Genomic DNA, 57,671 nt, shown 5'->3' on the forward strand with positions numbered 1-57,671 from the left:
TTGTGTCCCACTAACTGGTGTGCCGCATCGAACGTAAATATTTTGCAGACTGAAACCTCGTTAAGCATTAAGAACCGGCCTCCATTCTCTCCGCCTCATATTGCTCAAGACCACGCTGACGCAATAGACAGGCTGGACAAGTACCGCAGCCACTGCCAATAATACCGTTGTAACAGGTCAGTGTGTGTTCGCGAACATAATCAAAATACCCCAGTTCATCGGCCATTTTCCACGTTTCTTTTTTATCCAGCCACATTAGGGGAGTGTGGATCGCAAACTCATAGTCCATAGATAAGTTCAGCGTAACATTCAATGATTTCACAAAAACATCACGGCAGTCCGGATAACCGCTAAAGTCCGTTTGGCAAACCCCAGTGACGATATGGGAGTACCCCAGTTGTTTAGCTAATATTGCGGCAAAAGATAAAAACAACAAATTCCGTCCATCAACGAAAGTACTTGGAAGCTCATCTCCTTCACCAGCCACGATATCTATATCCTGACGGGTAAGTGCATTGGGAGCCAGCTGATTGAGCAGCCCTAGATCAAGAATATGCTGTTTTACATTAAACTTAGCTGCTATCGCTGTTGCAACTTCGATTTCAGCCGCATGACGTTGATTATAGTTGAAGGTAACTACCTGCACTTCCTCATACTGCTGCAATGCCCAAACCAGGCAAGTGGTGCTATCTTGTCCGCCGCTGAATACGACGAGTGCTTTTTTGTTCATATGAATCTCTCCTTATCACAAGTTGGAATTTAGCGGTTGTCCACTTTTTCTGGATAGAGGTCGTGATTGATTAAGCGGTGTTCCGCCATCGCCTCATACTTCGTACCCGGTCTTCCATAGTTGCAATAAGGATCAATTGAAATGCCTCCGCGCGGAGTGAACTTGCCCCATACCTCAATGTAACGCGGATCCATCAGAGAGATCAGATCATTCATAATAATGTTGACACAGTCCTCATGAAAATCACCATGGTTGCGGAAGCTAAACAGATACAGCTTTAATGATTTAGATTCCACCATTTTTTGTTCAGGAATATACGAAATATACAGCGTGGCAAAATCCGGCTGACCCGTTACAGGACACAAGCTAGTGAACTCAGGGCAGTTGAATTTAACAAAATAATCACGCCCGGGATGTTTGTTATCAAACACCTCCAGAATGTCTGGATCATAACCAAACTTGTACTGTGTTCCCTGATTACCAAGCAAAGTAACTTCTTGCATTTCCTCTTTCAATCTTCCTTCTGACACGACAAAAAACCCCTCTCTTTTCCTTCGGCCTTGGCCGGTAATGGAAAGAAGAACGAGATTTCGAAAACTTGGCTCCACTAAGAAGAAACGGAAGCAACGTCCGTATAAAGGACAGCAACCGCTTGTACTGTTTAATATATTCTTAGTTTTTTATAGAGGGAGTTCGCGAACCTCTCCTGCACAACTTTAGCGCAGACTTCTTCTTAAAGCATATTGCGTCTTGAACTATACCATGGGTAGCCCGCTCCTGACAAGTTCTACTCTTTACTGTTATCTTATACAGATCAGCAAATAACTCCAGATTAACGTGGATAGACCTGCGTATGTAGAGATTAGGAAGCTCAAAAACCACGCCAATTTGATCGCGAATTTCTTTTTTAATCACATGAACTATTCATATGGTTAATTAATATGTGGCAAAAAAAAGGATTCAAATCCTAAGAAAGGGGTAACTTATTCATAATAATCTTCGAGCTAAGGGTGGGAGCATATTATGGAGCAAAGTATACAGCAGCTTATGGATTGGCTTAACAATCATTTAAATGAAACAATCGCTATTGAAAAGAAAGAACTTCGTGATTTGGATAAAGTTCATTTCAATTTAGAGTCCGTAGATTTCCGGAGTGCAGACGATGTCATTGATGAATATCTTGGAAGTGCACTGATATTAAGAGGTTTCGGCAGCACACTTAACGCCGATGGTGAACTGGTATCCCTGCCACAATCCACTTATGATTTAGCTGTTGAAGGTCTTCAAATCGTAGACTTAGCCGACCGCAAGGCAGAAATAACTACGGACAGAGCTAATTACACCCTTTCAGTAGATTAAACGAACATGATTATGATAAGCAAAAAGAGCCCACAGCGATCTGCGGGCTCTTTTTGCTTATCATTTATTCTTCTCCAATGATCTCCACTTCAGTTTCCAGCTCTACACCGAATTTATCCTTCACAGTCGCTCTTACATGGTGGATTAGCCCGATGTAATCACTGGCTGTTGCATTATCTGCATTCACAATAAATCCCGCATGCTTCTTGGATACCTCAGCACCGCCGATTCTTGTACCCTGTAAGCCGCTCTCTTGAATTAACTGACCTGCAAAACGGCCTGGAGGCCGCTTAAACACACTCCCACAGGATGGATACTCAAGCGGTTGCTTCGATTCACGTAAATAAGTTAGTTCATCCATTTTTGCCTTGATCGTTAAAACATCACCGGAAGTCATAGCAAATTTGGCCTCAAGTACAATATACTCACCGCTTGCGAATACACTTTTTCTGTATCCCCATTGCAGCTCATCTCCTTGCAGAGTTACCAATTGCCCGTTCTTATTTATAGCTAGTGCACTATGCAGGACATCTTTGATCTCACCGCCATAAGCACCTGCGTTCATATAGAGCGCTCCACCAACTGTTCCTGGAATGCCACAGGCGAACTCAAGACCCGTAAGCTCCTTATCAAGCGCATATCTGGAAACATCAATTATTTTGGCACCACATTGCGCATATAAGAGATTGTCGCGAATTCCCATTTCGGTCAGTCCTGCCGTTTGCAGAACGATTCCACGTACCCCTCCATCACGGATAATCACATTGGAGCCATTCCCAAGTACCGTAAGGGTTATCCCATTTTGTTCTGCATATGTAACAATCTTTTGAATTTCATCATAAGTAGCTGGTGCAGCCAAAATATCAGCTTTTCCGCCCATTTTAGTGTACACGTGATCTTTTAAATTCTCATGACTTTTCACTATTCCTGCAGTCATTAGCTGCTCTAGATCATCTTGAATTTTGTCAATATTCATGTTTTCATGCTCCTTTAACCATGTATAAATGATGGTCCTTGATCTATTTTAAAGAGTTATTATGAAATTGTAGGCAACCACAACTGTAACAACGAACAGGCTCCCTTGTCAATGACGGGAGCCTGTTCGTTGTATGATTTTAGATGATAATTACACAGCTTTATAGGCAGCAAGCTCGTAAGGAAGACACAGTGGCACACCCGTACGTGGATCCGGAACGATATCCGCTTCAATTCCAAACACTTCCCGCAATACATCTGGTGTCATAACCTCAGTAGGTGAGCCTTCGCTAACTACAGTACCGGACTTAATCGCTACCATATGCTGCGCATAACGAGTAGCATGATTCAAATCATGCACGACCATGATAATGGTACGGCCTTCTTCCTCATTCAGCTTTTGCAAAAGTTGAAGAACTTCGAGCTGATGCGCCATATCTAGAAACGTTGTAGGCTCGTCAAGGAATAAAATATCTGTTTCTTGAGCCAACGCCATAGCGATCCAAGCGCGTTGACGTTGTCCACCAGAGAGACGGTCAATAGGGCGATCATGAAAAGATTCCATGCCCGTAACAGAGATGGCGTTGGAGATGATGTTGCGATCCTCTGCGGTCATCGTGCCAAATCCCTTTTGATGAGGGAAACGACCGTAGCTGACCAGCTCAGATACCGTCAGACCGTCAGGAGCCGTTGGGTTCTGCGGTAGAATCGCTAGCTGACGAGCAACCTCTTTAGTTGAAAAGTTATGGATCGATTTGCCGTCCAGCATTACGGTGCCACTCTTCGGCTTCATAATCCGGGCCATCGTTTTGAGGATTGTAGATTTACCGGAGCCGTTAGCGCCCACTAGTGCGGTGATTTTCCCCGTAGGGATAGACAAGTTCAATCCCTTAACTATAGTAGCCTCAGCATACCCAATACTTAATTCTTCTGTATTCAAACGTTCTGACATGATCTACAACTCCCTTAAAAGTTTTATGGAGCTATGCTCCTAAGTATGAAATAATTTACGCTTTCGACTTGGCGAGTAAATATAAAAAGTAAGGTGCGCCAATAATCGCAACCACAATGCCAGTCGGAACTTCCGCAGGTTGCAGCACCCATCTGCCGATGGTATCAGCGGTAATCATAAGAAGCGCCCCTGTCAAAGCACTAGCAGGTAATAACACCTGATGGCGGGGTCCCACGAGCCTGCGAGCCAGGTGTGGTGCTATCAGGCCGACGAAGCCAATACCTCCACTTACCGCGACGCAGGAGCCGGCAAGCGCTACGGCTGTTACCAGAAGGAGAATACGTTCCTTCTCCACACGCATTCCTAGACCTAATGAAGTATGGTCCCCTAGATTCAATACATTTAGAACCCGGGCTTTATAGAAGGCGAACGGTAACAGAATCGCGATCCAAGGCAGCAAAGCAAGGACGAATCTCCAATCCCCACCCCATATTTTCCCGGCGATCCAAGTAGCTACAAATTGATAATTATTAGGATCAAGCCTAAGTGCCAATACAAGCTGGCAAGCATTGATTCCTGCAGCGACCGCAATCCCGATAAGGATCAGCCTTGTAGGAGACAGACCATCTGCCTTCCGGTAGGCAAGAATATAGATTAAAGCTGCGGTCAGGCCAGCCCCACCAAGTGCTAGGAGAGGCAAGACAAATACCGGAGCTGCTGTTGTAGCCGGAAAAAACGAGATAAAAATGATTACCGCAAAACCTGCACCAGCACTTATGCCCAGCGTAGCCGGTTCAGCGAGTGCATTACGTGCGAGACTTTGTAGAATACAGCCCGATACTGCAAAGCCCGCTCCAACTAACAATGAAATTACGATGCGGGGTAATCTGAAATCAAATAAAATAAGCTTTTGCTGATGTGTTCCATCACCCATGAGTGTATGTAATACCTCTAGTGGGGATAGACGCATAAACCCTGTATTCATACTGACTATAAACACAACGACGATCAGTATAGCAAGGAGTGATAACACCGTTAGGGCGCGTGTGCGGCGTTCTTTTTCATCTGGAGTAAGGGTTAATTTGGGCATTACAGCTCCCCCTTCCGCTTACTCGCTAAATAAATAAAGAACGGTACGCCGATGATGGCAATTAAAGCTCCTAGCGGTGTCTCATAAGGTGCATTTATCATTCTTGCGGCAATATCTGCAAAGATAATCAATAAGCTCCCTAGAACTGCGGAGCAAGGGATAATCCAGCGGTAGTCCACTCCAACGAAATAACGAGTAACATGTGGAATAATTAGTCCTATAAAAGCAATCGGGCCAACCGTTGAAACCGCACTTCCAGCTAAGATAACCACAACAATCATACATGCCAATTGAACTAACCTTGTCCGCTGCCCCAGACCAACCGCTACTTCTCTTCCTAAGCTGAGCAATGTGACGGATCGTGATAACATCATCGCTGCAATTAAGGCTACGGCCACCCAAGGGAATATAATCTTGATCTGAGTCCAGCTAGCTCCCCCCATCCCACCAGCTAACCAGAAGGCTATGTCCTGAGATAAGTTGAAAAGAATAGCTACTCCCTGACTAATAGCAACCAATAAAGCACTAACTGCCGAACCTGCTAATGTCAATCGCAAGGGGGTCAGGCCATTAAAAGAAAGCGAACCGATTCCGAATACGATAAAAGAGGCCACAGCGGCACCGATAAAGCAATACAACATTAGTGAAGTGAATGAGAGTGAGGGTGCAAAAGCAAATACTATGGCCAGCGCTACCCCTGCTCCTGCATTCAAACCTAACAGCCCTGAATCCGCAAGCGGGTTTCTTGTCATCCCCTGCATGATAGCCCCTGCTACTGCGAAGCAAGCACCGACTAAGGCGCCAGCAATAGCACGTGGAAATCGCAGTTCTCTAATCACCTGATGTTTTTGTAAATCTGGATTGAAATGAAATATAGCTTCCCATACCGTAGCTAACTTGATATCTGCCGCACCCACTGAGACCGAAAGTGCCAATCCGAAGGCAATGGCAGCAAGTCCAAAAATAAGAATACCAATGGCAGCTGCCGGTCGGGTATGTAGAGCTTTTTTGGGTTCATTTTTAATACGATTTGCGAAATCTGAGGGTGAAACCATGAGTCGTCTCCTTATTCAATAGTTACAATGGTTTATATGATAACAACAATCATTCTCATTATCGCAAAAATATTTATGTTGTACAATTGCAGGAACGATTTTTCCGTACTATGGGATTGGTTTATAAAAAAATGGTGCAGATCTTTGTATCCCGAGATACTTGATCTGCACGCCCTTCCCCACCGAAATGATCAGTCTCATTCATGGTGAATTACGACTTTTATTTCACAAGACTTTTTAGCACATCGTCAATGATTTTGCTGCCAGCGTTCGCCCCACTGTAAAGCCAGCTGCTTGTTGAGCTCATTTCATGCACATTTCCAGCTTTTACAGCTGGGATGCCCTTCCAGATTGCACTATCTAGGATCTCCGAACCTTCAGTCTTATCACTATTTACAAGGAAAATATGATCTGCGGTCAGCTCAGAAAGCTTCTCTAGTGAGATCGGATTCCAAGTTGCTCTTGTTCCTACTGGGATCTCTGTTACTAAGTTAGGCAGCGTTACGCCAAGGTCTGTATATAATACAGCTCCACTGCTGCGGGTTTCGTCTACAATATAGAAGTTTTTTTGCACCAACCATAAAATAGCCGCGGACTCTTGTCCAATAGCTCCTGTAAGCTGTTCTTTCGCAGCCGCTGCTTTAACATCATAATCTTTAATGGCTTTTTCTGCTTCAGGGGTTTTGTTCAAAATCTCACCCATCTTGAGCAACGATTTGCGCCAATCTTGATTTAGTTCATCCCCAATTACATAAGTGGGTGCAATCTTATTCAACTGATCGTAAATCCCGTTCTGAACAGAAGACTCCGATGGGATGATAATAAGATCCGGAGCAAAGCTGGTTACAGCCTCTAACGGAAGGTCGTAACTAATTGTAGGAACATCCTTCAATTCAGTGGCCAGATAATCCTGAACGCCATTTGTAACTGACCATTGAGCTACTGGAGTTACACCCAGAGTTACCAAAGAGTCTTCCAAATATGAACCCAGAACGCGCTGTGGATTAGCCGGAATCGTTACTTTATGACCCATTGCATCTGTTAACGTCTTAGGTGCAGCAGGTGCCTCTGTAGATTCTGCTGTAGGCGCTGTTGTAGGCGCTGTTCCTGCATTTGATGAGCTTTCAGCATTATTATTACCACAAGCGGAAAGTATTAGCGTCATCACTATTAGTCCGCTCATCGTCACTTTCATGCTTCCTGATCTTTTTCTGTTAAGCCAAAACATTAAAAACCCTCCTATATGTAACTGCTTTGATATTCAAAGGTGACCTTTACCTCTGCTTCACTTTTAAATGATATTGATTCTCATTCTCTGTGTCAACATATAAATTTCAAATTCTGTGGATTTGCAACAATTTCCTTCATATAAAATACAAAAGAGGTTATATTCCGAACGTTCCGGATATAACCTCATCTTTAATCTTCTACTTATTTATTTAAATGATACGGGACAGTCGCTACTACAACGTCCTTTTGATTCATTAGATACGAGCGGATTAAAAAGCTGGTCTGATTATGAAGCACGGCTTGCCACCAATGTTTGGTAATAAACTGTGGAATCAGAATCGTGATGTGATCCGTCGCAGCGGTCTTCCACTCTACCGTATCGATAAACTTCACTAACGGACGAATGATACTACGATATCTGGAACGAAGTACAATCAGGCGTACACCTGGATTCCATTCCTCCCACCGTTGCTCCATCTTATGAATGTCTTCTTCATCAAAGCCTACATACACAGCAACAACATTATCTGTTAGAGACTTCGCATAGCTGATGGAATGTAATACAGCACGTGTAACCCCTGCAACAGGAACAACTACAGTACTTCCTTTAATTACAGGTTTATCCGTAGCCGGACATATACGCAGTTGATCCGCAGTGTTCAAATAGTGCTTATGAATACGGTGGAACACGAACATTACAGCAGGTAAGAAAATGAATGCCATCCATACGCTCGAGAATTTAGTAATGATAAATATAAGCGTAATCGTCAATGTAGTCAGCATACCGATGGTATTTACTACAAATCTTTTCACCCATCCAGCGGGTCTTGTTTTGATCCAATGCACCATCATCCCCAGTTGGGATAAGGTAAAAGGAATGAACACGCCTACCGCATATAGTGGAATCAAACCTTCCGTATTCCCATGGAATGCAGTCACAAGTATGATAGACATAACTCCTAGAAAAATAATGCCGTTTGAGAAGCCAAGGCGGTCACCACGGACCATAAATGCATGTGGCAGATATTTATCTTTTGCAAACATAAAGGCAAGCAGCGGAAACGCTGAATATGCTGTATTAGCTGCCAAGAACAAAATCACTGCTGTAATCCCTTGAATGAAAAAGTACAATCCGCCACGGCCAAAGGTCGATTCAGCGATCTGAGAGACAACCGTAGCCTTTTCATCTGGCACAATCCCATACCAATACGCCAGCACAGTGATTCCGGTAAACATAAAGCCAAGGATAAGTCCCATGATCATTAGCGTCTTGGCTGCATTCTTCTCAGCGGGTGCTTTAAAGTTTGGGATCGCATTAGATACGGCCTCAACCCCCGTTAGGGCTGAACAACCAGAGCTAAACGCTTTTAATAGTAGAAACAAACTTACATTAGATACGGCGCTGCCTATTTCAGGAACATTCGCATGCGCGCCACCCATTGCATATTTAACGATACCGGAGATAATCAGAACAACAATCGAAACCACAAACAAATACACTGGAATTGCGATAAATGAAGCCGATTCAGTCACTCCGCGAAGATTAATGATTGTTAATAAAACGATAACAGATACAGCGATGAGAACAGTATGATTATGAAGACTTGGAAAAGCCGATGTGATCGCATCCGTCCCTGCCGAGGCACTAACCGCTACGGTAAGAATGTAATCCACCAATAATGAACCCCCAGCGAGCAGCCCTGTCGGAATACCAAGATTACTCTTGGCTACGATATAAGCTCCGCCTCCTTGCGGATAAGCAAAAATCGTCTGCCGATAGGATAAAATCAGGATGGCCAGCAGGCCCAATACGGCTAATGCAATTGGCAGGGAATACCAGATGGCAGTAAACCCGGCAGCCACTAGTACAATCAGAATTTGTTCCGTTCCGTAGGCTACAGACGAGAGCGCATCAGAAGACAGAACAGCCAGTGCTTTAACCTTGGATAACTTTTCATGATCGAGTTCATTCGACTTCATCGGACGTCCGATCAATAGTCGTTTTACCTTGCTTACCATGGTGGATACAGTTCCTTTCTTTGGGAGCTGAAACGGAATTTCCGTGCGCTGTTTTCATCGGTGGATTTCATAAATGCAGACACAAAAATAAGCATACGGAAATGATCCGCATGCTTATGCATGGTCATTTTCCCACCTTGCTTACGAGGTTAGCTGGCGGATTCGGGCTGTGGTTATAGCCCTACGGTAGAGGTCTGTTCGACCCGGTTCCGATTCACCCCATTGGCATGAATGCCAAGTTTGGTTCCCCCGTTTTTCCTAAGAAAATTCAGCGCATATTCAACTTCTCACAAGGTCTAATATTAGTCTACAAAGTGCCTACAGTAAAGCGTTGAAAAAAATGAAAAAAGAATGAAAAAACATCCAATAAGCTCAAATATAGCGTCTTATTGGATGCTCTCTTTCATTATCTTCAATTATCCCTCTAGCCCGTGATTTTAATACCTTTTCAGCTTTTTTGTAACTTCCAAAGTAAATACTAAAATCCTAAGCTCTCCTCAGCATCTACTTCAATCACTTCTTCTTCCCTACGTCCATACCAAAGAAGGAGACTTATTAGAGCAAACGCTATTAAAGCTAACAAAGGAATCGTTATAAATCCGAAGTAGTTCAAGTAATCTTTATTACAAGGAACACCAACTGTACAAGGTAGAACTTTACTTAATGCTGGAATCTTCTGTTCCGCATAATGATAGATTGAGATACTGCCACCAATCAAACTTAATGGAAGCACATAAGGAATGATGCGCTTATCTCCACGGAAAGTGGCAATTCCCAACAAAAATAACTGCGGATACATAAAAATCCGCTGAAACCAGCAAAGCTTACAAGGTTCATACTTCAAGACTTCACTTAAATACAAGCTACCAGCTACAGCAACCAAAGAGACGAACCAGGCCAGATAGAGGCAGTTACGCTTGCAAAAAGATAGGAATTTTGTCACTTTGCCTCCACTGCTTTTGCGGCGGTGTTAATTTCAGATGTAATCGCTTCAATATCGAAAGGTTCAGCCGTTTTCACTCCATTAATGTAGAGCGAAGGCGTAGTTGTCACGCCTGCGTCAGTTGCCAACTGAATGTCTTTCTTCAGCTCATCTGCATAAGTTTTCTCTTGGATGTCTTTACGCAATAGATCGTAATCGATCGCTAATTTCTCTTTTTCAGCAAGGCTTACCAAGAAATCCTCAGTGGCCCATTCCACACTCTCATCCCCTTGCTGCGCATACACAGCATCATAGAACTTCCAGAATTCATCCTTATTCTGATGGTATACAGACAATGCAGCTAGTGAAGCTGTCTCAGAGTCAGGACCAACGAAAGCCATATTTACAAAGTAAAGAGCTGCTTTTCCCTCGTTGACAAAATCTTGAACAATTTTCGGTTTCATGGAGCCAGCAAATTGGGAACAAGCTGGACATTTGAAATCACCAAATTCAACAAGCTTAACAGGTGCATCCTCATTACCAATCCTAGGTAGCTCACTATAATTGAATTCTACCGGTTCTCCTGTAGAGACATTCTTTGCTGCATCTTTCGAAGCTAACATAAACAATCCAACAAAAATGATAACTACTACAGCTATTGAACTAATAACTAAAATTCTCGTTTTCTGCTTCTGTTGCTCCTGTTCTACCCGTCGTTTCTCTTGTTTGCTCAACTGGGGAACATTTGGACTTTTTTTAGGTTTACTCAAGGAGAATTCCTTTCTGTCCTCTAGGGACTAATGTAGTTTTTATCATATACATTTAAAATTATATAATTATTAATCTCTTTTTGGCAAACAGTATGGTCAAAAAAAACAGCGTAACTCCAAAAGGAGAAACGCTGCTCTTATTTTAAAAATATATAATTCCATTAAGCTCCAGCTTCTTCATTCAATAACTGTAACCGCAATAGCTTAATTCGAGAAATTCGCTTATTCTCAGTCTCTTCTACAATAAATAGATGATCATCAAATTCTACGGATTGCCCTTTTTGAGGTGGATTAACCTCCAATTTAGAATACAGCCAGCCGCCTATCGTATCGTAATCCTCAGTCTCCATATGAAGACCTAAAAGATCATTAATCTCTTCAATAAGCATCAAACCGTCAATGGAGTGTTCATCCTCGCCAAGCTTCTCAACACCGGGACGTTCCTCATCAAATTCATCCTGAATTTCTCCAACAATTTCCTCCATGATATCTTCCAGTGTCACCATTCCTGAAGTACCCCCATACTCATCGATCAATATGGCGATTTGTGTCTTCGCGCGCTGCATAACTTTCAGCAAAGCACTAATCTGAATGGATTCCGGCACGGTCAATATTGGACGAATTAATTTCTGATAACTTTGTGGACGATCCTTAATTAAGTCCTTTATATGGATGAAGCCTAAAATATGATCCTTATCACCGTCACAGACGGGATAACGTGTCCTCATGCCATCATAGGCAATCTCAAGGTTCTCCTCAGCAGAAACATGATTATTCAGACAGATCATCTCTGTCCGCGGAATCATGATCTCCCGAGCCATGGTATCCACAAATTCAAAAATATTGTCAACTAACGCCATTTCAGTATTATCTATAAAGCCGCTTTTGTTACTTTCCTGCATGATAATACGAATTTCTTCTTCCGTATGCGCCGTTCCCAGCTCTGAAGCCGGGGCTAATCGGAAAATTTGCAGTAAACCACGCGCCAGCCCATTAACGATCCATATCACTGGATACATGATTTTGTAAAATACATTCATCGGTCCTGCTGTTAGTAAAAGGACAGATTCAGCCTTGTTAACAGCAATGGTCTTAGGTGCAAGCTCACCTAATACGATATGCAAGATAGTAATGAACATAAGAGCAATAACCAAAGATACAACATTAACAGCAGTTTCTCCTAAACCTATGCTTCCTAATAAAGGCCCGATAAGATTAGCTATAGCTGGTTGACCCAGCCACCCTAACGCAAGCGAAGCCAATGTAATGCCGAGCTGACAGGCTGAGAGATAGCCATCCAGGTTGCTGACAATGCTTTTTGCATTAAAAGCTTTTTTACTACCTTCTTCAATCAGGGTATCAATTCTACCACTTCGTACTTTCACCATTGCATATTCGACTGAAACAAAAAATCCGTTTAACAATACCAACAAAATAATAAGACCAACATGTAATATACCGGGTAAAGGGTCGCTCAATTTATACTCCTATCCACCATTTTCCGTACATGGATGGATAGGCCCACCTCCTTCGTTTTTTCAGAGTATTGGCAAAATGCTTGCCGTTTGTTCCTTTCAGTATCAATTTCCCAATGGTTTCATCTCCAGTCTAGAATCACGTTTTTGAATATATACTTTATTATATTAATATATTGGGGCAAACCGCAAGCATGCGTGTCCTTTTGAAAAAAAATGGGCGATGATTATCAAGATTATTCCATAAATTCATCACAAATAAAAAGAACTCCTAACCTTTTGGCGTTGGAGTTCTTCTCATCGAAGATGGATTAAATTTAGCGACAATTTCTCATCGTTGGAGGATTGCCAATTACACCTGGGTATTGGTAAGTAAGGGGCTCATCGAAGGTAGCATAATCAAAATAAATCATAAGTAAGACGGTACGTTGGCCGGTCGCAGGGTCACTGATAATAATGTGGTCACGGCCTGCCGCTTCCAGCACACCCTTGTAAACTTTGGCATTCCAGTCTTTGTTATTCTCATAAGTAAAATAAAACGTACCTACTTTTCCTAAATTCAGGCGGAAAATATTCTCAATGTAGGATTGTTCGAACGTTTGTGGTGGGTTCTGAACTACTACTCCCCCTGGAGTCATTGGACTGCCACTGCTTACTTGGGGTGGCATGCTGCCCATGCCTTGCATTCCTGATGACATCGGCATTCCGGAAGACATTGGCATACCTGAAGAAGAGACACTACCGATGGTATAAGTTACGGGGCGGTAAGGTTGAACGATCATTTACTGAAACCTCCTAAATGTTTATCGGAGCATAGGCTCCCTTGGACACTAATGAAACTTACATTTGGGCACAATTGAAATCACACTAACTTTCTGTGAGAATTACTCATTTTATTGAGTAATTCTCTTTGCACAGTTACCATGCTAATTGCCGATAAATACAGTCGGGCAATCTTCTCCGGTCGGAGTAAAGAAGCAATGGGCTTTAAAGCGGCCTGTGTTTTGTTGGTTATACCAGGTTGCAGGACAATCACCTGCGGGTCTGAAGAACCACAAAGCATTGGTAGCTGGCCAGGTTCTTTCACCAGCAATTACACGTTTGGCTAGACGGATATCTGCTTCTCTGGCTCGCTGGTAGAAGTATCCCTTCTGCGGCGCTTCGAAACCTCCAGGACTTTGATAGACCATATCATTCACATTCCGAATGTTATTAAAGTCCAAGCAATTGCCAAGAATCCGGTTGACGCCAACATTGCCGACCATGAGCATGCCGAGATCTCCATCTTCCTCAGCTTCCGCTCTCATCAACCGCGCCAGCACCTTCACATCTTCCGAGTTCGTTTTGATGACGGCCACGCTGTCTCCTCCTTGGGGTCACTTCTTGTAGCAACCTCGTTCTTAACTGCATGCTGTATAGTATGTGCATTCGCCTAAGAGGTGACAGTTCCCGCCTATTTTTTAGAGTAGGGATCTTTCCTTTTAACCACTCAGCAAATCCCCATTATCTACACTCTAAGCTACGTATGTCCATATGCTGCGTATGTCCAATTACATTTGCGCACAGCGTCGGTGTCGGGGTCGGTGGCAGCATCAGAGTTGACGTCGGGGTTAGCTCAGTGCCAGCATCAGAGTCGACATCAGTGTTAGAGTCGAATCGGTGCTGGAATTGGTCTCGGTGTTAGCAACAATTATCAACGTCAGCTTCGATGTTCTTGTTAACGACAGCTTTAGCATCAGAGTCCACGCCGGTGGTAGCGTCGAACGGTGCTGGAATCGGGCTCGGTGTTAGCAACAATGTCCATGTTAGATCGATTTTCTTATTAGCAACTGCGTCAATGTCAGCACCCGCTCAAAAGGCGCTATCGGACACAGCTGACCTTATTCGCGATATTAATCCACTTTTCGGATTCTAACGGACCCCAAAGCCCCTATTGGCCCGCAAAGCAACGATTATAAGCCTCTTTCTAATGAATAGCTGCATTGGAGTCCGAAACTAGGCTCAAAAGACTGTGAATTTGCAAATAACGTCATCTGGGTCCGCAAGGTGAGAGGGTAATGAAGATCTGACACTTAATAGATGATCGCACCTATAGTGAGCTTTGAGAGCTACGGTATCAGTGAGCTTTGAGAGCTTCAGATCAATGAGCTTGAATGGTACATAACCAAAACGAAAACAGCGATCCCCATGAGCATGAGGATCGCTGTTTTGATTTAATACAAATGACTACTCCGCAGTTGAGTATTGTGGCTGTCGTTGGAATCCATGATATCTGGTTCCTTGATAAGTAAGCATTCCTCTATCGCCTTCTGCACTCAAGCCATATTCATGGCCATCTACTTTAAATTCCATGCGACTACCACCCTCCAGCTCGTACGTTAAATAGTAAGTTGTACTTGTACGAGTTGAGCCATTCTCTTCCTGAAGCTGCTGCTGTCGTACTTCAGTCCGTTTGCTAACGATATGTGCAGGGATTGTTAGTATGGGGGAGCCATTGTTCCTGCCCCATTGAAGCAAGCCCCTGCCTGCTGATATAGCAAGAATACCAATCATAACAACGATAAAGATCGGCATCACCGTTCCGGCAAAATCAAACATCCATGAAAGATCCGGGCCCATTCCCATGACAGTTTCCCCCTTCTTCCTCTTGTTATTCAGCCTAATTGCTGCGTTCTGGTACTTCTGTACATGTATATGCCTCATCTAGTCCAGAAAGCATTAAATAAGTGAGACTAGATGCAAAAAAGACCACTTCGTTTTCTTAGAAATCAAGAATTCGAGTGGTCTCTATACAGAGTTTTCAGTTATTAAATTAAGCATGAACTAGGTCTAGCAATTTCTTAGTTTCGTCCGTCTGATCGTCTAACATTCCATTCTCAGCCCAGCAAGCTCTGCATTGTTCTTCAGTTTCACAAAGATGAGCGTCATCACAGTTGTAGCAAAGTTGCAAAAGGTTTCTTGTCATATAATCTGTTTCGAATGTTTTCATTGTAATCTCTCCTATTCGATGTCTGAGTTTGTGAAAATTTGAACTTGTTTTCTATGTGTTAAATATATCACAGGATTCTTTAAATGTCATGTGATTTTTTTCACATTTATAAAGAAAATTTTAAATAAGTTTTTTCCTTATATTCAATCATTCACAAACAACAATACCCCCCCACTCTTCTAACAACAAAAGAACCTACCATCAGGCAGGTTCTTATTCCTTATTACATTACGCGCCAGCTGATACCACCATTCGTAGTCTGTAACAGTATCGAGCGCTTGTCCTCTTTTTTCTCAATCAAAAGCCACCCCACCTCAGTGGAAAAAAACTGCAGCTTTACAATCTCCGGATATTCCAAAAGCTTAGATCGCAGTACACTGCTCTCTTTAAGAGGTAACCAGGTCGCTCCTTGATCAATCGTATGGTAAAGGGTGTCGCCGAGTATGGTCCAACCGATCTGTGAATTCAAAAAAGTCGGAGCAATTAGACGATTAACACCAGCTTGTGCGTTCAATCCAAAGGAAGCGAATTTCCAATTAGCGCCGCCGTTAGCTGTAAAATAGCCATGGTAAGTGATCGTTTTTTCTTTATCCTTTTGACAGCCAACAGACATCCAACCAGTAGACTTAGTAGCATCGAAGAACTCCGGTTTGCCAGTAATTACTCGGTCACAATCTTCTAAACGTTCGTTAACTAGAAAAGCTGGCCCGAGACTCCAGCTCTTACCGCCATCTTTTGTCATAAAGATTTTGGGAAGAGCACCTGTCTGTAGTGTCACAAATCCATGTGTACTATTGCGAAAAATCATTCCAGTGGTGACCCCGGCAAACGGTATCGAATCATTTGGGAAATTCGGATTGTATTGCTCATTCTGCATCACTTCTTCCCAAGTGGCCCCACCGTCTGTCGTTGAAAAAAGTGCCTTGTTCTCTTTATTGGAAGAAGCGTTCCATGAGGTCATCAGCCAACCCTTTCTGGGTGAGTTGAAATATACAGAGGATACTGTATTCACATCTCCTAAAGATGAGATTTTCCAGCTTTGGCCACCATCTGTGGTTCGCAGCACAATCGTTTCTGTCGAGCCAAAAGCACTTCTTATAATCCAACCATGAGATGGATCCGTGAAGAAAATCCCCTTCCCATACACAGGATTGGAGAGGAACTGCACATTTGGTGCTGGTGAAATATTAGCCCAAGTTGCTCCGTTATCCCGGGTCAAGTACAACCGGAGTTCGTTTTTGGTAACCCCCCAGGCCAGACCCTCACTTTCACTAAGTAGCTGAAAATCTGTAAGACGAGTCTGAATTTGATATTTCGGAGCGCTATCATTGTCAATATGATTGGCGTCTGGAGTAATCAGGGTTATCGTCTGACCTTCTTCAGGTGCCTCTGTCGGCTGGGGCTGCTGAGTAGGTTCCGGGGGAGGAGATGAACAAGCCGTGACCACCCACGCTAACAAAATCAGCATCAATATTAATCTTATTCCCTTCAATCCAGCAATCTTAGATGCCAATAACCTCTCTCCTCTCGGATGGATTGAATCTTATTTATGATTCAAATTACTATTACGATAGCCATATAGTGCATAGATTAGAAGTCCAACAACTGTCCAAATTAGAAAACCAATCCAAGTCTCACTTCCTAGATTATACATCAAAATACCACAAGTTGCCGCACTTAACAGCGGAATGAAAGGTACCCAAGGAACTCTGAACCCTCTTTTTAAATCCGGATGAATATATCTAAGCGCGATTACCCCTAAAGACACTACAAAAAAGGCAAACAATGTTCCTATGCTTGTCAGATTTGCCAACCGGTCCAGTGGGATGAAACCCGTTAACACAGCTATTAAGATACCTACCATCCATGTGCTTCGTACAGGTACCTGTGTTTTAGCATTAATCTTAGATAAACTTATGGGCAGTAGGCCATCACGTGAGATGGCAAATAACAGCCGAGTTTGACCGAATAACATCACGAGCAGTACCGTAGTCATTCCCGCAATGGCTCCAACAGAGATCAGACCGGCAATCATATCCTGATTTACAAAGCGAAGCGCATAAGATACAGGATCACTAACATTGAGATCAGTATATGGAACAATACCCGTTAATACGAGTGAGACAAGAACGTACAAGACCGTACAGATAGCAAGGGATGAAATAATTCCAATCGGCAAATCGCGTTGGGGTCTTTTCACCTCTTCAGCAGCGGTTGCTAGCGCATCAAAACCTATGTAGGCAAAAAACACTGTGGCCGCGCCATTGATCACGCCATGGTACCCAAAAGGGAGAAACGGAGTCCAGTTCTCTGGCTTCACATAGAAAAATCCTGTTACGATAAATAGAAGCACCACTGCTATTTTGATAAAAACCATGATTGCGTTAAAGCGTGCCGTTTCCTTGGTTCCCCGAGTCAGTAAATAGGAAATCAACAAAATGATGATTACTGCAGGCAGATTTATTATTGTACCCGCTTCTGCATTATAAGCCCCCGATAGTGCGGTTGGAAGATGTATCCCAAAGCCCTCTAATAACCCCTGAAAATACCCTGACCAACCGCTGCTTACAGCCGCTGCGGCAACTCCGTATTCCAAGACAAGATCCCAGCCTAAGATCCAAGCTAATAGTTCTCCAAAGGCTACATAACTATAAGCATAAGCACTCCCGGAAACAGGAATGGTCGAAGCAAATTCCGAATAACATAATGCCGAGAGCACACAGGCAAACGCCGCTAGTAAAAAAGAAATTATAAGACCAGGACCTGCATGTTCTGCTGCGGCAACTCCTGTCATTACAAAAATACCTGTGCCGATAATGGCTCCTACCCCAAGCATTGTTAGATCCAGGGCACCCAACGTCTTGTTTAACTGCGTCCCCTCAGAACTTGTGGGTATGTGTAGAGCCTTTTTACGAAATAAATCCATCCTTACATTCTCTCCTGTCTAGTCTTGCTAAGATAATGAAATAAAAATCACATTTTAGTATGGCCTTAATTAGGGTAATGCATTAAATAAGATCAGCTTGAAAACACTACCGTTAACGATTATGATGGACAAGATTGAAACCAAAAATTTGAAATATTAAGGAGATGGAGACATGGCCCCCCCAAAACCCAATCGGGTCGTAGTTATCGGTACTGGAGCAGTTGGTACAACTACAGCCTATACATTATTGTTACGTAGACGTATGCCCGAACTCGTACTTATTGACGTTAATCATCAGAAAGCACTTGGCGAAGCACTGGATATGAATCACGGCATGCCTTTTGTCGGTGGTGTGAAGTTATGGGCTGGTACTTATGAAGACTGCCGTGAAGCAGATATCATTATAGTCACTGCCGGTGCATCACAAAAACCGGGAGAAACCCGGATAGATCTGCTTCGTAAAAATATTTCGATTTTTAAAGATATCATTGAAAAAATTACAAAGTATAACCAACATGCCATTCTACTTATTGCAACTAACCCTGTAGATATTCTGTCTTACGCGACTTTGAAAATAAGTGGGTTTGACCGCAGACGTGTAATTGGTTCTGGTACGGTACTTGATAGTGCTCGTTTTCGTTATTTGATCGGTCTTCACAAAGAAATCGATCCTCGCAGTATTCACGGACAGATCATCGGTGAACATGGAGATTCAGAGCTTCCGGTTTGGAGTCTTGCGAATGTAGCTGGGATTGATCTTGGTTTTGACGAAGCAGAACGCGAAGAAATCTTCCAAGATACCAAGAATGCAGCCTATGAAATTATTGATGCCAAAGGCTCAACCTCTTATGCAATAGCTCTTGCACTGGACCGAATTGTAGTCTCCATTCTTCATAATGAAGGCGCCGTGTTGAATGTTTCTACTTTATTAAACAACTATAACGGGGTTTCGGATGTCTATCTCGGTGCACCTTGCGTAGTAGATCGCTCGGGTGTTCGGCAGGTACTGGACCTCCCACTCAATGAAACCGAACAGGCTTTATTCCAGAAATCCGCTGAGAAGCTAAAAGCAGAAATAGCTAAGCTAGAATTGTAAGCGTATATGGCTGGAAACAGCCTTTTTTGAATACAAAAGACACAAGAAACCGTCCTTTTTATGCGTGGAGCGTTGCCTCCACTATGAAAAGGACGGTTTTTAATATAACACGAATTAACTTAGCCTGCCAATGACAAAAAGATCCTATAGCAGATCAGGCTCACCTGAAATTCCGGATCTTTTTTATCAATTTATTTAGTGATAGGTTGCTTGTAATATTCTTTGAGAACTTGTTCGGCTTTTTTGCCATAAATATCAAAACCACGGTCAATGGAAGCCTCTTCCAAGGCATATAATTTCGTGCTCCAGTCCCACCAGAAGTAACCGGCAAACCAAGGTTCATTCCAGAATGCTTCCAGCGCTGACCGATAGAAGTTGGCTTGTTCATCTTCTGAATACGGTAAGTCTGTGTATGTAAAGTCCCATGGCATGGTGGCACATCCATGCGCACTTCGGCATCCAATCTCGATGAATACGAGAGGCTTGCCAAATCGCTCAGAAAGTGACTTAAGCCGCGGTTTCTGCCGCTCCCAACCTGCCAGCATATTCTCATAAGAATCTCCCGGCACGGAAGCTACCGGATAATAAGCGCTGGTTCCGATAAAATCCACCTCATCCAGCCACTCGATTCCTTCTTCTTTGCCATGATTAGCATTATAAATGATCGGTCCTGTATAAAGATTGGTGACCTCTTGAATCAATTGTCTCCATTCCGCAGTTCTAGACTCTGTGCCTACCATTTCGCAGCCGATACAGAACATCTCACATTCAAGCTCTTCCGCCAACTCTGCATAGTGTTTAATGAAATTTGTATAAGAACGGAACCATGCTGCCCAATAAATCTCTCCCTCTTCCGGAAATCCAATCCTAGCTCTCCAAATGCCATCCCTCGAATTCACAACAGGTTTAAGACAAACTTTAAGACCAAGCTGTTTTGCCTGTTGTACCGCATGTGCGAGATCACGATCTGTCACCGTGTAACCGTAATCATAATGAATTTCTGTTGAATGCACTGTGTCTTGCCATGTCCAAAAAGATAAGGCGATCCATTCACTTCCTGTCTCCGCCAGCTTTCTCATCGAATCTTCTGCATATTCTGTACGGTATTCACCTCGTTTTGATCCCCAGCCATAAGTCATCCCTTTTAGAAATACATCCTTCACGATTAGGACCTCCTATAAAAAACTCTTAATAACTGTTAGAATAAATCAATACCGTTATAATAACAAGTTGTTTTTTGTTATCAATTTCCTAAGGAGGTTTCTTTCTTTTCAATCACAGCTGGATTTGTAATTTAGACATAGCCTCTTCCTTCTCACGACTGGTAATATGTGTGTATACGGTTGTAGTCTGGATCGAGGAGTGACCAAGCAGTTCCTGTACAGTGCGCAGATCTGCCCCTTTTCTCAGCAGCATGGTTGCAAAGGAATGTCGGAGCTTATGACTTGAATACGGACGACGCTGTGCTGCTGGCACATCCCTTTGGAAACGATCAAAGGTATCTGCTGCAATTTGCTGAATGCCGCGGATCGACAACCTGCGTCCTTTTTGTGAAATGAACATCGCTTCCTCTTTACTGCGCCAAGGATCTAACCTTTCTGCTAACGCAGAGTCGAGAAAAGGTACTACATCCTCGGGAACCGGCACATTACGCCATTTACGCCCCTTCCCAAACACACGGAGGGAATGTCTTTCTACATTATAATCACTCAAATTCAGTGTGTGGACTTCCCCCACCCGAAGCCCCATATAGGACATCAACAAAAAAACTGCTAAATTGCGCTTTTTGTATTTACCATCTATAGAAGATAAAAACCGACCCAGATCACTTTCATCTAAGTAGACCGGCTCACGATTGATCTCCGTTTTGGATTTCTTAATCCCGGCTGCCGGGTTGTTCTGAAGTAATTCCAGCTCGATCAATGCCTTGAAAAAACAGTTAATCGCAGCATGCTTCCGGTTACGGGTCGCATCACTCACTCCACGTTCGCGGACAGAGGTCAAAAAAGAAATGACATGCAGCTTCTTCACCGTCTCAAGCTTTTTACCATTCAGGCTGTCTAAAAATTGTTTCACATCTACTAAATAGGATTTTTGCGTATAGGGAGTGTACCCGGCATCCTTCATCCAGATGAGAAAGGCCTCCAGCCCTTCTTCGTAGTCTTCACACCACTCATTCATGCCTTAGAGCCTCCTTGTTAACGTTGATCTATATTAGACTTCTCCATTGCTCAGCATGTTTTTGTATCGCAAGTAAGAACTCCGTCAGTACGGGCGATTTCCATTTCTTATGATGATAGGCGATCTGCGTCGCCACACGCTGTGATTCATCATTCCAATTCAACCTGGCAAGTTTGCCTTCGGAGAGTTCATTTTTTACAGTAATTAATGGAAGAAAGGCAATGCCAAGATCAGCCATCACACATTGCTTTATCGCCTCGATGCTCCAAAACTCTAACGTGGGGTCAGGAAATACACCGTAACTGTTCAAATGCCGTTCAAATAAAGTCCGGTAGGAACAGCCCGTTTCAGTATGAAGTATGGTCACTCCTTTTAAATGAAGGGGTTCTACCTCAGCAAGGTTTAATAAGGGATGATCTGGCGCTGCGATCAGCGTCATCGGCTCATGTACTAATGTTTCTATATTTAAATCTTTATCTTCCGTCTCAGGTTGCAACAAGAACGCTAAATCCAGTTCACCCGAACGGACAAAATCTGATAGTTCCCAGCAAGCTCCAGGCTTCAGAAGAATTTGCACCTTCGGATATTTAGCGCGAAACTCCTTAATAATACCTGGTAAGCGAAAAGCAGCTAGAGATTCAGGAGCCCCAATCCGTAAAGAACCCGTAAGCTCACTATCCGAGCGTAACGCGTCCTCTGCTAAAGTGTGCATTCTGGATATTTCCTGAGCGAACGGGAGCAACCGACGCCCTGCGTCGGTTAGGATAATCTTTTTACTGATCCGATCAAATAATGGCTGGCCAATTTCAGACTCTAGTGCTTGGATTTGTGCAGTAATACTGGACTGTGCATAATCAAGCTTCTGTGCTGCTCTAGTAAAACTGCCCGTCTCCACTACCACTAAAAAGGTAAAAAGATGACGTGACTCCATGAATTTCCCCCTAAATGAAAATGAACCATCGGAATATCGAATGGATACTATTCAAAAATTCTGTTTTTCCAATGGATCTATTATCTGCTACTCTAGAACAAAAGACAAGGAAAGCAGGATAAAAAAACATGAAGGAATCCGGTTCAAACACTTTACAAAAAAACATTGGCATGCCTCAGGCTATTGCCCTTTACATCGGGGCTGTGTTGGGTTCTGGGGTCTTAATTGTTCCTGGTTTAGCTGCAGAAATGGCGGGTCCCGCTTCATTACTGGCGTGGGGATTTATGTCGTTGCTGATTTTGCCGATGGCCTTATCAATGGGTCTGCTCTCTGCTAAATTCCCTAACGCTGGAGGCGTGTCCCATTTTGTAACGCTTGCTTTTGGTCCAAAAGCTGGCTCACTGGTAGGATGGTTCTTTCTGATGTCCGTTCCGATTGGCGCACCTGTTGCTGCACTGACTGGAGCTGGTTATATGACCGCCGCTATGGGCTGGGACGAATCTGCAAGAATTACTATTGCCGCTATTATGTTGGTCATTGGCCTGATTACGAACTGGATTGGTATGCAGGTAGCTGGAAAGGTACAAATAGCGGTAGTTATAGCGATTGTTGCTGTGCTGGTCTTCTCCTTTGCTACTGCACTGCCCCGTATGGAAGTCGAACACTTCACTCCCTTTATCCCACATGGATGGATGAGCATTGGCCAGGCTGCTGCAATCTTATTCTGGTGTTTTATTGGCTGGGAGGCTGTCTCACACCTATCTGAGGAGTTCAAGGACCCACAGCGTGCCGCCGTTAAAGGAGTAACTATCGCCGCTATTATAGTAGGGATTCTATATTTTCTCTCCGCACTAGCAACTGTTGGTACACAAAGCTACCTCAAAGGTGGATCAAGCACTTCACTCGTCTGGATTATTAGTCAGCCTCTTGGGCGCTGGGGAGGATTTATTGCCGGACTTACCGGTCTGTTCATCTGTACAGCCACAATTATTGCCTATGCAGGAGCTGCCTCACGTGTGGCTTATGCTTTATCCCGCCAAGGCTCTGCACCGAAATGGATGGGTAAAATATCCAAACAGTATCATACTCCTATCGGTGGCATAGCTTTTCTTCTGCTCTGTTTTGTATCGGTGATGACGCTGTATGGCAGCGGGTCCCTCTCCATCACCACTCTGATCCAGTTTCCGAATGCTACTTTTATCCTGACTTATATCGGAGGTTGTGCTGCAGGAATACGTCTGCTCAAAGGAAGTCGCTTAGGTGTGACGATAAGTTGGATTTCCTTTTTAGCAACAGCTGCTGTGTTTCCTTTTACGGGCTGGGCAATAGGCTATCCGCTACTCATTACTTTGGTATTCGTTTGGATTATCCGTAATAAGCGTAAACAGAGGATGCGTGTCACTGAAGAGATTGGTCCTGAAATGCATGAGGAACAACAAAAGGTGTTGTAAGGCTCTAACTGCGTTTGAACCTCTCCCTAAGGAATAGTTGTACTGGTGTCCGAAACCGTGCTCAATAGGCGATAAATGTGCAAATAGCGTCAAATCTCTAACTACTTCTAAACTGGCATTCGTTTCAGCAGCTGCTTAGATGGTTATGGAATGAAGAGGGTATACTAGACTATGACCAGTCAAAGGAGACGATAAATCATGCCAAACAAAACTAAGATCATTCTTGAGCCAGCTGCTCAAAAATTTGCTGATGATAATGCGAAACCTCCCTTTCTACCTGACCTTGGGCCAGAAAAAGGCCGTGAAACGGTAGATAGCGTACAATCCAGTGAGATATATAAACCTGAAGTTGATATTGAAGATCTAATGGTGCCAGGTGGACCTAACGGTGATGTTTCCATAAGAATCGTTCGTCCCCCAAGCTCCTCATCAGCGTCGCTGCCTGTTATCCTGTACATTCATGGCGCAGGCTGGGTGTTTGGGAATGCTCATACCCATGATCGCCTGATCCGTGAACTAGCTGTCGGAGCGGAGGCCGCAATTGTTTTCCCAAATTACAGCCTCTCCCCAGAAGCTAAATATCCTACAGCTATTGAAGAAATCTATGCAGTACTCCAGTGGACAGCTGAAAAAGGAAGCGAGCACGGATTAGATACTAGCAAGCTTTCTATAGCCGGAGACAGTGTTGGTGGGAATATGGCCGCTGCTATTACTCTAATGGCTAAAGAACGGAGTGGGCCGAAGATAGCGAAACAACTATTATTCTATCCGGTAACGGATGCCTCGTTTGATACTGAATCCTATCATGAATTCGCCGAAGGCTATTTCTTGCAGCGGGACGGCATGAAATGGTTCTGGGATCAATATACTACTGACCCTGAGGAACGTAATCAAATCACGGCCTCCCCTCTTCGTGCTAGCCTAGAACAGCTGCGGGATTTACCAGATGCACTGGTCATTACTGGTGAAGCAGATGTGCTACGGGATGAGGGTGAAGCTTATGCCGCCAAATTGCGGGAAGCTGGCGTGAATGTTACGGCTGTCCGCTTCCAAGGCATCATTCATGATTTTGTCATGCTGAATCCTTTAGCCGAGACTCATGCTAAAAAAGGAGCTATCAAGTTAGCGACAACATGGCTTCGTGAAGGTTTCTAAACAAATCAACTATTGACATATTCCTTTAATAGGCGAATTGGTTCCCACAAGAATTCTTGTGCGAAACTGATTCGCTTTTTATTGTTAACATAATATTTATTATGTTAACAAGTGTATTTTTACAATTGAGAAACAAATATCCATTCTCTGCGTCAATATATTATAAATGATGTATAAGGAGCTAAAATCGTGAAATATGTACCGTTTATCCTAAAGACCGTTATATCTTCCTCCTTGCTCGTATCTGGAGCTGGTATATATTTGTCTAGTGCTCAAGCAGCAGTAACAACTCCTGCCTCCTCTTCAACAACCGTCGACTCTATCACCACAATTAAACCCTTATGGCACGACAAGGCAGATGGTCAAGGGATTTATAGCCAACAGACCCCTATTGCAAATGGATTATTCTATTATTCATCAGGCGGGACACTAAAGGCCGCCAATCTCATTACAGGCAAAGTTAAATGGTCCTACAAAAACGGAACAAATCCTGAGATTATAACGAATAACTCGGTTTTCTTTATCACTTATGAGGGTTATCTTGTAAAAGTTAATGCTCAAACGGGGAAATTGCTTTGGAAGGTTAAGGCTGCCAAAGATCCGATCGAGATCGGTGCTTTCGCGGAGTTAGTTAACGGAGTGATATACTTCCGGAACGAGCATGGTGGAATTGCAGCTTATCATCCGGTCACTGGTAAAAAGATCTGGGAGAATAAAGACATCCCTATGTATGTAGGAAGTATCGACGGCCTTTATAACGGGGTATTGGTAGTATCCAGTACCGTTGATAATAGACGCACACAGTTTTTCGGTCTCGATCCGGCTACAGGCAAGAAGTTATGGAGAATTCAGGGATTTTATAGCTTTGTTGCTTACCGGGATGGTGAATTATTACTCCGCGAACAAGCCAATGCTGCAAATGATGCCTCTAACGTGCCTCTTAAAGGCTATCAGTTGACCCTGGTACATGTTGATGTTAAAACTGGAAAAGCGAAGACCAAAAAGAACTATAAACCGCTCGAAGATGTCAGTAGACTCGGTAATTATTTCACATCACTTCAAGGCTCGTATCTATATACAGTCGATGGAGGTTTAGACCAATGGGGTGGTCATCCACTATACCGCTTTACCTTAGGTCAAGAAACAACGAGTGAACCCAAAAGTTATCAGGAGTACGGAAATTGGGTGGCTGGACCAGTAAATAACATGGCTTTTTTCCAAAAGGGTGCACAGATCACTGGCGTTCAAATGAACGATAATCGCATTATAAGCTTCAACGGACCGGACAGTCCAGCGCTTAGTGTTCAATTGATCGGTAAGGGGATTTACACTGGCTATGAGAATGGCTACTTCTATATCATAAATGCAGAAACAGGCAAAGCGCTTGGCAAAGTAAAGACCGGAGCACAACAATACGGCACACTATTTAGTGCGAATGGTATTCTCTACATCCAGACGGAGCATGATATATTCACGATTTCCCTGCCAAAAGAATTAAAATAGTTGTTGTTACTCCTCATCTTTTGCAGCCACTTCTCGTTTAAACTCACTGGTTCGACTCTCCAGATGAACTGACCCGCTGTTTCCAATCTGGAAGGTCGTGCCAGACCCAATCGACAGAATTTTTATATATTGTATATTAATCATTGATTCTGCGGAATCCTTTAATATCACAAATTCATCCGCTTCATTCCCTTGCTTTGTCCATACAGGGATAGGGATGTCTATGAGTGTAGTATCTTTCGGGTGATTATTAATCTCCCTTATGTTAAAAAGATAATTCTCCTTGCTTCCCAGGAATTTAGATTGAACCCGGTCTACAGATCCACAAATAAAAATAGAACTGTCGGACAGATTATTGATATAAACATCTTGTATGCGTGAGGTGTGCATAGGTTAACTGCCTTTTTTGACTTGATCTGGAGCGCTCTGAGTATATTCTATTACGCTGTCAAACGCCGAGGAGCAATGAATGGATTGAGTATCCCCTACTAAAAATACTGATGAACCTGAGATCGAAACGACTTTCACTGCATTGACACTAATATCTCTATTGATCACCGTTATCTTCATTCGTCTCCCGCCTTCCGGTTATATTTATTTCCAAATGCCGCTCTACTGCCATAACGATATCTCGTTTGATTTGCTCTACAATAGAAGCGCATTCCTCATCAGTGTATCCACGCCCTTCTTCTGTGGCAGGGAGTTGGTTTACATACTCGTTAATCCGTCCATCCATTTGATTCAGCAGATCCTGAGTCACCATTTGGATATATTGCTCATCAATGCTTAAATTCTTCTCTTTTTCTAAACGTGAAAATTGCGAGGGAACCTCTTCTTGCACATACTTCAAAATCTGTGGGCGAATCTGATCCGATAAGGCAGTTGTACCATCCTCCCGCTCCCCAATAGGTTTACCGTTGATCATCGCTTCATCCAGATTGTTTCCCTCATTCGGTGTAATGCCTATATTTAAAGTGCCTTCCAGCTTTTCGATTTTTAATTGTTCAAAATGATAATTGATAGGTCCTATACTTGCAGATTTATTGTTCTTTATGCTGTCTACATCGCCTTGCAAATCGCGAAGCTGCTTCTCTAACTGTTGAATCTTCTCCGCTTGCAATCTGAGTGTATTAAAAACCTGCTGAGCGTAATACGGATGCATACAACCCACCTCCTATGGTTTATTGTATGCGGGGACAAAGAGCCTAATTCAGATGTGCATATAGTTCCGCCGCTGGCGGTAAGGATACAAGGGGTGAAGCCATTTTTTCCGCTGGAGTCGTTGGAGCCGATGATGGAGCTCTAGAGGTCTCATAATTATGAGACAAAGTATTGATTCGTCCCGATGTACCAATCTGAAGTACCGAGGAATTAGAGATAGTGCCGATTTTTAGATTATAGATCGATATGCATTGATATACCGTAATGTTCATTTAAACCCCACCCTTAAGGAGGTGATACTTGATCCACCACATCTGAATCCATCGTATTTGTACTGCTGGCCGCATTATTCGTTATATTCGTACCTATGGAGTCACCTATGGAGAAGGAGTTGGCACCGGCATAAATTTTAGAGTTGCTGCTCAGGATAACGGATGCCGTATTTCCTACTAAGACTGTGGAGCTGGGGCCTACGCTATTGATTTTAATATTGCCGATGATTGAAACCACCAAACCACTCCTCCTTTCGGAATGATAAGCTATTCTATGTAGATATTCGCCCAGATGTCACTGAATAAGTCAAACGCCCATACAATGGATAAAAACCGTAGGAGGCGCAGAGCTATGAGTCCCAATAAGACGAACCCTTTAGATTGGATGAATGAAGATCCCTTTTTTAAGAAAAAGTTATCCTTGAAAGCTCTTGAAGAGCAGTGGAAGTTGGATCCTAACCAAATTGACGGGTATGTCGAAAAAGTAATCCGTGAAGCAACTGCAGCGACCTCCTCTTCATTTATGAACGAAACCACAAGTTTAAGTTTTGAGCATATCGACACTCATAATCACCTGATTACCAAAATTCGTATTCCGAACGGAATTCACCCCGAAAGTATATGGGCACAAATCAATCGCACACAAATTAAATTAACAGGTTTAGGAAAAGATCATAGCGAGATTATTCAGTTGCCAGTTCCCGTCATTCCAGATCAGAGCAGAGGCACTTATAAACAAGGTTCCCTCCAATTCAGAATGCCTAAAATGTCAGCGGGAAGATTCAAAGATATCGACATCCGATATTTATAAAATATTCCTTTAAAATCCACCTGTTTTACTCGTCCAAGTGCCCCATTCCCCCTAAAAAAACGTCTTAAAATCAAAACAGCGTATAATTTAAGTTATACGCTGTTTTTTGAGGGTGTTTTTTGCCCTTTTTTCATCCGATTTTCTATTCTTTTCGCTCTTCGAACTTTAAGTTCTTCTTGGTCATAAGATGGAGTATCAAGAGTAAAGGTGGGGGCAAATTATGTCTAAAAACAAACGCGGCAAAGCACTTTGGCGCATTCCATCCCGGGCTAGAGGAACATGTCCGATCTGTGGCAGCACACGTATTAAGCTGTTGTACTTCGGGAAAGGCATTTCAGGTGAAAAGCTTAATGTATGTAAGAAATGTGATGGGAAGCAAAAGGCATGAAAGCATTTAGCAGATAATTCACAGAACGGGTTACCAAATAAAGTGCGACCTTAACCTCGAAACTAAGCTCGACAAAAAAGCTATCGCACTTTGCTTGGTAATCCTTCACTTACAAAAACTTTTATAGTTCAATCCGATAGCGTCTTTCCTCATTCGTTAGAATGAAACCGACAGATTCATATAGCTGTAATGCAGAATCATTTTCCGTAAGCACCATCAGACATGCCTCTTCCAGTCCGTGGGTTCTAAAATAGCTCAATGCTTGAAAAAGCATGTACTTAGCAATTCCGGATCTTCTCCATGGCTCAAGTACAAATACATTTTCGATGTAGCCACCCTTCTCTTCCTGCCAGACCATTAAGCTACCCGCAACCTTCTCCCCTTCTCGAACAACAAGTGATGTCCAGAGCGGATTTTGTTTAAATTCAGCTAACCGTTCTTTCCCTAGCGGAGTTTCCGGCCAAATCTCAGCTTCTAATTCCAAATAATGCTCGTCTTCTTCAGGCGTCTCCATATTCCAGGTTGCGAATTCAAGTTCCTTAGCCAGAGTGGGTTCAGACAAGCCATCACTTAGATTGTGTTTCATCTTAAATAAGCTATTATAATGAGAGAAGCCCTTCACTTTTTCGAAAAATTGAGTATTCAAGACTTCTGCCGAATCGTTCCCTACACATAGAGTGGTTTTGTAATCCTTTGATAACGTTTCTTTTAATTCGAGTGCTCTTAATAAGAGTGACTGATAAACTTTTTCTAATAAATCATAATCGCCTTCACGTTCTGGTATTGTTTTTAAGTTCAGGTAGATCGAATGTCTGCTATCCTTGGAACGGCCGGGCGGAACAATATTGATGATGCTCACTTGACCTTTGGCCACCATTTTACCGTCCTCGAAAGCGCAATATACATTTTCCCAATTTTCCTCTGTGCCAACCCACCAAAAAACAACATTCCCCTTTGAAGATACTGTGTTATAAAGTTCACCAAGTAATGGCATGTCACCTTGTTCAAAATGACGGATAGTAGTCAATACAAAACCCCTTTTCAAATCATTAATATGGAATATATTTATAATAACATGCAAGTCCACGCTTGATTTGGTAATGAATTTTTATAACTAACTTCTCCTTGTTGTAACATTTTTTAAGTAACCCCTGTCTTACTTATATAGGGGGACTGAAGGATGAGAAAACGATTTTTTATAGGGATTACGATATTTCTGATTACTTGTGGAGTTGCTCTTGGTGTTGGGACGATATCAAATCTTCTGAGTCCGTTTAAAAGCTTCTCAGTCATCGTAGATAATCAATCTGATGTTGATATTAACTCTATCGAAGTAGGATTAATTGGTGCGGATTCAAAGAAATTGTATACAAGTCCAATAAAAGCAGGACAAAAGAAAAAATTCAAACCAAAATTGAGTTTAAATGGTGAAGGTGCTATATATCTTCGATATACCAACTCTAACGGACAGTCGAAAGAACAAACCGTGTGCGGTTATACCGAATATTTATCAGGTCATTCCAAAGTCACGATTACTAATGAACGCACAACCGTTGTTCAGCAATGTAATTAAATCCATTCACATCTGACCTTCAATCCTGCTTCACTCTGATGAGAGATATGTCTTCTAATAGGATAACAAGCCGCCATTAAGGCGACTTGCTAATCAAATAAGATTTCGTTTTTTAATTTGGAAGATGGGTCGGATCCAATCCTAGAGGGAATACTTCCTCAAAGTTATCTTGCTTTTCATATAAGCTATACCAAGTCTCTGCAATAACATCAGGATCACCAGCTGTTCCTGCTTGTATCATTGTCCCTATGGAAAGATGGCCGACAAATACTCCTTTATCTATTAACTCATTGTGTAAAGCAGTAGCATAATTTCGTATACCAGACATAACAATGCCGCCATTTCCTACAAAAGGCAAAGGGAACATAGCAGAAATACCAGTGGTAAAAAGAATGGCTCCTGATCCTCTATGGATCATATTGGGTAATACTTCATTAACCGAAAGAACGGCGGGCAGCAAGTAACTGTTTATTTGTTCCAACACACTTTGAGGTGTAGTTTCCAGCACATGAGTGAATTTATCCCACCCTGCATACGGACTGAACTCTAGTACATCGATTGAACCAAACTCTTTTATTATCGCTTGAAAGACTTGTTTTAGAGCTGCTAAATCTGTCACATCCGCTACAAAAGATTGTGCTTCAATATTAAGTTTCTTAAGTTCACTAATGATCATTGATAATTTCTCGGGATTGCGTGAAATGACAGCCACCCTAAATCCATTAACTCCGAATTTTTTAGCTAGAGACAATCCTAACCCAGGCCCTGCACCCACGATAACAATATTTCTCATTTTTGATGAACTCCTTTTCTATGATATATTAAAGTAACAGCTGTTGCTTTAATTGCTAATATACAGCTACTAATTTAATGTATCAATCAACAATCAACCTGCAAATGTTGCTATAGCAACAAGATTGCTAAATTGTTGGGTAGGAGTGAAGTAATGGCTACTAAAGTAAACAATATTCGGCTGACACAGACTAAACAGTCTTTAATTGACTCCTTTTTACGGTTTGTTTCCCTGAAGGATTTTGAGAAAATAACAATCGTCGATATAACAAAGGGAGCTAAAGTTAATCGAGCCACGTTCTATGCGCACTTTAATGATAAATATGAATTATTGGATTATATTATGGGTGATTCGGCATCCGCTGCTATTGTAAAACATACTGAAGGTGAAATTAAATTCGATCAAGAAGGCATCACTCAACTCGTATTATCGGTATTCGATTTCTATCAGCAACCAAACATACAATGCCGCAGCAGTTATATAGGGATGGTTGTCCCTCAATTGAAAGAGAAGATTATAAATGAGCTGAAGGTTCACTTATCTAACGCTTTAGGAGATATCTACCCAGATCACGGGAAAAGCTTTTATGTACCGATCATCGCACAAATGATCCATGAAGGTGTCTATCAATGGGTAACAGGGAATAATACTATAAATCAACAAGAAGTCGCCGAGAGAATTTCATCATTAGTCTTACGTGGGCTGCAATCGTAATTTAAAATCAGAAGATTCCTCAGACCTTTCCGCTGCCTGAACACTAAGGGGCCGAACTCGTCATTTACAGACGAACTCGGCCCCTTGTGATACAGAATATTATCTGACCGTGCAACACATCAATCGATTACACATTCCCCGAAAGATTTAATTGCCATGACACACCAAATTGATCCGCTACCCAGCCAAATTTCGAACTGAATGGATATTCGCCTAGTGGCATGAGCACCTGTCCACCCTGGGATAATGCTGCATAGACGCGGTCAATTTCGGCTTCACTTTCACAATTCACATATAAGGATACCGCTGGAGTAAAGCTGAATCCATGCTTCACGTAGCTATCTATACACATAAAGACTTGTCCATGTAATGAAAAAGTAGCCTGCATGACACTCCCTTCAGGGCCTGCTTCATTTGCTCCATAACGTTTAATACTGATGATTTCGGAGTGATCAAATAAAGAAGTATAGAAATTCATAGCTTCTTCAGCCTTTCCTTCGAACATTAGAAATGTCATTATCTTTTGATTCAGTTCCTTCATAATCGTCCAGCTCCTTAAAGTAATTTTATACAGATCATCTCATATCATTCACGTTTTCGTATATTTTCAAACGGGCATATACGGTTTCGAGAATAGGATACACAACTTGACCAGATACAGCCATCGCCAAAAGTGCACCATGCAGATGCTCAGCTTCCACTGGCAGATGTTTTAGCATATCCCTATGCATAGAGGAAGTAAATTCGGGTAGCACCGAATCCATCTTTTGCATCGTAGCAGTCACCATATCTGCTCCAACAGGCATACCTGCACTTTGCGCTATACTCACGATCTCATTCAGAAGCTGCTCATAAATAGTACGCGCTGTAGATGAGGCTAAAATGGGTCCAACCGAGCTATCCATTAAAGTTGTAATCCCGCTTAAACTAGCTACGAATATATATTTCTGCCACACTTCGTGCTGAATATCAGAGCTTAGTATCACAGTGAATCCTGCTTTATCCAAATGACTGAGAAGTTTCTGCGTTCGTTCTGACTCCCCACCCGCCCATTCACCAAACACAATACTATGAAAAGAACTACTTTGTATGATAGCTCCATTAGAACCTAACGTTGTCTCGATATAACAAAGACCACCCAGTACCTTTTCTGCTCCAAAATGCTGCTGCAAAATACCAAAATGTTTATACCCATTAAGGAGCGGGAGAATCATAGTCTGTTCACCGACGAAAGGGGTAAGATCCATCATCACCTGAGGCAAATGATAGGCCTTCACTGCAATAATAATACAGTCAAAAGGCTCTGCCTTCTCCCCATATGTAATCGTCCGAACGGGAGTCTGAAAGTCACCATGCACACTTTTTATTGCCAGACCCTCATCTTCTAACTGCTTTTGTTTAGTAGAACGGACTAGAAAAGTTACATCTTCCCCTTTTTGAACCAGACGCCCTCCAAAATAACCACCAATAGCTCCTGCACCCACGAATAGAAAACGCATGTAAGTCTCCCCTTTTTTCACCTTATTTTTAACAAATAAAAAGACCGCTTAGCTTATCCGCTAAACAGGTCCGAATGGCAAAAAAAGAGTCAAGTATCGACCGTTCTTTTGTCTCGGTCCATACGGATCTGAGCAAAATCCAACGAGTTCACCTCCATGGCTACAAATAAATTACTATTCATAAATCTGATCCATCTAGAGCGCCATTCGATTCTATCGATACAGCCTCCCTGGAAAGTATAACAAAAGAAAACCTTAAAGCCTAGTTTTAATCCATAACTTAGAGATGTCCAGAAACCCGAAGGAACCGGTGTGCAGACCAAACAGGCTTTGATTTAGCTGAGCTTTTTTATTCATATGACAGCCATGCAGCACCCAATAATTGTCTCGTAGAATTCCCTCCGCTTGATTCAGCAGTTTCACCCGTTCATCCTTTGGAGATTCTGTGAAAGGACCTAATACCTTCGAAAACAAGGAAATCTGGTCCTCTCTAAGCAAAGAAAATAAATAATTAGATTTATTATTAAAGTAGTTAATCATTCCCCATTGCCAATCATCTTCTAAAACCTCTTCAGCAAGCTGGATCTCGGCTGTTGTCTGTATATGATCTGCCTTAAATTCATTGAAAAAATATAACTCAATTTGCAAACCTATGGAAGCAGCGCGTGTTTGGAGCCATAACGCTTCTTCTCGTTCTTCTTTTTTATCCTTAGTTGCTAAAGTAATGACTTCTCCCTGATACCCATTTTCCGCTAAAAGCGCTCGGGCATGTTCCAAAGTTGGATCTAGAAGCTCTCTCTTACTGCTCTCCCATGGCAAAAAGCTATCTGCTGGAGTGATACGATTGCCACCCAATTCTTTTATTAAAGCCGTTCGACTGTAAAGGATACGGATGACTTGGCGAAACCATAGCTGCTGATGAATTCCCTCTCTATGAAAATTAAACAGAATATATCTGCAGCCTAAGGCCGGGTAATCTATACTGTGATTGCTGATGATATCAGGTAAAAGTTCCCCATGTTCAGGATCTGGCAGCTGGTATTGGCGTTCATTAGAAGCCTCTTTTGGCAAATACCAAATCTCAACACGATCCAGAAGCGGCCGAATTCCGAAATAAAAATCAAAAGCTGCGAGCACCAAAACATCCTCATTCAGATCCAATAAACGGTAGGGACCTGTACCGCTTACTTCACTAGTGATGTCTATATCGTAAGGGAGAATGGACATGTGAATACAACTGAACAGATGCAGAAAAAAGAGATTTGAACGTGACAACACAAACCGGATTCGATGATCACCTTCAACCTCTACTCGTTCGATATCCTTATAAAGGCTAACCGCAGGGCTGTTCAAGTCGATAAGCCGTTGCAGCGTCTCTTTTACATCTCTCGAGGTCATGATTCTTCCGTGATGAAAGCGTACCCCCTTGCGGAGGTAAAAAATATAACTTGTATGCTCCTCATTAGCTTCCCACATATGGGCCAAACCAGGAAGAAAGGTATCGGTCGTTGCGTCATAAGTAACTAGTGTGCTATAGATCTGACCCAGCAAATAGGATTCAAAAGCGGTGTATACATAAGCAGGGTCCAGTACTTCCATATGCCGGTTACGGGTAATCCGCAGGACGTCCAGCCCTGAGGTTGACTCTGCTTCACTACGGAAACCCATCTGTTTATTTAACATCGTTAACAATCGTTCCTTTAAGGGTCCGGTCACCTGATCGCTGCTCATCAATTCGATAGCTTCTTTTATCTTTCCTTTACTGACTAACTCCTGAAAGCTATCCTCGAATACCTCATCAATACTTTTTAAAAAAGTAAGTTGAGAGATATGCCCCCTGCCTCTCCCCGGCTGCCATTGAATATATTCCTGCTCTTCCAGTTTCCGCAGCACGAATTTAACATTACGTGGAGTGCAAATCAGGATCGAAGCCAATAAATCTATCGTCACAGGAACAGGTTCATTCACTTTGAACGAACTAGTAACGCCTGCTGCTAAACATAAAAAATGATTACTTATCTGGTCCAAATGGTTCACTCCTTTAAAGGTGAAATGGTCAATGTAATCCTTACACTTTTCCTTCCCCCTTTTATCATTATAATTATACATAAATCAACAAGGAATATGCAGCAACAATATTAGAGCAATAAGACTAGGAGATCGTAATCATTATGAATCAGCATCTAAGGCACATTCACCCACTAGCCTGGACAATTATCATCGGCACCATGTTCGGACGTCTGGTGACCTCGATGAGCATCCCGTTCTTATCCATCTATCTAACCCAAGTTCTCGGAGCTTCCCCGACACAAACAGGGATTACGGTCGCGGTTAGCTCGCTGGCAGGCGTATTGGCCAGTTTTTATGGCGGTTATATTTCTGATATTGTTGGCCGCAAAATCGTCATGTTAATCTCGGTATTTGGCTGGGCAGCCGTCTTCTTCGGATTCTCAGTGGCTCAACATCTATGGGTATTTTTCCTGGTGAACACCTTGAACGGCTTATGTCGATCTGTATTCGAGCCTACTTCACGGGCACTTTTATCTGATATTACACCTCCCGAGAGCAAGCTGCTTGTCTTTAATCTTAGATATGCAGCAATTAATCTTGGTGTAGTATTTGGTCCGATCATTGGGCTACAGCTCGGCTCTGCGGAATCAACTTTTCCTTTTCTAATCGCAGGAATCGTTTATGTTGCATATGGAATTGTATTATTCATGCAATTTAAGGCACATCGTTCAAGCATGCCCGCCCGTACACAAGCTCAAGCACCACGTTTACTCGAAGCTTTGACAATCACCGGTAAAGACCGTGTGTTCCTACCTGTACTTCTGGGTACCATCTTTTGTGTGTTAGGATACGGTCACTTCGGCTCAACAATGGCTCAATATTTAGCGATGAATACGCATTTCACCAATGGTGGGCAATTGTTCTCCTATATGTTGTCACTGAATGCTATAACCGTGTTAATAGTGCAGTATCCCATTGTACGAACGGCAAGTAAATTCCCGCCGATTGTCCCTTTAATCCTTGGGAATATCTGCGTTGCACTTAGTCTTCTCTTAGTGGGGCTTGCAGGTGGTGTGGCTCTATTAATGATCAGTGTAGTTCTGTTCACTATAGGGGAAGTCTTACTCTTTACGATGATGGATATGTTGATCGATCGGATTGCCAAACCTGAAATGAAAGGAACGTACTTTGGTACGATTGGCTTTAATAATTTAGGGAGTGTTATGGCACCTATCTTCGGGGGTGTGTTGTTAGACCATTATGGCGCTCAGAATGGCCTTGCGATCTTCGTACCGTTGGCTTTAACAACAGCTTTTGGTCTTCCTTTTCTTCTCGTAGCGCACAAAAGACTTGTTGCCAGAGAGAAATTAACACTTGGTGTTGAAACTAGAGCAATAAAAGGATAACTTATCCAATCCAATATTATGTTTATTGGATCATTCTCATCATGGTTAACATAATAATTATTATGTTAACCGAATATATGAATTAATTCATTTATCAAAAAACCGGGACCGTATCTTTGCAGAATATGCAATAGCTACGGTCTCTTTTACATAGAAAAAACGGTTAATCATATATTCCCTGAAGAAAACTCAACTGGCCCTTCACATATTGCCTTAGCTCTAAGGGCTCCATGATTTCGGAATGACCTATTATGCTCCAGACATTAGCGCATGCACTTTCATAACCAAACATATTCACCTTTAAAATGAATGCATCTCCTTCTTCTCTCATTTCCATGACCTCTAGCTGAGATAAAGAAGATATTGTTCTGTTATCAGCTCTGATCACAACAGGATAGATCTCTTCTTCTTTACAAGCTTGCTTAAAAACCTGTCCCTGCTGCTTCCAGTGCTCTTCTAATGAAAAATCCATAGGTATACAGTACTCTTCTTCCACAAGCTGCGTAGAGGCAATTCGCTCACATTTAAACGTGCGGATTTGATTAGCTTCTTCACAGTAGGCTATAAGATACCATTCCTCTTTTTTCACCACAAGACCATAGGGCTGTAATTTCCTGTATGATATTTCTCCGCTAACCTTTTGGTACGCAATCTGTAGTTTATGAGATCGCCAAACGGCTGTCCGAATAGATTCCAGACAGGGAATTTCTATTCGTTCTGTCCACCAAGGTGTGTCATCGAAAAAAAAGCGTTTTTGCGCTTTCTGAATGTCAGGTTGGTAGGATGCGGGCAATGTTTTTTCTAATTTCAACAGCGTCGTCTTCAGCTTAAGACCAGATTCAGAATGGCCCCCAGAATAGATGCCCATACCTGTTAAATATAGATTGATTACATCTTCACCATGTAACTGCTTCAGGTTAACTGTGTATCCCTCCATTAAAGAGATGCCACCATTGGGCCCCGACATAGACAACAAAGGAATTCCAGCTTCAGCTAGTACATCAATATCTCTATAGATTGAACGTACAGAAGTCTCCAAGGCTTGAGCTAGTTCATTGGCCTTCATTTTCCCTCTCGACTCCACTAATAATAAAATAGCAATCAAACGATGCAAGCGCATGAGAACCTCCGAGCTTTTCTTTTTTATCTAGTATACTTCAAAATTCTTGCCATGATGTTGTCAACAATAACAGGTTATGATTAGTTCATTACATAAAGGGAGCTGAAACATATGAAAATTGCCGTATTAGGAACCGGGTTCGGAGCTTATCATGCAGAATTATTGACGAAAAATAAGCATGTAGACAAAGTTATTGTTTATGGTAGAAATGAAGCTAAGCTGCAAAATTTAAAACAAGCGTTAGGCGTTGAGATTACCACAAATATAGAGGATATCATGCTTGATACCACGATTGATGTGATCGATATCTGTCTGCCCGTGACTTTACATAGACAGTATGCCGTTGAGGCGCTTAAGCATGGAAAACATGTATTCTGTGAGACCCCCGTATGCTTTAACACTGAAGATGCCCTTGCGATGAAGGAAGCAGTACAACGGTATGGTAGACGAATCCTCGTGAACCAATTTATTAAATTTGATCCTACGTACAAATATTTATACGAAACCACTTCTAAAGAGAAATATGGAAAGCTTTTAGCCTTCACCTTAAAAAGAGAAACGTCTCCTCTCTGGGGGGATCTCGGACTTCATTCTATCTCCACAAATCTGATGATTCACGAACTTGATTTTGTAACGTGGCTGCTTGGATCGTTAGAAGAATACTCAGTGTGGGGAACCGATGGTGGACGAAGTGAACAAGCTTTAGTGCGTACCCATTTTCAGAAAACGAATGTCTCCGCAGAGATCGTTGTATCCTCACAAATGCCAGCTGGTTATCCTTTTTCCGTAGGGTATGAGGCTTATTTTGAACAAGGAAAGCTAGTCTATCAAGAAAGTGACGACATGAACGGCACGGTTGAAGGATCATTAATTGAATATACCTCTGCAGGTAAACAGCAACTTTTGTTAGAACAAGCTAATCCTTTTGAAAAGAGTATTACGCATGCTCTCCAGTGCTTAGAGGAGGGTTCTACATCAATAATCGAGTTAGACTATGCCTTACAAGCTATGGAATTAGCAATAAAAATAGAAAAAAAGCTTGTTTAAACATAAGGGTTGGTGTAGATATCCTTTTTCATGGTTTTTGTTTGTATGGGCGTAGAATTTGTAGAATTACTGGTTAGTAGCTAGGGAGAGGAATAGGTTTTGAGTTTTCTATTGTGAATTTTTCATATGTTGAAATTGTAGAATAAAGTAGTAAATTTAGTCCTTTTTGGAACGCTATGGTTAGTTCTTGTTCATAAAAAGCTGTTATTTCACAGCATTTTGGAGGGATTTCATCCTTGGGATTAAGGGCGTTCAATTAGAGGATAAGTTAGTTGAACAGGCTGCCTATGATCTCGGCAGCCTGTTGTCATTGTGCTATCGTGCCCCATTAGCGTAATCGCGAGATTTATTAAATCTAACGATTAGTTTCAGAAAACTGAATCGATTGGATTGTATCAGTTAGCGGGTCAAATTGGATCGATACAAAAACTCCAAACTCGTTACCTGCTTTGCTTCTAATCCATAGTTTGAATTTCTCTTCAGACTTTTTAGGTGTTAGTTCAGTACGACCAATGTGCTTATAATCAATTATGACTGCATTGTATCGTTTTTGTGTTTCCTCTACTGCAATTTTGCCCCATTTTGCGTATTCAGGCGCAGCCTCTACTGTAACAGTGGAAAAAATAAGTATCGCCAAAAATGATATCAGTATTTTTTGCATAATAACCGCCCATCTGGAGAAGTTTTCAGTAATATCTCCCACTTTATCCAAATGTATTCTTAGACAACATAACGCCAGCGTGCAGTCTACAACTTTATTTTTCAATTTATCAAGATCTAGATTTAGGAAAGTCAGATATAATAAAGGGTTCCACATATTAGTCATGACTAATATGTGGAACCCTTTATGCTTAACTAGCGAACTCCGTTAGGATTTCTGTGGAACGAATATTTTAAATCGCATTGTTACTCATACGGCATCTTGTCCTTACCCATATATAACACACTGTTATATATGGGGTAATAGATGTAAAGTCGTTGGGTGTTCCATTCTTGTATATTTACCTGACACTCCCATATCTTTTATTGTATTGAATTCATCAACTCATAGTAATATTTAGAATCACTAGTCTTATAAAGGCTATACCAAGCGTCTAATGTTTTTGGAGAAAACACATCCAAAGCTTTCAAGATGTGTGCAGAAAATTCCAACGGAGCTATTCCAGATGCGGTGATCAGTTTTCCATCAGTTACAGCAGACTCCATTTTGTAATACTTTTCTCCTGTATAAGTGGGACAGATCATTTTAAGGTATTCCAGATCATTGCTTGTATGCCCACGTGAATTCAGCAATCCTGTCTGGGCAAGTCCCATTGTAGCACCACAAATCGCTGCAACCCATATACCTTCCCTTAAACACCTTTCAGCGATTTTTAAGAGGGGGTGGTGAATGGTTTCTGTCCATGTATCTCCACCGGGTAAAATCAATAGATCGGATCTTTCAATACTGCAATCATCCAATTTGATGTCAGGTAAGATTTTTAATCCGCCCATTGTAGTTACTGGAGTCTTATCAATTCCCACGGTAACTATTTTTGATGGGGCCAGCCCCTTTTTATAATATCTTCCCGAGTTCAGTTCGGCAGTTAAGTAACCTATTTCCCAGTCTGCCATTGTGTCAAACACATAAAGATATACCGTATTATTCATTTGCAAGTTCTCCCTATTTTACAATTCATCAAGTGATACCAACCAGGTAATCAATGATTATCATCATTATAAAATGACTTCACTGACATCCGCTGTCAGTGAAGTTTTTAAAGTTGATAATATTCCATTAACTCCGACACAACACCAACAAGTTTTTCCTTCAAACTCTGTGGTTCGATTACTTGAATGGATTTCCCGTAGGATAAGAGAAAATTAGGAACATAGGTATGAATTGATTTTTCCTCAAGTAAAAAGATTGCTTGATTTGATGTACGCTCTTTCAGATGATGCCCCAAAAACCAATGCAGGCATAAGTCATCCAACGCCTCTGACCTACCTTCGATAATTAAAGCAATTAACCCGTCCTTGCCGACTATATCAGGTAATAGATTTCGCAAAAAAAATTCCCGAGCCAAAAAAGCTTCGGAACGTTTAAATATGTTTTGAGTCCGCTTGATTTGTAAAATCCGTTCTACCCGAAAGCTGCGGATCTCATTTCTCAGGTGGCAAAATGCAACAATATACCATTTATTGTTCCAGTACACCATTCCATAGGGATCTATCACCCTAGTCTTGGGTTGATCATCACGGCGTGTGTGATAATCAATTTCTACAGAGAATTCGTTTGCTACAGCTTGCTCCAATTCCGCCAATACTGGCTGAATAGAAGGGTCTCCCCTACGGTTTATAACTTCAAATCCGGCTAAATGATGGCTGAGAACACTTTCCTGTTCCTGATTCGAATACATTTTCAATTTGGATGTCGCATTACCTAAAGCCTCACTCAAAGGGTATCCCGCTTCTTTTGCAAAAACAGCAGCATGAAGAAGTGCTTTTTTTTCTTCAATATCAAATAGCAGAGGTGCTCTGATAAAATTATTCAGTAAGCTATACCCGCCATTATGACCAGTGTCCGATATTATAGGCACTCCACTGGCACTTAGCGCATCAATATACCGATAGACTGTCCTTATATTTATTTCTAACTTTTCGGATATTTGTTTTGCGGTCATTTTAACACCCGAATTCAGCATCCATAGGATTGCCAGCATATTATCGTTTTTTGGCATCACATATACCTCATCTTTTATTAGGATCGCACTAAATTATTTGCTTTGCGAATCGCCTGCATCCCTTTATTCATCAATCTTTCAGCCTTTCAATCCTCACTTAGCAATCTATAAACAACAATCTGCAATTTTTAACATTGCTGCTCTTAGCTCAACCCAACAATCTACTTTACCACAACTTGTGATACAGTTCACCGCGCTGTTTGTAACGGTAAGTTTTTGGGCCATCCTTTGCAGAATGCTCTTTCTTTGATCCGCTAGGTTCCAATTGCCCTAACCGCCGTTCAAGGGACTAAAGAATATACACAGCATATACATCACCTGGAAGAATGGATATTTCCAGTTTCAATAAACTTGAGTGATGCGTATAGCCTTTACCAAGTAGACAGTTAATAACGCCTTTACACAAAAACAAACTTACCATGCGTCTGCTCATGAGCAGTAACGCACGGTAAGTTCCATCAATAATAACTCTTTATTTGGTAATATGTTGTATTTTTATGAAAATATCTTCCTTCTTCATATATTTATGCCTTCATCAGTATTTAAGCTCAATATCCTTCCACATGGTATTCCCATCCTTGTCGAAGCCTGTCATCTCGGTAGCGCTCATCAATTCGCCTGTTTTGACATCAAAGAAAGCGCTCATTCTCAAACTGTCATTCTCACGATTAGGAGAATTCGGCGAGATACCCATAACTCTTAGCAGCAGACGTGTTTTGGAGGAGTTAGGATCAGTATTATACCCGCTGATAGTAAAATGATAACCCTTGATCCAGTCATCTGCTATAGCAGGATTTCCTGGTTTCATCCCCAGTCTCTCAACAGCTTGTTTAACTGCATCGGAAGAATCGATTTGAATATCAGATATCGCATACTGTCCTTTTACAAGTAAATTCTTATCGTGCTTTTTCACATCAGTCTTAATGGCCATTCCATTATCGATCTTGATATAAATAAAAACATTCCCTTTCTTGCTGCCAAATTCGAGATTCCAAGCATCTCTTGTTCCATCCGAACCATCGGTTCGTTCCTGGGAATCAGAAGTGTCATCTGTGCTTGTTATGTTAATAAGTAATGGCTCTTCTTCCGTCAGCTTCTTCGCCTCTGAGTACCCAAGGCGCAGTGCCTCCATCGCGGTTACGCTCTTCTTTTCATTGGTTCCCTTATTCGTTATTGTAGCAGCTGGTTTCTCTGTCTCGTTAATCATCTCACTGGTTGTTGTGGCGGCCTGTTCCTCTGATTTGTTAGAAGAGCCGTCGAAAAGAACATTTTTCATACTGAAGAATAGAACGACCATAATCACAACCAATGTAATTGAGGCAATGCTAACATATTTCTTCTTACGCAAGGCTGCTTCTCCTTAGTTAATGAGTATAAGAAACTTTGGTTACGCCATAATTAACTGCTGAAGTAGTTTACGTACTGTCCACACAATGACGATTAAATTTTCCAATTTTTAACACACCAAAATCATACAATATTGTTTCCTTAAATGCAATTCTTGTCGCATATTTTAAAATAACGGCTATTATTTACATTAGCTCGAAACGAAATTGATCCTAGCTCACTGGTTTCAAGGGTTAAACTTGCCCCTATTTATGATACGATTCACCGAGTCTGATCTTAAACTAAGCTGCCCGTAAGTGAATAAGTTAACAGTCATTCCCTCGAATCCTTTGATAGACATCCGCATAGGAAAACTTAAGTTGTTCTCGCAACTTTTTATTTTCTTCTTCGAGCTTCTTCATCTTTCGTTTTAACGACGCAATGATGGTGTCCTTGTTGTTTTCATCGAACGCCAACAAACAATTGCATTTCTCCGCCTCATGCGTTACACTCTTTACATTGACAAATTTGCAGGTCTATAAAAAGGAGGTTAACGCGCCCATGTGCCCCCGTACCAAAGAACAAAATGAGCTCATACGCATGCAGCGCAGGGAACAAATCCTGGACTTCGCCGCGCGCACCTACTTCCGTACGGGCGGAAGCTTTGATATTCGCGACGTCGCCCGCGAGGCTGGTCTCGGTTATGGCACGGTATACCATTATTACCCCAACCGGCATTTACTAATAGAAGATGTGCTGAGCAGCGGCTTCGAGCGATGTGAGCAAACCCTGACTCAATGGGCGAACATCAGCCGGGACACCCCTGACGACAGGCAGTTGTTAACGTATTGCAAGACGTTACTCCGGTTGTGGCAGTCAGATGCCCGCGCATATCTCGTCTACAAAATGGCAGCGGAACATTTTACAGGCTTGCCAGAGAAAGATCGGCATCCTGCCAAAAGACGATTCACGGAAAGACTGTATGTTCCACTCCAATCGATCATCCAGCGCGAAGACGACAGCGTCGACCTTATGCTTGCCGTGTTGGTCAGCTGCTGCGGTCTGCACTACTATGCGAACACTTCCGAGCTGGACGTCGATCGAATCGCCCAACTCGCGATGCAAGCCATTACAAAGGAGTCCTGAAACAAACATGGTTATCTTAAAAAGCAAGTATGAAATCGAAGCCATCCGCAAGGCATGCCAGGTTGTGGCCGAATGCCATCGCACAATTGCCCCGCTCATCAAACCGGGCATCACAACGAACGAGATTGAGCGCATATTCGAGGATATTATTTTGAAGCACGGCGCCAAACCATACACGAAGGGTTACAATGGCTATCAATATGCGACCTGTGCCTCCGTCAACGACGTAATTGCACATGGCTTCCCTACAAATAAGCCACTTGAGGAAGGCGATATTGTGACGATCGACACGGTAGCGGAGCTCGACGGCTGGCTCGGCGATTCAGCCTGGAGCTATGCGGTCGGGAAGATCTCACCGACGGCTGAGAAGCTGATGCGCGTCACGAAGGAGTGCCTTGACCTCGGCATCGCGCAGGCACAGCCCGGCAATCGGCTCGGAGACGTGACGAGCGCAATCCAGCGGCATGCCGAATCGAACAACTTCGGTGTCGTGCGCGACCTTCTCGCTCATGGCATCGGTCGTGACCTTCACGAGGAGCCGACCTATATGCATGTCGGCAAGCCCGGCAAAGGCCCCCGCATCAAGGAAGGCATGGTATTCACGATCGAGCCCATGATCACTGAAGGCACCTACAACATGACAATTGATCAGGACGGCTGGACCGCCCGGACGCTGGACCGCAAGCTCGCCGCCCAATACGAGCATACGATCGCCATCACCGCTGAAGGACCACAAATCCTGACCGCGCAATAGAACAATTAGAAGCCGACCAACGAGAGGGTCGACTTCTTTTTTATTTATTGAGCAGAACTTCTTTCTTCATCCGATACATGCGTTCATCCCGTTCTTTTATAGAGCTCAGCCGAAACAGGTTCGCCGACAGCGTATCGAGGTTACTCGCCTGGACGCGATCACATATTCATCTCCGTCAAACCATGACAAGATCGGAAAACTCCGACTAACTCCATTAATTCCTTATTTTACCATCATGTACCATTCGCTTAATTCAATCTCATTATGTTTCTCATTTGTCTTTTGAAGTGTTTGAATAATTGAACCTTTTCAAATAATCACTTATTATACTCTGATCCTGATGCCACCATAACATGGAAAAATCAATTTTTTTTGCAAATCCTAGCTTTTTCGCTAACTGTATCGATCGTTCATTGCCAGCGTCACAACTATAATTCGGCAATAGATTGTGGTTCAAACAATGTTCTATAAATGCCGTACCCGTAAGTGTTGCTAACCCTTTATTCTGGTATTCATCCACGGTTACAATATCGATATCCGCATACCCTCGACCTACAAAATAAGAATTACAAACACTTGCAAATTGATCATCCTTCACTAGGCAGTATCCAAACCCTCTATCTATAAAGTTTTGTGCCGAACTCCATAGCGAGTCATAAGAAGCGTCCATTTCATTTTTGTATTTATCGAACAGAATGTCATCCATACGTTTCATTACAAATTGTTCTGGCGATGAGTTAAGGGTTTTTAGATGTTGGAATTGGGATAGCTCGAACGTAAAAGAAGAACGGTACAATAGTACAGTCTTTCCCGCTAGCCTATCGCCAATTTGAAAAAGCAAATCCGGCGTTGAAACATAAAGATCGTAGTAAATTGAATGATTTTGATCATTTAGCAAAAATTCAACCACATCGTTCATGAAGCTTTCATTGTCGCCACTGCCAGTCAAAAGATACTGTCCATATAAATTGATAATTAGACCGCAAGTAGGATTTTCTCTGCGATCAACAAACACTTTTCCAGACTGATTACGCTCAATTACGGAATATGCAAACACAGGTTCATACGCTAGATTTTTCAGCAGTGGCAGAATGTGAGCGTACTCTCCTTTAGATAACTCTATCATTTCATCTCTCCCTTCTATTTAGTTCCTCTACTTTTCACAAAACCTGATGCCTTATTACAACACAAAATATAGGAATAAATAGGATAAATAAAATAACCACTCTAATTTCATTTTCACCTAAGATTATTGCTGGTTTATCCCACCCTTTAGTTAAGCAAAAAAAATGGCTGCAGAAGCAACCACTATCAATTCCCGTTAGTTAAATGTATTCATTGAATTATCCATCCTTTTCAATTAATACAATTGCGTCACCTTAGATTTTTTCTATCGCAATACATTACGTTTCTCCTAACATTTCCTACAAACACTAATGATAGATGAAGATGACGGAGAAAACGGCGTTTTATCCCAGTCAGCATATTGATGTTCGACGCAAAAGCCGTGACGAGTTAATAAAGAATGTAGCGTATTCGGATCCGTGAACCGACAAGCAATTCGGGAAGTCGTTCGCTTACACCCCCAATCACGCATCGTGACCCAATGCATGATATGCTGGCCAGCATCGTAACATTGGGTGCCTGATACCTTGACGTTATTTCCATCCTTATCAATAAATGCTCCCCATTCTGTCTCCTCTTGATCGGATAAATCCGTTCCCTCCGGATTTCGGGTCTCAAATGCAAAGATTCCATGGGCTTGTAAATGTTTGTGAACGGTCGTGAGCAAATCGCTTTGATCTTGATCACTTAAGAATGCCTGAAATGCATTACCAGTCAAATAAATCATCGAAAATCGCTTGTCCGATTCGAAGGTACGGGCATCACCTTCCATAAAAGTAACAGTCAGCCCTTTCGCCTTCAACCGCGCATACGCAATCATCGCTGAAGAGATATCTACACCGGTTATTGTTATACCGGCTTTCGAGAGGGGGATCGTTGTTAAGCCTGTACCACAAGCAAGTTCTAACACTTCCCCAGGACTCGATCTGGCAAGCTCAAGATAGAACTGGTATTTGTCCATTTCACCGTTAAATTCAAGATCGTAATTTACCGGATCTTGAAATTCTTCAAGATTGCTATGTTCAATCAACACCATTCCCCCTTTCATTCCTTGTTAGAATATAATCGAAATAAATGCTAATCGACAGCCATCGCGCTTAACAGTATTATTTTACTATTTTTTTGATAACACGTTTGGTGATAAACGGTTATAATCAATTTTCATCAAACATACCAGTCCTCGTTAGTTCAACCCTGAACGTTCCATTTCATATTTTATAAAATATACTTTCACCATTGAGGAAGGGGCGACAATACTCAGCGCATAATTTGGGCATTCTTTCACGCATCCAGTCATGAACATGTACATTCTCTATCTGGAAGACGTAATACCCAATAATAGCGACCAACATTAAACCTTCCAACTGCTGTAGATCTTTCGCTGTATTTTCACACTCTCTGTAATACCCCTTTAGGAAAGTATCTCTTCGATCGGTTGGTAGCATCATAGCTCCCATGGCTACATCAAGTAAAGCATAACCTTTTCCGAAAAAGCCAAAATCGATGAAGCGCACCTTTCCTTCGGTTGTGATGATGATATTACCCATACACAAATCCCCATGAATAAGGTCCGGGCCAGCCTCCCCGCCATGGTCATCTAACCGGAAGTTGATCAATTGCAGCGTTTGTTCAATGACATTAGCCTCAGAAGGCGTAAATAAATTCTTTTTCACACCCGAATGAATCACACGGATCATCCGTTCATTATAAGCTTTGCCTTGACTCGGGCGAATCTCCATACCTGAATGTTCGTACTGCCGAAAAAAAGTATGCAGTTCTGCTATTTGAGATCCCAGTTCTTTTACCAGTTCAAAATTGTTAACATCATTCATATTCATGTCTCTTCCATCCAACCAGGTGAGGACGGAGCAGTTTAGCAGTTCACCTTCGTATTCAATGATCGTAATAAGTTCACCCTCATTGTTTCTTACGGGAGTCTGTATTTCGTTGGTGCTCCAGCTTCCCAGCTTCTCAAGCATTTGCAATTCTCCAAGAATGCCGCTGTATGTATGTTGCAGACCTTTCATGTCCTCTATAAAAGGTTCATGAATGCGGAGTAAATATGATTTTCCCGTTCTGTCATTAACACGATAGGTTCTGTTCTCGTTATGCCTTAAGAAAATAATCTCAGGCTGTTGGATATCGTACCTGCCTAGTAAGTCCAAAAGCTTCTCGTTCGTCATAAGGGACTCCTTTAAAATAGAAGGATTCATTAATTCAATCTTCGTCTGAGTCATAAAAATTGAAATCTACTACATTCTAAAAATCATTCAATTCACCAATTGTACTTCTACAACATTTTCGAAATATCCTGCCTATAGCTTGACGAAGCTGCCGGAATGTTTTTCGCGGCAGCCTCGTTGTGAAAGGATATTCAGCGCTCAGTTTCAATAGTCCAACCAAACTCTTTTATTTCTTAGTGATAGGCACCCATATTTCACTTTTAAAATTTGGCGATGTGATATCTTTGTGCTCATTCCATAGAATTTCAGGCCCTTTAATTAGCTCATATCCCGATGACGGAGCCCATTCCGAATATATTCGCCCCCAGATCTCTTGTAGCGCACTCGGAAAAGAGCCGACGACTGTGAATACAGCCCACATAGAGGCCCCCACTTCCAGCTGATCCAAGCCATTCCATGCGTCTTTTGTAGTGGCAACGCCAATATAATGATCGAACTCTCCTTTTTCCTCCATACGTCCTTCAGAGAAATTTGTAGAGGCGCTTATAAATCCTGAGGGCTCAACATCAGAAAATCTCTTCATCTCATCAATCATTTCCGGCGTCAACCCTTCATACATCGACGCAATCTCCGGATTGACCCCTTGGAAAATGATTGGAACCCGTTTTTTTATGCCCACGATGCGGAAAGACTCTTTGTTTTCAATCCGGTAATTCATTTCATTTCCTCCTTTGATAGTCAGCTGAAACGACATCCGAGGGAACGCCTTAAGGGAATGTCCATGGACCCGAGCTTCCGAAGGACTAACCCCATGCAGGCTATGGAAAGCCCTAGAAAAGGAATCCGGCGAATTATAACCATACTTCAGAGCAGCATCGATAATTTTGATATTACTTTGTGAAAGCTCGAGTGCTGCCAAAGTTAGACGTCGACGCCGGATGTATTCCGACAGAGTAATGCCTGCTAGGAATGAGAACATGCGAGTAAAATGATATTCCGAACAGCAGGCTATTTTCACAACCTCCTGATAATCAATGGGATTTGTTAGGTTCTCCTCAATATAGCTTATTGCTTTGTTCAGTTGTACCAGCGTATCCATGACGTTGCCTCCCCTCGTTAATTATAAGGTTATCAGAGATGGTTTTTATCTTCCCGACTTTATCTGCACGATTCTGTAGGGTTTTTCATGTTTCGATGAACAGAGACTCAATACGAGGAAGTTACTCTCTTCTCACAAGAAGGACTACTTTTTTTGGTTGTCAAAATCATAGTTAACATAATCATATTTATGTTAACTATAATCTGAAGTGCGTTCATAAGCTCGCTCGTCCACTCACTTTCACAACCTTTTCATAGCAAGAGCAAAACGCTTTATCGTCTCTTTTGACAACCCATTTACGTTCTTATTTTTTCCTTTTACCATCCGCAGTACAAACCGGTCTAGCAAAGTTAGCTTCTCTTCATAGATCTCATCTCCAAAAACTTCTTTCGTCACCGATTGGTCATATAACATTTCTGGAAACGCAGATTTCAATTCTTGTGAGGCCTGTTCACCTGTTGCTCCTGCACAAACAAACAATCCTACTCGTTTTTTCCCTAGTTCATTTTGATATTTTGTTGTAAAATCAGTCATTTGTTTTTGGATTTTTCCATAATAAACAGATCCTCCCAAGATGACCGTATCATATCGTTCCAGTGTCGGCTCTTTAGCATGCATCAGGTTAACTACTTCGGTTTCTTCGCCCAGTTGAGATTTTAATAAATAAGCCGCTTTCTCCGCACACCCATATTTCGAGGTATACATAATTATTGTCTTCATTCTAATCACTCCCTGCCGCTCGCTGGTCACATATTATCTTAAGGGTTCACGTACATGCTTTAACAAAATAACCATACAAGCAGCAATAGCTACAGTCATCGTCGGAAAAATTACACACTCGGCTATAGACACAGCCACACCGCTATAGATCATTGCCACCAGCATTGCCGTAATTGCTAGCAGTAATGTAACTCCTTTAAAAACAACGACAGTTGCCAGTAGGTACCCAAAAGGTTGTCTACGAATGACCATAATCCCCGTTACAATTGCTAATGGGACTAAGATCGCAAGATCCAAAACTTGAATTACCAATGTACTATAGTGCTCTAGCCCTTGTGGCGGTGTTCCCCCCAGTAGTGAATTCAGTATTTTCCCTAACCAGAGCAATAAAATCATAAAAGCAATAACCAATAGGGAAAAGCCGATTCCTCTAGAAGGTAAATTGTTTTTAAAGTAAGTATGTATGGATACTTTATCAAAGGAAAATAAGGCTAGGATGAATGCGAAAAAACTTAAAGAAAACAACAGCACATAAACTAAAAACAATGAATTGTACATCGTCAGAAAGCTGTAGGATGCGTAAGTATATAAAAAGTACCCCAAAGTGCCCGTAAGGAGCATCCTCCCCTTTATCGAGCCTTTAATTGTCATGATGAGCGAACTGAGCAGTAAAGGTATGGCAAGAAATAATGTAACTCCATCCTGTGCTTTAGCTTGTGCCGCCGCAGAGACAGAATCATGGCTGTACACTCCTGACCCCTGAAGCTTTACATCCTCGCCCCATATTGACGTGAAAGTATATTTTGTTCCATCACTTATCCCATCTGAAAACAATCCAACCGCTGTTGCAAACACTGCAATAACCGAAATCAACACCGACAGCACTACGACTTTCCTTATATGTTTTATAACAACCGCCCCCTCCCTTCATAAAAATATTTAGATTTCACCTGGAAGCAATAGCAACCATTGAATCCAAATGACATGAAATCAGAGCTTCGACCTGATCATCAGGCAGATCCTTTTCGACAAGCAACCGCATAATTAAACCGAATGCTGCACTCCATATCACCTGAGCTGTGAGTTCTACGAAAGCTTCTTCACGGTTTTTTTGTGCTTCAGATCTGAGCAGGCCCTGGCAGAGCATCCCAATCGCTTTACGCTCCTGTGCAGCTCCTCTAAATAGAACAGCTGTGTAACTAAGAACAGCCGGTGTATCGTTTAGCATTACATTCCGGTATTCTACACCCGTAGAAAGAGACATCCTGATGAACTTCTCCAATGTTCGTTTTAAAAGTGTATCTGGAGGTAATTCCTGCTGTACCTCTTGTTGCACAGACTGAAGCTCAGAAAGCATATCCGTATATTTTTGTTGCAAATAGTTCTCGATAATCTCTTCTTTGCCTTTAAAATAATGATAAATAATTCCCGGTGAATATTCGATTTTCTCAGCGATTTTTCGGATAGACAGCTTCTCTATTCCCTCTTCGGCAATCAATAAAGCTGCATTTTGCAGGATCAGATTTCTCATTTCTTCACGCTCACGTACTTTTCGTTGTTCTTTAGTCATAAATTCGTCTCCTTGTGGATTGAACACCGTTTAATATTTGAACATTGTTTAATATATATTTTGAATTATTTTATGTCAATCTCCTTAGTCACATGTATTCTCCTCCCCCAATGTACATATCGGACATAAAAAATCCGCCAGTCATTTAGACTGACGGAACCTTTAATTTGTGAAGTTAAAGGATTACAGACAGAGGGTTTTAGTAATGATAACCAACAGGATAAACAGAACCAGAATAGCTCCTGTGGAAGTGAAACCACCGTATCCTCCTGCAAATTCGCCCATTGTTGACTCCTCCTTTGTAATTGAGTACATCATAAGATATGCAATATTGCCCTCACTGACTGGGTATTTTGAACACAAAAAATAAACCAACGACCTTTTTTATGGTGAATGGTTTAATAGGTTGACATAATAAATGTTATGTTAACTACAATAGAGAGCATAAGATGCTCCCTACATCACAATTCGTATATGTTCTTAATAGCTAGCCAGTTTTATAAAAAATCACAATTTCCTGACCTTCCGTCTTGACGCTCTCTTTGTCATTCTCTACTGTCTAGCGCTCACTCGCTTAGCCCCTTTTTCAATCCATTTGCCGTTAGTAGCAAGCTCCATAGCTAAAAGAAACCAGCAATATAACGGTTTTTATTTCTTAATCCTATTAATAGTTAATGTGTTGAAGTATTGGCTGGGGTTGCCTTGCTGTGGATTAAAGCGCTCTTGAAACTCTCCATGGGTATAGTCCCCGATCACTTTATGCCAGAAATCACGAGCAGGTATATTCGCACGGACTTGTGAAACCTTCCATTCCCCAGAGTACATATCAAAGAGCTTATGCGCAGCCCATGTACCTACACCACTTCGGCGGTATTTTTGCATCACAAAAAACTCAGTCATATAAAACTGGCCTTCAGGATTACGCAATAACCTGTCCACCAAAGCAAAACCAGCAATATGCCCGTCCACCTTAAACAAATATGCGAATTTATTATTTCCGCTACTCCAATAAGCTTCTAGTCCCGGATAGGCCGGAAATACCCCGTCTTGATTGACATCAAATTCTAAATAACGGGTGAAATCATATAGGTAGAACTGCATTAATCTGCTTATAGTATGCTTACGTTCTTTGGGAACCAGCTCAATTTCAAGTTTCATTATGTGCACCTCTGACATTTATGTTTACTTCACATCATAAAGCTTAGCGGCATCAGGAGCAAGGCTCGGACCTAGTTTCCCCTTCATTCGAAGTCCAATCTGGGACAAAACATGTTAAGATAGAAGGAAGAGATTTTATGCAATCTATGGAAAAAGGTGAATCACATGAGCGTTCAAAAGAACGATGACCGTAAAAAACTTGATCAAAAGCTACCCCTCATGCCCTGGTTCGTTCAGCAGTTTATTGATTATAAACGCCCTGATCTCTCCCCTTCCACACTGCTGGAGTATATCCGGGATTATGAATCTTTTTTCGGCTGGTTGCGTGCAGAGGGCTTATCTCAAGCCGGCTCAAATACCGAGATCACACTTCTAGAATTGGAAACCCTACATATGGACAGTATTGTCGGATATCGGTTGCATCTAACTACTCGCGCCGAGGGAACGAACACTCGAGTTACTGTATCCCGTAAGTTATCTGCATTACGCTCCTTATTTCATTATTTAAGTCAAATCGCCGAGGATGAGAACTTTTATCCATTGCTTAAACGCAACATTATGGCTAAGGTTGAGGTCAAACGAACACATAAGCCAAAGGATACTGCCGCTAAGTTAAAGGGTAAGATTTTGGAAGATGAGGAATTACTGGAGTTTGTGGGGTACATTTATGAAGGTTATGGACGGGATGTGGAAGGTAACAAACAGGCTTATTATTCGTTTCAATTAAATCATGAGCGCGACGCCTGTATTGCCAGCTTAATTCTGAACTCTGGCCTGCGTGTGTCTGAGGTAGTCAATCTAAACGTAGACGATTTGGATGTTAACAACAAGCTGCTATATGTCACCCGCAAAGGGAATAATGACGAAACGTTCAAGACACCTGTCTATTTTCGAGAGCAAGCTAAAGATGATCTAGCTCTTTATCTTAGTCTGCGCCAATCTCGCTACAAAACACCCAAGAGAGAAAAAGCCTTGTTTATCTCTCTCCCTAACGGGCGTCAAGAAGGCAAACGTATGACCAAACGTGCGATTCAAGAAATGATTATTAAGTACGCTAAACGCTTTGGTAAACCGTATCTTACGGTTCATAAGCTGCGTCATTCTTTTGCAACAGATTATTATCTGCAAAATGATATTTATAAAACGAAGGAACAGCTCGGGCACGCATCCACCGAAACAACTGAGATCTACGCTCATCTAACGGATAAAACGATGTCCGAGGCGATCGAGCGGCGTACCGATAATTAATCATCACCAAGGGGAGCCTATACTTCGGATGAGTAGCCGCTCTTCGCTAGTGCAGAGTTGTTATCGGTCTCAGCGGACCTTAAATGCAGGATTATCTCACATTTGGGTGGCTAACGGACCCCCAAGGTCGCTATTGGCCTGAAATACGTAAATATGAGCTCCATTCTATGAAATAGCGACGCTGAGGTCCGAAACCCCGCTTAAAAGGTGATAAATAAACAAATAAGATCATCTGAGTCCTTAAGCATCCGCGGGGGATTAATCTCGGCAGTGGTGTAGGCTAATAACTCCAACCAGCAGAGCAGCGACTCTTCCGATAGGAGAATTGCTATGATAGTGTTGCCTACCCGGGCATTTCATTCTCGCTTTTTTTCAAATTTGAGTACAACCGGCGGGCACCCCTAACCCTTTTATTGTTGCACTAAAAACCCACTTACGGTACGCAAGTGGGTTTTCTTATTCTAGTTTCTGGGGTAAAATCTCCCTTTAAACCGGTTGTAAGCGACTATTGGGTTAGCGCGAAAACTGTTTTTTGTTTATCTATTGTGAATTTTTCATATGTTGAAATGTTGGCAATAATAACGTTGGCTTAGCAATTATATGGCGATTTCTGTGCGTGCGTGGATATCAAATACCTTTTTAATTACTCCAATACCTGCGGTGATATTTTGTTAATCATCGATGGCCGGAGTAACCTCCACATCTAGCCCCGAATCTCTCCTGGCAGCTTGATCACTGTTACCTTATCTCCGGCAGATAGCCCCTTTTCTTCTGGGGGTACAACTATCAAACAGTCGCTATCCTTGATCGTGACCGTTACGGAAGATTCATCAATGAGTGCCGGATAAGCAAACAGGCTGCCGTCTTTAATTTCTAACCGAGCTCGCACAAATCTAGTAAAATTATTCACTCTTTTATAATCTGTGCCGAGTGTAGCGCTCCATTCCGGTAAAAAAGGCTTAGAAGAACTTTGCATCAGTGAAATCACAGGTCGTGCAAACAGTTGAAACCCAACGAAACAAGCCCCCGGATTTCCTGATAAAGCTAACAGCAGCTTACCCCCTCTAACCGCAGCAGTAGTTACGCTTCCCGGACGCATCGTCACTTTGTTGAACAACATATTACCACTTTGTTCGCGAACCAAGTCGCCCATGATATCATAATCCCCCACAGAAACGCCACCCGTTGTAATCACAAAATCATAAGTTTCCAGCGCCATCTGTACTTTACTTCTAGCCAGCTCCAGATCATCCACAATAGCGCCTAACATTACTGGAACCCCCCCTGTTTCTTTGACTAGAGCTTCTAGCATAGGGGAGTTACTATTGCGGATTTTGCCAGGCTCCAGCGGCTCATGCACTTCCAGCAGCTCTGTTCCTGTGGCAAAGATGGCTACCTTGGGACGACGATAGACTTTCACGGTATGTAATCCAAACGCTGCAAGAACAGCTATATCCCCCGCAGAGATTAACCTTCCTGTAGGCAATACAAGATCACCTTGGCTTAATTCGAAACCTTGAGGTGTGATATTGCTGTTTGCTTCTAGTTTTTTTCGAATACCAACGTAAGTCTTTCCTTCCTCTTCACGTCTCTCCGTGACCTCCAGCATCACCACAGCATCTGCCCCTACCGGTACTTGTGCACCCGTCATAATTCTTGCGGCTGTTCCCGGAGTTATATCTACCGCAGGCACTGCGCCACACGGAATATTATCCACAATTTCTAACCATACCACTTGTCCATTAACACAGTTATGGGTATCCCCCGCGATAATCGCATATCCATCCATACTCGAACGATTAAACGCAGGAAATGGGTGTGGAGCAATCACTTTTTCAGCCAAATAACGTCCACAACACTCATCCAGCGATACGTCTTCTGATTCTAGAGGATTGGCATATTTGATTATTTTGGCCTGAGCTTCTTTTACTTGCAGCGCTTCACGCTGAAATTTATTATCCTTCATAAAGACCTCCGCTCTGAAACGTCGATGTTTGCAGTAATAGGTATTATTTTAACATGAGACCTCTTGAAGTAAAATTATAAACACAAAAGGCCACCATCCATGTTTATGGGCAGCAGCCTTTTCTACAATATTTTTTCCGGTATAGTGATCCGTTACTTCTCTACTAGTCTAGGATGCTCTAATTACCTTTACATCCCCAGGGATTATTTTCTCCCCTTCATAAAGCATAAACCGTCCATGTTGCCACTCTACACGCAGTAGACGTGAATCATCTGATTGATATTGCCACACATGCTGCTCTCCACCATTCATAAATGGCGTCTGACCTGCAACAGCGACAAAACCTTCATATTCTTCCTCCAGGAAAAATGTATAGCCATCGAGCTCAAGCGTTGCTGGAACCTCAGCAGGATTATCTAACCGCCCATCGATTGGTCTGTACAATCCATATTGCAGCTGTTCCCGCTCTTCTATATGAAGATAAGCTATCTGGCTTCCATCTCTAAGGGTCAGAACAACAGCATTACGGCCCCGATTATGTGTCCGGCCAGTAACTTCATAGGTGACAAGCGATACTTCACAAATGTCTCCGGGAGACAAATTAAGCATACTTTTTTGAACTTCCTGAGGCGCTGGCTTAGAGAAAAGGTTACCTATACGTTTCCACATACTCAACTTGATCGTTCCTCCTACATAAAGGCAGTAATAATTAAAGCACCCGTAATTTGCAGTGAACCTGATAGCAGGCCATATCCGATTTTACCAAGCTGTGTACCATGATCCAGATCCAGCTTCCCCCAATTTGCTAGTAGAAGTCGAACCGTTCTTTCTAAAATTAACAAAAGCAAAAATGATACCAACGAAATTAGCAACGCATCTAACAAACTATTGGAAGCCGCTATCGATGAAGATAAAATGAAGGCCTGAGCTAAAAGCTTCATTACAAACCGTGTAGTCACCGCCATATTTCCAGCCTTTAACTCTTCTATATCGTTATAACGAGTAAAAAGTGAATCTATATACATCAGTACAAACAGCAACACAGCGCCG

The 57,671-nt window shown here is 42.2% G+C and carries 62 protein-coding genes and 2 riboswitches (2 of these 64 running past the window's edge); of the genes, 14 read left to right on the forward strand and 48 right to left on the reverse strand.

The window, feature by feature from the left end:
- The 3 genes in view from MHI32_RS16455 to queF are tightly spaced (at most 29 nt apart) and all read right to left on the reverse strand, a layout consistent with a single transcriptional unit that may run on beyond the window.
- Window positions 1-68, reverse strand: the 5' end (the start) of a protein-coding gene (locus MHI32_RS16455) for a 6-carboxytetrahydropterin synthase (RefSeq protein ID WP_036687544.1). It extends 415 nt beyond the left edge of the window; only the first 68 of its 483 coding nucleotides appear in the window; its start codon is at window positions 66-68; its stop codon lies off the left edge, out of view.
- Window positions 68-730: a 7-cyano-7-deazaguanine synthase QueC gene (queC, locus tag MHI32_RS16460; protein WP_076126693.1), complete on the reverse strand. Its 663-nt coding sequence runs from the start codon at window positions 728-730 to the stop codon at window positions 68-70. The genes MHI32_RS16455 and queC overlap by 1 nt, the downstream gene beginning before the upstream one ends.
- A gap of 29 nt (window positions 731-759) precedes the next feature.
- Window positions 760-1,233 (reverse strand): preQ(1) synthase, encoded by a 474-nt coding sequence (gene queF / locus MHI32_RS16465; protein WP_036687775.1) that lies wholly within the window; start codon window positions 1,231-1,233, stop codon window positions 760-762.
- A 163-nt stretch (window positions 1,234-1,396) separates the two neighbouring features.
- Window positions 1,397-1,440: riboswitch (PreQ1 riboswitch) on the reverse strand.
- Between the two features lie 313 nt (window positions 1,441-1,753).
- Here queF and MHI32_RS16470 point away from each other — a divergent pair.
- Window positions 1,754-2,089, forward strand: coding sequence for a hypothetical protein (locus tag MHI32_RS16470; RefSeq protein WP_036687547.1), 336 nt, complete (start codon window positions 1,754-1,756; stop codon window positions 2,087-2,089).
- Between the two features lie 64 nt (window positions 2,090-2,153).
- Here the strand turns inward: MHI32_RS16470 and murB are convergent, their stop codons facing one another.
- From murB to MHI32_RS16545, 15 genes are all read right to left on the reverse strand, one after another.
- Complete coding sequence (murB, locus tag MHI32_RS16475) at window positions 2,154-3,065, reverse strand: UDP-N-acetylmuramate dehydrogenase (RefSeq protein ID WP_076106777.1); 912 nt, start codon at window positions 3,063-3,065, stop codon at window positions 2,154-2,156.
- Between the two features lie 150 nt (window positions 3,066-3,215).
- Entirely contained in the window at window positions 3,216-4,016 is an 801-nt protein-coding gene (locus MHI32_RS16480) for an ABC transporter ATP-binding protein (RefSeq protein WP_036687549.1), read from the reverse strand.
- Window positions 4,017-4,071: 55 nt separating this feature from the next.
- Complete coding sequence (locus tag MHI32_RS16485; RefSeq protein ID WP_076126695.1) at window positions 4,072-5,106, reverse strand: iron ABC transporter permease; 1,035 nt, start codon at window positions 5,104-5,106, stop codon at window positions 4,072-4,074.
- Window positions 5,106-6,161 carry an iron ABC transporter permease gene (locus MHI32_RS16490; RefSeq protein ID WP_076217749.1) on the reverse strand — a complete coding sequence of 352 codons (1,056 nt, stop codon included), beginning with the start codon at window positions 6,159-6,161 and terminating at the stop codon, window positions 5,106-5,108. Before MHI32_RS16490 ends, MHI32_RS16485 begins: the two co-directional genes overlap by 1 nt.
- A gap of 220 nt (window positions 6,162-6,381) precedes the next feature.
- Window positions 6,382-7,389, reverse strand: coding sequence for an iron-hydroxamate ABC transporter substrate-binding protein (locus MHI32_RS16495; protein ID WP_081387190.1), 1,008 nt, complete (start codon window positions 7,387-7,389; stop codon window positions 6,382-6,384).
- A gap of 203 nt (window positions 7,390-7,592) precedes the next feature.
- The gene (locus MHI32_RS16500) at window positions 7,593-9,410 is read right to left on the reverse strand and encodes an APC family permease (protein ID WP_076126699.1); all 1,818 of its coding nucleotides are present in this window, start codon (window positions 9,408-9,410) and stop codon (window positions 7,593-7,595) included.
- A gap of 124 nt (window positions 9,411-9,534) precedes the next feature.
- A riboswitch (cyclic di-AMP (ydaO/yuaA leader) is annotated at window positions 9,535-9,694 on the reverse strand.
- A gap of 194 nt (window positions 9,695-9,888) precedes the next feature.
- Entirely contained in the window at window positions 9,889-10,353 is a 465-nt protein-coding gene (locus tag MHI32_RS16505) for a disulfide oxidoreductase (protein WP_076126701.1), read from the reverse strand.
- Window positions 10,350-11,102 (reverse strand): DsbA family protein, encoded by a 753-nt coding sequence (locus tag MHI32_RS16510; protein ID WP_081386224.1) that lies wholly within the window; start codon window positions 11,100-11,102, stop codon window positions 10,350-10,352. The genes MHI32_RS16505 and MHI32_RS16510 overlap by 4 nt, the downstream gene beginning before the upstream one ends.
- A gap of 161 nt (window positions 11,103-11,263) precedes the next feature.
- Window positions 11,264-12,580 (reverse strand): hemolysin family protein, encoded by a 1,317-nt coding sequence (locus MHI32_RS16515; RefSeq protein WP_036687555.1) that lies wholly within the window; start codon window positions 12,578-12,580, stop codon window positions 11,264-11,266.
- Between the two features lie 314 nt (window positions 12,581-12,894).
- Window positions 12,895-13,359, reverse strand: coding sequence for a spore coat protein GerQ (gene gerQ / locus MHI32_RS16520; RefSeq protein ID WP_036687556.1), 465 nt, complete (start codon window positions 13,357-13,359; stop codon window positions 12,895-12,897).
- Between the two features lie 144 nt (window positions 13,360-13,503).
- Window positions 13,504-13,935 (reverse strand): cell wall hydrolase, encoded by a 432-nt coding sequence (locus tag MHI32_RS16525; protein ID WP_076126705.1) that lies wholly within the window; start codon window positions 13,933-13,935, stop codon window positions 13,504-13,506.
- 868 nt (window positions 13,936-14,803) lie between these two features.
- A complete protein-coding gene (locus MHI32_RS16530) occupies window positions 14,804-15,196 on the reverse strand; it encodes a DUF2500 domain-containing protein (protein ID WP_036687780.1) in 393 nt (130 codons plus the stop codon).
- Between the two features lie 193 nt (window positions 15,197-15,389).
- The gene (locus tag MHI32_RS16535) at window positions 15,390-15,566 is read right to left on the reverse strand and encodes a hypothetical protein (RefSeq protein WP_169744776.1); all 177 of its coding nucleotides are present in this window, start codon (window positions 15,564-15,566) and stop codon (window positions 15,390-15,392) included.
- 223 nt (window positions 15,567-15,789) lie between these two features.
- Window positions 15,790-17,079: a hypothetical protein gene (locus tag MHI32_RS16540; RefSeq protein WP_081386226.1), complete on the reverse strand. Its 1,290-nt coding sequence runs from the start codon at window positions 17,077-17,079 to the stop codon at window positions 15,790-15,792.
- 30 nt (window positions 17,080-17,109) lie between these two features.
- Window positions 17,110-18,492, reverse strand: coding sequence for an amino acid permease (locus tag MHI32_RS16545; RefSeq protein WP_076126707.1), 1,383 nt, complete (start codon window positions 18,490-18,492; stop codon window positions 17,110-17,112).
- Between the two features lie 172 nt (window positions 18,493-18,664).
- On the opposite strand from MHI32_RS16545, the gene MHI32_RS16550 reads away from it, so the two are divergent.
- On the forward strand, window positions 18,665-19,588 hold the full coding sequence (locus tag MHI32_RS16550; protein ID WP_036687562.1) for an L-lactate dehydrogenase: 924 nt from the start codon (window positions 18,665-18,667) through the stop codon (window positions 19,586-19,588).
- A gap of 191 nt (window positions 19,589-19,779) precedes the next feature.
- On the opposite strand, the gene MHI32_RS16555 is transcribed toward MHI32_RS16550, so the two are convergent.
- From MHI32_RS16555 to MHI32_RS16565, 3 genes are all read right to left on the reverse strand, one after another.
- Window positions 19,780-20,751 (reverse strand): glycosyl hydrolase family 53, encoded by a 972-nt coding sequence (locus MHI32_RS16555; RefSeq protein ID WP_340010294.1) that lies wholly within the window; start codon window positions 20,749-20,751, stop codon window positions 19,780-19,782.
- A gap of 112 nt (window positions 20,752-20,863) precedes the next feature.
- The gene (locus MHI32_RS16560) at window positions 20,864-21,769 is read right to left on the reverse strand and encodes a tyrosine-type recombinase/integrase (protein ID WP_076106781.1); all 906 of its coding nucleotides are present in this window, start codon (window positions 21,767-21,769) and stop codon (window positions 20,864-20,866) included.
- 28 nt (window positions 21,770-21,797) lie between these two features.
- The gene (locus tag MHI32_RS16565; protein ID WP_076133707.1) at window positions 21,798-22,700 is read right to left on the reverse strand and encodes a LysR family transcriptional regulator; all 903 of its coding nucleotides are present in this window, start codon (window positions 22,698-22,700) and stop codon (window positions 21,798-21,800) included.
- 128 nt (window positions 22,701-22,828) lie between these two features.
- Between MHI32_RS16565 and MHI32_RS16570 the strand changes: the two genes are divergently transcribed.
- The 3 genes from MHI32_RS16570 to MHI32_RS16580 all read left to right on the forward strand — a co-directional run bounded on the left by MHI32_RS16570 (window position 22,829) and on the right by MHI32_RS16580 (window position 26,809).
- Window positions 22,829-24,151, forward strand: a complete 1,323-nt coding sequence (locus MHI32_RS16570) for an amino acid permease (protein ID WP_076310591.1) — start codon at window positions 22,829-22,831, stop codon at window positions 24,149-24,151.
- 198 nt (window positions 24,152-24,349) lie between these two features.
- The gene (locus MHI32_RS16575) at window positions 24,350-25,306 is read left to right on the forward strand and encodes an alpha/beta hydrolase (protein WP_076217745.1); all 957 of its coding nucleotides are present in this window, start codon (window positions 24,350-24,352) and stop codon (window positions 25,304-25,306) included.
- A gap of 189 nt (window positions 25,307-25,495) precedes the next feature.
- Window positions 25,496-26,809, forward strand: coding sequence for a PQQ-binding-like beta-propeller repeat protein (locus MHI32_RS16580; protein WP_340010295.1), 1,314 nt, complete (start codon window positions 25,496-25,498; stop codon window positions 26,807-26,809).
- 6 nt (window positions 26,810-26,815) lie between these two features.
- Here MHI32_RS16580 and MHI32_RS16585 read toward each other — a convergent pair whose 3' ends face one another.
- From MHI32_RS16585 to MHI32_RS16605, 5 genes are read right to left on the reverse strand one after another with little or no spacing between them, the layout of a single operon-like run.
- Window positions 26,816-27,199 carry a hypothetical protein gene (locus MHI32_RS16585; RefSeq protein WP_076126717.1) on the reverse strand — a complete coding sequence of 128 codons (384 nt, stop codon included), beginning with the start codon at window positions 27,197-27,199 and terminating at the stop codon, window positions 26,816-26,818.
- 3 nt (window positions 27,200-27,202) lie between these two features.
- On the reverse strand, window positions 27,203-27,379 hold the full coding sequence (locus MHI32_RS16590; protein WP_111504304.1) for a spore gernimation protein GerPD: 177 nt from the start codon (window positions 27,377-27,379) through the stop codon (window positions 27,203-27,205).
- Complete coding sequence (gene gerPC / locus MHI32_RS16595; protein ID WP_076126719.1) at window positions 27,357-27,971, reverse strand: spore germination protein GerPC; 615 nt, start codon at window positions 27,969-27,971, stop codon at window positions 27,357-27,359. Before gerPC ends, MHI32_RS16590 begins: the two co-directional genes overlap by 23 nt.
- 43 nt (window positions 27,972-28,014) lie before the next feature.
- Window positions 28,015-28,242, reverse strand: a complete 228-nt coding sequence (locus MHI32_RS16600) for a spore germination protein GerPB (RefSeq protein WP_340010297.1) — start codon at window positions 28,240-28,242, stop codon at window positions 28,015-28,017.
- A gap of 13 nt (window positions 28,243-28,255) precedes the next feature.
- Window positions 28,256-28,480, reverse strand: coding sequence for a spore germination protein (locus MHI32_RS16605; RefSeq protein ID WP_036687577.1), 225 nt, complete (start codon window positions 28,478-28,480; stop codon window positions 28,256-28,258).
- A gap of 114 nt (window positions 28,481-28,594) precedes the next feature.
- Here MHI32_RS16605 and MHI32_RS16610 point away from each other — a divergent pair, with 114 nt between their 5' ends.
- Window positions 28,595-29,053: an Hsp20/alpha crystallin family protein gene (locus MHI32_RS16610; RefSeq protein WP_076126722.1), complete on the forward strand. Its 459-nt coding sequence runs from the start codon at window positions 28,595-28,597 to the stop codon at window positions 29,051-29,053.
- A gap of 220 nt (window positions 29,054-29,273) precedes the next feature.
- A complete protein-coding gene (locus MHI32_RS16615) occupies window positions 29,274-29,441 on the forward strand; it encodes a hypothetical protein (RefSeq protein ID WP_169744777.1) in 168 nt (55 codons plus the stop codon).
- 121 nt (window positions 29,442-29,562) lie between these two features.
- On the opposite strand, the gene MHI32_RS16620 is transcribed toward MHI32_RS16615, so the two are convergent.
- The gene (locus tag MHI32_RS16620) at window positions 29,563-30,435 is read right to left on the reverse strand and encodes a GNAT family N-acetyltransferase (RefSeq protein WP_081387192.1); all 873 of its coding nucleotides are present in this window, start codon (window positions 30,433-30,435) and stop codon (window positions 29,563-29,565) included.
- Between the two features lie 186 nt (window positions 30,436-30,621).
- Here MHI32_RS16620 and MHI32_RS16625 point away from each other — a divergent pair, with 186 nt between their 5' ends.
- Window positions 30,622-31,014, forward strand: coding sequence for a hypothetical protein (locus MHI32_RS16625; protein WP_076190225.1), 393 nt, complete (start codon window positions 30,622-30,624; stop codon window positions 31,012-31,014).
- Between the two features lie 112 nt (window positions 31,015-31,126).
- Here the strand turns inward: MHI32_RS16625 and MHI32_RS16630 are convergent, their stop codons facing one another.
- Window positions 31,127-31,807, reverse strand: a complete 681-nt coding sequence (locus tag MHI32_RS16630) for an SDR family NAD(P)-dependent oxidoreductase (RefSeq protein ID WP_076184391.1) — start codon at window positions 31,805-31,807, stop codon at window positions 31,127-31,129.
- Between the two features lie 153 nt (window positions 31,808-31,960).
- On the opposite strand from MHI32_RS16630, the gene MHI32_RS16635 reads away from it, so the two are divergent.
- Window positions 31,961-32,521 carry a TetR/AcrR family transcriptional regulator gene (locus MHI32_RS16635; RefSeq protein WP_076190224.1) on the forward strand — a complete coding sequence of 187 codons (561 nt, stop codon included), beginning with the start codon at window positions 31,961-31,963 and terminating at the stop codon, window positions 32,519-32,521.
- A gap of 127 nt (window positions 32,522-32,648) precedes the next feature.
- Here the strand turns inward: MHI32_RS16635 and MHI32_RS16640 are convergent, their stop codons facing one another.
- From MHI32_RS16640 to MHI32_RS16650, 3 genes are all read right to left on the reverse strand, one after another.
- Complete coding sequence (locus MHI32_RS16640; RefSeq protein ID WP_076190223.1) at window positions 32,649-33,062, reverse strand: VOC family protein; 414 nt, start codon at window positions 33,060-33,062, stop codon at window positions 32,649-32,651.
- A gap of 34 nt (window positions 33,063-33,096) precedes the next feature.
- Window positions 33,097-34,020 (reverse strand): ketopantoate reductase family protein, encoded by a 924-nt coding sequence (locus MHI32_RS16645; RefSeq protein ID WP_076217737.1) that lies wholly within the window; start codon window positions 34,018-34,020, stop codon window positions 33,097-33,099.
- Between the two features lie 255 nt (window positions 34,021-34,275).
- Window positions 34,276-36,048 carry an ABC transporter substrate-binding protein gene (locus tag MHI32_RS16650; RefSeq protein ID WP_340010300.1) on the reverse strand — a complete coding sequence of 591 codons (1,773 nt, stop codon included), beginning with the start codon at window positions 36,046-36,048 and terminating at the stop codon, window positions 34,276-34,278.
- Window positions 36,049-36,191: 143 nt separating this feature from the next.
- On the opposite strand from MHI32_RS16650, the gene MHI32_RS16655 reads away from it, so the two are divergent.
- Window positions 36,192-37,436: an MFS transporter gene (locus MHI32_RS16655; RefSeq protein WP_340010302.1), complete on the forward strand. Its 1,245-nt coding sequence runs from the start codon at window positions 36,192-36,194 to the stop codon at window positions 37,434-37,436.
- 163 nt (window positions 37,437-37,599) lie between these two features.
- Here MHI32_RS16655 and MHI32_RS16660 read toward each other — a convergent pair whose 3' ends face one another.
- Window positions 37,600-38,556, reverse strand: coding sequence for a WYL domain-containing protein (locus tag MHI32_RS16660; RefSeq protein WP_340010303.1), 957 nt, complete (start codon window positions 38,554-38,556; stop codon window positions 37,600-37,602).
- A 111-nt stretch (window positions 38,557-38,667) separates the two neighbouring features.
- On the opposite strand from MHI32_RS16660, the gene MHI32_RS16665 reads away from it, so the two are divergent.
- The gene (locus tag MHI32_RS16665; RefSeq protein ID WP_340010305.1) at window positions 38,668-39,603 is read left to right on the forward strand and encodes a Gfo/Idh/MocA family oxidoreductase; all 936 of its coding nucleotides are present in this window, start codon (window positions 38,668-38,670) and stop codon (window positions 39,601-39,603) included.
- Window positions 39,604-39,958: 355 nt separating this feature from the next.
- Here MHI32_RS16665 and MHI32_RS16670 read toward each other — a convergent pair whose 3' ends face one another.
- From MHI32_RS16670 to MHI32_RS16685, 4 genes are all read right to left on the reverse strand, one after another.
- Window positions 39,959-40,429 carry a DUF3889 domain-containing protein gene (locus MHI32_RS16670; RefSeq protein ID WP_340010307.1) on the reverse strand — a complete coding sequence of 157 codons (471 nt, stop codon included), beginning with the start codon at window positions 40,427-40,429 and terminating at the stop codon, window positions 39,959-39,961.
- A 197-nt stretch (window positions 40,430-40,626) separates the two neighbouring features.
- Window positions 40,627-41,253 (reverse strand): type 1 glutamine amidotransferase family protein, encoded by a 627-nt coding sequence (locus MHI32_RS16675; protein ID WP_076126738.1) that lies wholly within the window; start codon window positions 41,251-41,253, stop codon window positions 40,627-40,629.
- 107 nt (window positions 41,254-41,360) lie between these two features.
- Window positions 41,361-42,323, reverse strand: a complete 963-nt coding sequence (locus MHI32_RS16680) for a YafY family protein (protein WP_340010309.1) — start codon at window positions 42,321-42,323, stop codon at window positions 41,361-41,363.
- A 538-nt stretch (window positions 42,324-42,861) separates the two neighbouring features.
- On the reverse strand, window positions 42,862-43,674 hold the full coding sequence (locus MHI32_RS16685) for a hypothetical protein (RefSeq protein ID WP_340010311.1): 813 nt from the start codon (window positions 43,672-43,674) through the stop codon (window positions 42,862-42,864).
- Between the two features lie 539 nt (window positions 43,675-44,213).
- Between MHI32_RS16685 and MHI32_RS16690 the strand changes: the two genes are divergently transcribed.
- Window positions 44,214-44,798 carry a TetR/AcrR family transcriptional regulator gene (locus MHI32_RS16690; RefSeq protein WP_076190216.1) on the forward strand — a complete coding sequence of 195 codons (585 nt, stop codon included), beginning with the start codon at window positions 44,214-44,216 and terminating at the stop codon, window positions 44,796-44,798.
- Window positions 44,799-44,805: 7 nt separating this feature from the next.
- Window positions 44,806-45,552: a type I methionyl aminopeptidase gene (gene map / locus MHI32_RS16695; RefSeq protein WP_076277026.1), complete on the forward strand. Its 747-nt coding sequence runs from the start codon at window positions 44,806-44,808 to the stop codon at window positions 45,550-45,552.
- Between the two features lie 271 nt (window positions 45,553-45,823).
- On the opposite strand, the gene MHI32_RS16700 is transcribed toward map, so the two are convergent.
- The 9 genes from MHI32_RS16700 to MHI32_RS16740 form a co-directional block, all read right to left on the reverse strand.
- Window positions 45,824-46,678: a GNAT family N-acetyltransferase gene (locus MHI32_RS16700; protein ID WP_076220624.1), complete on the reverse strand. Its 855-nt coding sequence runs from the start codon at window positions 46,676-46,678 to the stop codon at window positions 45,824-45,826.
- Between the two features lie 288 nt (window positions 46,679-46,966).
- Entirely contained in the window at window positions 46,967-47,707 is a 741-nt protein-coding gene (locus MHI32_RS16705) for a class I SAM-dependent methyltransferase (protein WP_340010314.1), read from the reverse strand.
- 178 nt (window positions 47,708-47,885) lie between these two features.
- Complete coding sequence (locus MHI32_RS16710) at window positions 47,886-48,860, reverse strand: aminoglycoside phosphotransferase family protein (RefSeq protein ID WP_076310596.1); 975 nt, start codon at window positions 48,858-48,860, stop codon at window positions 47,886-47,888.
- Window positions 48,861-49,086: 226 nt separating this feature from the next.
- Complete coding sequence (locus MHI32_RS16715; protein ID WP_340010316.1) at window positions 49,087-49,959, reverse strand: AraC family transcriptional regulator; 873 nt, start codon at window positions 49,957-49,959, stop codon at window positions 49,087-49,089.
- Between the two features lie 240 nt (window positions 49,960-50,199).
- Window positions 50,200-50,679 (reverse strand): flavodoxin domain-containing protein, encoded by a 480-nt coding sequence (locus MHI32_RS16720; protein ID WP_340010318.1) that lies wholly within the window; start codon window positions 50,677-50,679, stop codon window positions 50,200-50,202.
- A gap of 33 nt (window positions 50,680-50,712) precedes the next feature.
- Window positions 50,713-51,564 (reverse strand): hypothetical protein, encoded by an 852-nt coding sequence (locus tag MHI32_RS16725; RefSeq protein ID WP_081386229.1) that lies wholly within the window; start codon window positions 51,562-51,564, stop codon window positions 50,713-50,715.
- 61 nt (window positions 51,565-51,625) lie between these two features.
- Complete coding sequence (locus MHI32_RS16730; RefSeq protein ID WP_076308322.1) at window positions 51,626-52,249, reverse strand: TetR/AcrR family transcriptional regulator; 624 nt, start codon at window positions 52,247-52,249, stop codon at window positions 51,626-51,628.
- Window positions 52,250-52,432: 183 nt separating this feature from the next.
- Entirely contained in the window at window positions 52,433-52,534 is a 102-nt protein-coding gene (locus MHI32_RS16735; protein WP_197069683.1) for a sporulation protein YjcZ, read from the reverse strand.
- Between the two features lie 363 nt (window positions 52,535-52,897).
- Entirely contained in the window at window positions 52,898-53,407 is a 510-nt protein-coding gene (locus tag MHI32_RS16740) for a GNAT family N-acetyltransferase (RefSeq protein ID WP_076184408.1), read from the reverse strand.
- 165 nt (window positions 53,408-53,572) lie between these two features.
- On the opposite strand from MHI32_RS16740, the gene xerS reads away from it, so the two are divergent.
- Entirely contained in the window at window positions 53,573-54,655 is a 1,083-nt protein-coding gene (gene xerS / locus MHI32_RS16745) for a tyrosine recombinase XerS (protein ID WP_076190208.1), read from the forward strand.
- 703 nt (window positions 54,656-55,358) lie between these two features.
- On the opposite strand, the gene glp is transcribed toward xerS, so the two are convergent.
- The 3 genes from glp to MHI32_RS16760 form a co-directional block, all read right to left on the reverse strand.
- Window positions 55,359-56,621, reverse strand: a complete 1,263-nt coding sequence (gene glp / locus MHI32_RS16750; protein ID WP_076130053.1) for a gephyrin-like molybdotransferase Glp — start codon at window positions 56,619-56,621, stop codon at window positions 55,359-55,361.
- A gap of 168 nt (window positions 56,622-56,789) precedes the next feature.
- Window positions 56,790-57,296, reverse strand: coding sequence for a DUF4178 domain-containing protein (locus tag MHI32_RS16755; protein WP_076130052.1), 507 nt, complete (start codon window positions 57,294-57,296; stop codon window positions 56,790-56,792).
- Between the two features lie 14 nt (window positions 57,297-57,310).
- Window positions 57,311-57,671: the 3' portion of a DUF350 domain-containing protein gene (locus MHI32_RS16760; protein WP_036687618.1), read on the reverse strand. The gene runs 44 nt beyond the window's last position; 361 of the gene's 405 nt are visible here — the last part of the coding sequence; its start codon lies beyond the right edge, outside the window; it ends in the stop codon at window positions 57,311-57,313.

Origin of the sequence: Paenibacillus sp. FSL H7-0690, assembly GCF_037980415.1 — a bacterium.
Lineage (GTDB): Bacteria > Bacillota > Bacilli > Paenibacillales > Paenibacillaceae > Paenibacillus_AQ > Paenibacillus_AQ odorifer.

What these genes read in the sequence shown, in the direction of transcription:
- queC (WP_076126693.1), bottom strand. Translation starts at nt 730, where the DNA reads ATGAACAAAAAAGCACTCGTCGTATTCAGCGGCGGACAAGATAGCACC.
- queF (WP_036687775.1), bottom strand. Translation starts at nt 1,233, where the DNA reads ATGCAAGAAGTTACTTTGCTTGGTAATCAGGGAACACAGTACAAGTTT.
- MHI32_RS16470 (WP_036687547.1), top strand. Translation starts at nt 1,754, where the DNA reads ATGGAGCAAAGTATACAGCAGCTTATGGATTGGCTTAACAATCATTTA.
- murB (WP_076106777.1), bottom strand. Translation starts at nt 3,065, where the DNA reads ATGAATATTGACAAAATTCAAGATGATCTAGAGCAGCTAATGACTGCA.
- MHI32_RS16480 (WP_036687549.1), bottom strand. Translation starts at nt 4,016, where the DNA reads ATGTCAGAACGTTTGAATACAGAAGAATTAAGTATTGGGTATGCTGAG.
- MHI32_RS16485 (WP_076126695.1), bottom strand. Translation starts at nt 5,106, where the DNA reads ATGCCCAAATTAACCCTTACTCCAGATGAAAAAGAACGCCGCACACGC.
- MHI32_RS16490 (WP_076217749.1), bottom strand. Translation starts at nt 6,161, where the DNA reads ATGGTTTCACCCTCAGATTTCGCAAATCGTATTAAAAATGAACCCAAA.
- MHI32_RS16495 (WP_081387190.1), bottom strand. Translation starts at nt 7,389, where the DNA reads ATGTTTTGGCTTAACAGAAAAAGATCAGGAAGCATGAAAGTGACGATG.
- MHI32_RS16500 (WP_076126699.1), bottom strand. Translation starts at nt 9,410, where the DNA reads ATGGTAAGCAAGGTAAAACGACTATTGATCGGACGTCCGATGAAGTCG.
- gerQ (WP_036687556.1), bottom strand. Translation starts at nt 13,359, where the DNA reads ATGATCGTTCAACCTTACCGCCCCGTAACTTATACCATCGGTAGTGTC.
- MHI32_RS16530 (WP_036687780.1), bottom strand. Translation starts at nt 15,196, where the DNA reads ATGGGCCCGGATCTTTCATGGATGTTTGATTTTGCCGGAACGGTGATG.
- MHI32_RS16535 (WP_169744776.1), bottom strand. Translation starts at nt 15,566, where the DNA reads ATGAAAACATTCGAAACAGATTATATGACAAGAAACCTTTTGCAACTT.
- MHI32_RS16545 (WP_076126707.1), bottom strand. Translation starts at nt 18,492, where the DNA reads ATGGATTTATTTCGTAAAAAGGCTCTACACATACCCACAAGTTCTGAG.
- MHI32_RS16550 (WP_036687562.1), top strand. Translation starts at nt 18,665, where the DNA reads ATGGCCCCCCCAAAACCCAATCGGGTCGTAGTTATCGGTACTGGAGCA.
- MHI32_RS16560 (WP_076106781.1), bottom strand. Translation starts at nt 21,769, where the DNA reads ATGAATGAGTGGTGTGAAGACTACGAAGAAGGGCTGGAGGCCTTTCTC.
- MHI32_RS16565 (WP_076133707.1), bottom strand. Translation starts at nt 22,700, where the DNA reads ATGGAGTCACGTCATCTTTTTACCTTTTTAGTGGTAGTGGAGACGGGC.
- MHI32_RS16570 (WP_076310591.1), top strand. Translation starts at nt 22,829, where the DNA reads ATGAAGGAATCCGGTTCAAACACTTTACAAAAAAACATTGGCATGCCT.
- MHI32_RS16575 (WP_076217745.1), top strand. Translation starts at nt 24,350, where the DNA reads ATGCCAAACAAAACTAAGATCATTCTTGAGCCAGCTGCTCAAAAATTT.
- MHI32_RS16585 (WP_076126717.1), bottom strand. Translation starts at nt 27,199, where the DNA reads ATGCACACCTCACGCATACAAGATGTTTATATCAATAATCTGTCCGAC.
- MHI32_RS16590 (WP_111504304.1), bottom strand. Translation starts at nt 27,379, where the DNA reads ATGAAGATAACGGTGATCAATAGAGATATTAGTGTCAATGCAGTGAAA.
- gerPC (WP_076126719.1), bottom strand. Translation starts at nt 27,971, where the DNA reads ATGCATCCGTATTACGCTCAGCAGGTTTTTAATACACTCAGATTGCAA.
- MHI32_RS16600 (WP_340010297.1), bottom strand. Translation starts at nt 28,242, where the DNA reads ATGAACATTACGGTATATCAATGCATATCGATCTATAATCTAAAAATC.
- MHI32_RS16610 (WP_076126722.1), top strand. Translation starts at nt 28,595, where the DNA reads ATGAGTCCCAATAAGACGAACCCTTTAGATTGGATGAATGAAGATCCC.
- MHI32_RS16615 (WP_169744777.1), top strand. Translation starts at nt 29,274, where the DNA reads ATGTCTAAAAACAAACGCGGCAAAGCACTTTGGCGCATTCCATCCCGG.
- MHI32_RS16620 (WP_081387192.1), bottom strand. Translation starts at nt 30,435, where the DNA reads ATGCCATTACTTGGTGAACTTTATAACACAGTATCTTCAAAGGGGAAT.
- MHI32_RS16625 (WP_076190225.1), top strand. Translation starts at nt 30,622, where the DNA reads ATGAGAAAACGATTTTTTATAGGGATTACGATATTTCTGATTACTTGT.
- MHI32_RS16630 (WP_076184391.1), bottom strand. Translation starts at nt 31,807, where the DNA reads ATGAGAAATATTGTTATCGTGGGTGCAGGGCCTGGGTTAGGATTGTCT.
- MHI32_RS16635 (WP_076190224.1), top strand. Translation starts at nt 31,961, where the DNA reads ATGGCTACTAAAGTAAACAATATTCGGCTGACACAGACTAAACAGTCT.
- MHI32_RS16640 (WP_076190223.1), bottom strand. Translation starts at nt 33,062, where the DNA reads ATGAAGGAACTGAATCAAAAGATAATGACATTTCTAATGTTCGAAGGA.
- MHI32_RS16645 (WP_076217737.1), bottom strand. Translation starts at nt 34,020, where the DNA reads ATGCGTTTTCTATTCGTGGGTGCAGGAGCTATTGGTGGTTATTTTGGA.
- MHI32_RS16655 (WP_340010302.1), top strand. Translation starts at nt 36,192, where the DNA reads ATGAATCAGCATCTAAGGCACATTCACCCACTAGCCTGGACAATTATC.
- MHI32_RS16660 (WP_340010303.1), bottom strand. Translation starts at nt 38,556, where the DNA reads ATGCGCTTGCATCGTTTGATTGCTATTTTATTATTAGTGGAGTCGAGA.
- MHI32_RS16665 (WP_340010305.1), top strand. Translation starts at nt 38,668, where the DNA reads ATGAAAATTGCCGTATTAGGAACCGGGTTCGGAGCTTATCATGCAGAA.
- MHI32_RS16670 (WP_340010307.1), bottom strand. Translation starts at nt 40,429, where the DNA reads ATGACTAATATGTGGAACCCTTTATTATATCTGACTTTCCTAAATCTA.
- MHI32_RS16675 (WP_076126738.1), bottom strand. Translation starts at nt 41,253, where the DNA reads ATGAATAATACGGTATATCTTTATGTGTTTGACACAATGGCAGACTGG.
- MHI32_RS16680 (WP_340010309.1), bottom strand. Translation starts at nt 42,323, where the DNA reads ATGCCAAAAAACGATAATATGCTGGCAATCCTATGGATGCTGAATTCG.
- MHI32_RS16690 (WP_076190216.1), top strand. Translation starts at nt 44,214, where the DNA reads ATGTGCCCCCGTACCAAAGAACAAAATGAGCTCATACGCATGCAGCGC.
- map (WP_076277026.1), top strand. Translation starts at nt 44,806, where the DNA reads ATGGTTATCTTAAAAAGCAAGTATGAAATCGAAGCCATCCGCAAGGCA.
- MHI32_RS16700 (WP_076220624.1), bottom strand. Translation starts at nt 46,678, where the DNA reads ATGATAGAGTTATCTAAAGGAGAGTACGCTCACATTCTGCCACTGCTG.
- MHI32_RS16710 (WP_076310596.1), bottom strand. Translation starts at nt 48,860, where the DNA reads ATGACGAACGAGAAGCTTTTGGACTTACTAGGCAGGTACGATATCCAA.
- MHI32_RS16715 (WP_340010316.1), bottom strand. Translation starts at nt 49,959, where the DNA reads ATGGATACGCTGGTACAACTGAACAAAGCAATAAGCTATATTGAGGAG.
- MHI32_RS16720 (WP_340010318.1), bottom strand. Translation starts at nt 50,679, where the DNA reads ATGAAGACAATAATTATGTATACCTCGAAATATGGGTGTGCGGAGAAA.
- MHI32_RS16730 (WP_076308322.1), bottom strand. Translation starts at nt 52,249, where the DNA reads ATGACTAAAGAACAACGAAAAGTACGTGAGCGTGAAGAAATGAGAAAT.
- MHI32_RS16735 (WP_197069683.1), bottom strand. Translation starts at nt 52,534, where the DNA reads ATGGGCGAATTTGCAGGAGGATACGGTGGTTTCACTTCCACAGGAGCT.
- MHI32_RS16740 (WP_076184408.1), bottom strand. Translation starts at nt 53,407, where the DNA reads ATGAAACTTGAAATTGAGCTGGTTCCCAAAGAACGTAAGCATACTATA.
- xerS (WP_076190208.1), top strand. Translation starts at nt 53,573, where the DNA reads ATGAGCGTTCAAAAGAACGATGACCGTAAAAAACTTGATCAAAAGCTA.
- glp (WP_076130053.1), bottom strand. Translation starts at nt 56,621, where the DNA reads ATGAAGGATAATAAATTTCAGCGTGAAGCGCTGCAAGTAAAAGAAGCT.